Source organism: Lysobacter sp. CA196 (assembly GCF_052078695.1).
Taxonomy (GTDB): domain Bacteria; phylum Pseudomonadota; class Gammaproteobacteria; order Xanthomonadales; family Xanthomonadaceae; genus Lysobacter.
Window position 1 is genome coordinate 1 of sequence record NZ_JBQJIN010000027.1, and the last position, 57,671, is coordinate 57,671.

At 68.5% G+C, this 57,671-nt stretch carries 36 protein-coding genes (1 of these 36 running past the window's edge); 35 read left to right on the forward strand and 1 reads right to left on the reverse strand.

The genetic code is table 11. From position 1 onward, the window contains the following. The first annotated feature begins 7 nt into the window (after positions 1–7). The 3 genes from ACTOWK_RS18950 to ACTOWK_RS18960 all read left to right on the forward strand — a co-directional run bounded on the left by ACTOWK_RS18950 (position 8) and on the right by ACTOWK_RS18960 (position 12,979). A complete protein-coding gene (locus ACTOWK_RS18950) occupies positions 8–11,311 on the forward strand; it encodes an amino acid adenylation domain-containing protein (RefSeq protein WP_441331700.1) in 11,304 nt (3,767 codons plus the stop codon). 55 nt (positions 11,312–11,366) lie between these two features. Further along, a complete protein-coding gene (locus ACTOWK_RS18955) occupies positions 11,367–12,629 on the forward strand; it encodes a pyridoxal phosphate-dependent decarboxylase family protein (RefSeq protein WP_441331651.1) in 1,263 nt (420 codons plus the stop codon). Positions 12,630–12,760: 131 nt separating this feature from the next. Further along, the gene (locus ACTOWK_RS18960) at positions 12,761–12,979 is read left to right on the forward strand and encodes an MbtH family protein (protein WP_441331652.1); all 219 of its coding nucleotides are present in this window, start codon (positions 12,761–12,763) and stop codon (positions 12,977–12,979) included. A 163-nt stretch (positions 12,980–13,142) separates the two neighbouring features. Here ACTOWK_RS18960 and ACTOWK_RS18965 read toward each other — a convergent pair whose 3' ends face one another. Beyond that, a complete protein-coding gene (locus ACTOWK_RS18965; protein WP_408949881.1) occupies positions 13,143–14,432 on the reverse strand; it encodes an MFS transporter in 1,290 nt (429 codons plus the stop codon). Between the two features lie 400 nt (positions 14,433–14,832). Between ACTOWK_RS18965 and cyoA the strand changes: the two genes are divergently transcribed. The 32 genes from cyoA to ACTOWK_RS19125 form a co-directional block, all read left to right on the forward strand. Further along, positions 14,833–15,846: a ubiquinol oxidase subunit II gene (cyoA, locus tag ACTOWK_RS18970; protein WP_441331653.1), complete on the forward strand. Its 1,014-nt coding sequence runs from the start codon at positions 14,833–14,835 to the stop codon at positions 15,844–15,846. A gap of 102 nt (positions 15,847–15,948) precedes the next feature. Beyond that, entirely contained in the window at positions 15,949–17,925 is a 1,977-nt protein-coding gene (cyoB, locus tag ACTOWK_RS18975; protein WP_441331701.1) for a cytochrome o ubiquinol oxidase subunit I, read from the forward strand. Next, on the forward strand, positions 17,918–18,553 hold the full coding sequence (gene cyoC / locus ACTOWK_RS18980) for a cytochrome o ubiquinol oxidase subunit III (RefSeq protein WP_441331654.1): 636 nt from the start codon (positions 17,918–17,920) through the stop codon (positions 18,551–18,553). The genes cyoB and cyoC overlap by 8 nt, the downstream gene beginning before the upstream one ends. Next, on the forward strand, positions 18,550–18,945 hold the full coding sequence (cyoD, locus tag ACTOWK_RS18985) for a cytochrome o ubiquinol oxidase subunit IV (RefSeq protein ID WP_441331655.1): 396 nt from the start codon (positions 18,550–18,552) through the stop codon (positions 18,943–18,945). The genes cyoC and cyoD overlap by 4 nt, the downstream gene beginning before the upstream one ends. Positions 18,946–19,172: 227 nt before the next feature. Continuing rightward, positions 19,173–19,955 carry an SURF1 family protein gene (locus ACTOWK_RS18990; protein ID WP_441331656.1) on the forward strand — a complete coding sequence of 261 codons (783 nt, stop codon included), beginning with the start codon at positions 19,173–19,175 and terminating at the stop codon, positions 19,953–19,955. A gap of 9 nt (positions 19,956–19,964) precedes the next feature. Then, the gene (locus ACTOWK_RS18995; protein WP_441331657.1) at positions 19,965–21,299 is read left to right on the forward strand and encodes an ATP-binding protein; all 1,335 of its coding nucleotides are present in this window, start codon (positions 19,965–19,967) and stop codon (positions 21,297–21,299) included. Then, positions 21,289–21,864: a response regulator transcription factor gene (locus tag ACTOWK_RS19000; protein ID WP_441331658.1), complete on the forward strand. Its 576-nt coding sequence runs from the start codon at positions 21,289–21,291 to the stop codon at positions 21,862–21,864. The genes ACTOWK_RS18995 and ACTOWK_RS19000 overlap by 11 nt, the downstream gene beginning before the upstream one ends. Before the next feature lie 289 nt (positions 21,865–22,153). Next, positions 22,154–23,554 (forward strand): sigma-54 dependent transcriptional regulator, encoded by a 1,401-nt coding sequence (locus tag ACTOWK_RS19005; RefSeq protein WP_441331659.1) that lies wholly within the window; start codon positions 22,154–22,156, stop codon positions 23,552–23,554. Positions 23,555–23,908: 354 nt separating this feature from the next. Next, on the forward strand, positions 23,909–24,184 hold the full coding sequence (locus ACTOWK_RS19010; protein ID WP_441331660.1) for a hypothetical protein: 276 nt from the start codon (positions 23,909–23,911) through the stop codon (positions 24,182–24,184). Positions 24,185–24,188: 4 nt separating this feature from the next. Beyond that, the gene (locus ACTOWK_RS19015) at positions 24,189–24,776 is read left to right on the forward strand and encodes a DUF4255 domain-containing protein (RefSeq protein WP_441331661.1); all 588 of its coding nucleotides are present in this window, start codon (positions 24,189–24,191) and stop codon (positions 24,774–24,776) included. Next, entirely contained in the window at positions 24,773–25,693 is a 921-nt protein-coding gene (locus ACTOWK_RS19020; protein ID WP_441331662.1) for a hypothetical protein, read from the forward strand. The genes ACTOWK_RS19015 and ACTOWK_RS19020 overlap by 4 nt, the downstream gene beginning before the upstream one ends. Before the next feature lie 66 nt (positions 25,694–25,759). Next, positions 25,760–27,670, forward strand: a complete 1,911-nt coding sequence (locus tag ACTOWK_RS19025; RefSeq protein WP_441331663.1) for a phage tail sheath family protein — start codon at positions 25,760–25,762, stop codon at positions 27,668–27,670. 15 nt (positions 27,671–27,685) lie between these two features. Next, positions 27,686–28,138, forward strand: a complete 453-nt coding sequence (locus ACTOWK_RS19030) for a phage tail protein (RefSeq protein WP_031372403.1) — start codon at positions 27,686–27,688, stop codon at positions 28,136–28,138. Positions 28,139–28,143: 5 nt separating this feature from the next. Then, a complete protein-coding gene (locus tag ACTOWK_RS19035; protein ID WP_441331664.1) occupies positions 28,144–31,077 on the forward strand; it encodes a phage tail sheath C-terminal domain-containing protein in 2,934 nt (977 codons plus the stop codon). A gap of 2 nt (positions 31,078–31,079) precedes the next feature. Beyond that, positions 31,080–31,541 (forward strand): phage tail protein, encoded by a 462-nt coding sequence (locus tag ACTOWK_RS19040; protein WP_441331665.1) that lies wholly within the window; start codon positions 31,080–31,082, stop codon positions 31,539–31,541. Between the two features lie 19 nt (positions 31,542–31,560). Further along, entirely contained in the window at positions 31,561–32,445 is an 885-nt protein-coding gene (locus tag ACTOWK_RS19045; protein WP_441331666.1) for a CIS tube protein, read from the forward strand. 11 nt (positions 32,446–32,456) lie between these two features. Next, positions 32,457–32,633 (forward strand): hypothetical protein, encoded by a 177-nt coding sequence (locus ACTOWK_RS19050; RefSeq protein ID WP_441331667.1) that lies wholly within the window; start codon positions 32,457–32,459, stop codon positions 32,631–32,633. 18 nt (positions 32,634–32,651) lie between these two features. Further along, positions 32,652–33,719 carry a phage late control D family protein gene (locus tag ACTOWK_RS19055; protein ID WP_441331668.1) on the forward strand — a complete coding sequence of 356 codons (1,068 nt, stop codon included), beginning with the start codon at positions 32,652–32,654 and terminating at the stop codon, positions 33,717–33,719. Positions 33,720–33,722: 3 nt separating this feature from the next. Further along, positions 33,723–34,445 carry a phage baseplate assembly protein V gene (locus tag ACTOWK_RS19060; RefSeq protein WP_057918049.1) on the forward strand — a complete coding sequence of 241 codons (723 nt, stop codon included), beginning with the start codon at positions 33,723–33,725 and terminating at the stop codon, positions 34,443–34,445. Positions 34,446–34,497: 52 nt separating this feature from the next. Continuing rightward, positions 34,498–36,552, forward strand: coding sequence for a hypothetical protein (locus tag ACTOWK_RS19065; protein WP_441331669.1), 2,055 nt, complete (start codon positions 34,498–34,500; stop codon positions 36,550–36,552). After that, positions 36,549–36,938 (forward strand): GPW/gp25 family protein, encoded by a 390-nt coding sequence (locus tag ACTOWK_RS19070; protein ID WP_441331670.1) that lies wholly within the window; start codon positions 36,549–36,551, stop codon positions 36,936–36,938. Before ACTOWK_RS19065 ends, ACTOWK_RS19070 begins: the two co-directional genes overlap by 4 nt. A gap of 11 nt (positions 36,939–36,949) precedes the next feature. Beyond that, the gene (locus tag ACTOWK_RS19075; protein ID WP_441331671.1) at positions 36,950–39,262 is read left to right on the forward strand and encodes a baseplate J/gp47 family protein; all 2,313 of its coding nucleotides are present in this window, start codon (positions 36,950–36,952) and stop codon (positions 39,260–39,262) included. Continuing rightward, the gene (locus ACTOWK_RS19080) at positions 39,262–42,321 is read left to right on the forward strand and encodes a phage tail protein (protein WP_441331672.1); all 3,060 of its coding nucleotides are present in this window, start codon (positions 39,262–39,264) and stop codon (positions 42,319–42,321) included. Before ACTOWK_RS19075 ends, ACTOWK_RS19080 begins: the two co-directional genes overlap by 1 nt. Positions 42,322–42,346: 25 nt before the next feature. Next, positions 42,347–43,813: a hypothetical protein gene (locus tag ACTOWK_RS19085; RefSeq protein WP_441331673.1), complete on the forward strand. Its 1,467-nt coding sequence runs from the start codon at positions 42,347–42,349 to the stop codon at positions 43,811–43,813. 7 nt (positions 43,814–43,820) lie between these two features. Beyond that, the gene (locus ACTOWK_RS19090) at positions 43,821–45,176 is read left to right on the forward strand and encodes a hypothetical protein (protein ID WP_441331674.1); all 1,356 of its coding nucleotides are present in this window, start codon (positions 43,821–43,823) and stop codon (positions 45,174–45,176) included. Between the two features lie 21 nt (positions 45,177–45,197). Continuing rightward, the gene (locus ACTOWK_RS19095; RefSeq protein ID WP_441331675.1) at positions 45,198–46,151 is read left to right on the forward strand and encodes an IPT/TIG domain-containing protein; all 954 of its coding nucleotides are present in this window, start codon (positions 45,198–45,200) and stop codon (positions 46,149–46,151) included. Between the two features lie 35 nt (positions 46,152–46,186). Further along, a complete protein-coding gene (locus tag ACTOWK_RS19100; protein WP_441331676.1) occupies positions 46,187–48,670 on the forward strand; it encodes a vWA domain-containing protein in 2,484 nt (827 codons plus the stop codon). Positions 48,671–48,694: 24 nt separating this feature from the next. Next, positions 48,695–50,764: a hypothetical protein gene (locus ACTOWK_RS19105; protein WP_441331677.1), complete on the forward strand. Its 2,070-nt coding sequence runs from the start codon at positions 48,695–48,697 to the stop codon at positions 50,762–50,764. Positions 50,765–50,773: 9 nt separating this feature from the next. Further along, positions 50,774–52,843: an ATP-binding protein gene (locus ACTOWK_RS19110; RefSeq protein WP_441331678.1), complete on the forward strand. Its 2,070-nt coding sequence runs from the start codon at positions 50,774–50,776 to the stop codon at positions 52,841–52,843. 2 nt (positions 52,844–52,845) lie between these two features. Then, positions 52,846–56,100: a phage tail protein gene (locus tag ACTOWK_RS19115; RefSeq protein WP_441331679.1), complete on the forward strand. Its 3,255-nt coding sequence runs from the start codon at positions 52,846–52,848 to the stop codon at positions 56,098–56,100. Between the two features lie 4 nt (positions 56,101–56,104). Then, positions 56,105–56,665, forward strand: coding sequence for a T6SS immunity protein Tdi1 domain-containing protein (locus ACTOWK_RS19120; protein WP_441331680.1), 561 nt, complete (start codon positions 56,105–56,107; stop codon positions 56,663–56,665). Between the two features lie 5 nt (positions 56,666–56,670). Next, positions 56,671–57,671: the start of a glycosyltransferase gene (locus tag ACTOWK_RS19125; RefSeq protein WP_441331681.1), read on the forward strand. It continues 1,681 nt past the right edge of the window; the window shows 1,001 of its 2,682 coding nt (coding positions 1–1,001); it begins with the start codon at positions 56,671–56,673; the stop codon falls past the right edge of the window.

Consider the following 57,671-nt stretch of genomic DNA (forward strand, 5'->3'; position numbering starts at 1 on the left):
CGAGCAACTGGCTTACGTGATGTACACCTCCGGCTCGACCGGGGTGCCCAAGGGCGTGGCCGTGCGCCAGCGCGACGTGGTCGAGTTCGCCCGCGACCGCCGTTTCGCCAGCGGCCACGAGACCGTGTTGCTGCATTCGACCCACGCCTTCGACGCGTCGACCTACGAGCTGTGGGTGCCGCTGTTGAACGGCGGGCGCATCGTGGTCGCGCCTGCCGAGGCCAGCGACGGCGGCGACTTCCAGCGCCTGATCGAACGCTTCGAGGTGCGCAGCCTGTGGCTGACCGCCGGCCTGTTCCACGAATTCGCCGAGTCCACGCCCGAGCTGTTCGCCGGCCTGCGCCAAGTGCTGGCCGGCGGCGACGTGCTCTCGACCGATGCCATCCGCCGCTTGCAGGCGCGCCATCCGCAGCTGCGCATCGTCAACGGTTACGGCCCTACCGAGACCACCACCTTCGCCCTGACCTGCGCCGTGCCGACCCTGCAGCCGCAGGCGCGTTCGGTACCGATCGGCACGCCGCTCGACAATATGCAGGTCTACGTGCTCGACGATGCGCTGCAACCGGTGCCGGCCGGCGTGTCCGGCGAGTTGTACATCGCCGGCGCCGGCCTGGCCCGCGGCTATCTGCACCGCCCCGCGCTCAGCGCCGAACGTTTCATCGCCAACCCCTTCGCGACCGGCCAGCGCATGTACCGCTCCGGCGACCGCGTGCGTTGGCGCGGCGACGGCCAGATCGATTACCTCGGCCGCGCCGACCAGCAGGTCAAGCTGCGCGGCTTCCGCATCGAACTCGGCGAAATCGAGGCTGCATTGACCCAGGCCGGCTACGCCCAGAACGCGGCGATCGTGCGCGAAGACCGCCCCGGCCAGAAGCAACTGGTCGCCTATGTCGTCGGCGACGCCATCGATGACGAAGCGCTGCGCCAAGCGCTAGCCGAGCGCCTGCCCGAATACATGCTGCCGGCCGCCTTCGTCGCGCTCGATGCGCTGCCGTTGACCGCGAACGGCAAGCTCGACCGCAAGGCGCTGCCCGCGCCCGACTTCGCACCGAGCAACTTGCGCGAGCCGCGCACCGCCATCGAGTCCGCCTTGTGCGCCTTGTTTGCGCAGGTGCTCGGGCTGGAACGGGTCGGTATCGACGACAGCTTCTTCGCCCTGGGCGGCGACAGCATCGGCTCGATCCAGTTGGTCAGCCGCGCCCGTCGCGTCGGCCTGCGTTTCAGCGCCCGCGACGTGTTCCAGCATTCTTCGGTGCAGGCCCTGGCTCAGGTCGCGACGACGACCATGCTCGAAGCCGACGCGGTCGAGGTCGAAGCGCCGGTGGGTGCGTTGCCGGCGACGCCGATCATGCGCTGGTTGCTCGAACGCCAAGGGCCGTTCGACCGCTTCAGCCAGTCGATGCTGCTGCGGGTGCCGCCGCTGCGCCTGCAGCCGCTGCAGGCGGCATTGCAAGACCTGATCGATCACCACCCTGCCTTGCGCCTGCGCCTGGGCGCGGACGACAACCTGGAAACCCTGCCGCTCGGCAGCGTCGATGCCGAAACCTGCCTGCAGCGCGTCGACCTCGCCGGCCTGACCGGAGAGGGTCGCGAAACCATCATGCAGGCCGCCGCCGAAGCCGCGCAGAGCCGCCTCGCCCCGCGCGAGGGACGGCTGCTGCAGGCGGTCTGGTTCGACGACGGCGAGGACTCGCGGCTGTGGCTGGCGATCCACCATCTCGCGGTCGACGGCGTGTCCTGGCGCATCCTCGTGCCCGATCTGCAGGCCGCCTGGGACGCACGCGCCGAAGGCCATGCCCCGGCCCTGGAACCGGTGCCGACCTCGTTGCGTCACTGGGCCATGGCGCTGCCGAAGCTCGCGGAGGCGCGCCGGCACGAACTGCCGTTCTGGCAGGCCATGCAGGACGGCCACGACCCGCGCCTGAGCGCGCGTGCGCTCGATCCGCAACGCGACACCAGTGCCACCCAGCGCGGCCTGTGGCTGCGTCTGGAAGCGGATACGACCCGGCTGTTGCTGACCCGCGCCACCGAACGCATCCACGGCCGCATCAACGACGTGCTGCTGACCGCGTTCGCGCTCGCGCTGGCCGACTGGCGCCATCGCCGCGGCCTCGACGATGCCGACACGGTCCGCTTCGACCTGGAAGGCCACGGCCGCGAAGCCATTCTCGACGGCGCCGACCTGTCGCGCACGGTCGGCTGGTTCACCAGCCTGTTCCCGCTGCAACTCAGCTTGTCGCGCGGCGAGCGCGAGGCCGCCCTGCGCGGCGGCGCGCCGCTGGAGCGCGCGCTCAAATCGGTCAAGGAACAATTGCGCCGTTTACCCGACCACGGCATCGGCTACGGCCTGCTGCGCTATCTCAGCGACGCCGGCCGCGAGGCCTTGCAGTCGCTGCCGCCCTCGCAGATCGGCTTCAACTATCTGGGCCGTTTCAGCGTCGCCGGGACCGGTGCCCAGGAGCCGCACTGGACCCTGTCCGACGAGGCCGCGCTCGGTGGCGACGGCGACGAATCCCGTCCGCTGGCTCATGCGCTCGACCTCAACGCCAGCACCGAGGACGGCGCCGAGGGCGCGGTGCTCTGCGCCGGCTGGAGCTGGGCCGGCGAGCTATTCGAGGAAGACGCGATACGCGACCTCGCCGACACCTGGTTCGCGGTGCTGCGCCACATCGCCGAGACCGTCGCCGACACCGAGCGGCATCTGCTGACGCCCTCGGACGTGCCGCTGACCGCGCTCGACCAGGCTCAGATCGAAGCCATCGAAGCCGCCCGACCGCCGCTACTCGATCTGTTGCCGCTGTCGCCGCTGCAACACGGCTTCCTGTTCCACGCCGTCTACGACCAGGACGCGGGCACGCCCGCAACCGCGGCGAGCGACAGCTATGTGGTGCAGATGGCCTTCACCCTCGACGGCCCGCTCGACGTCGCTGCGCTGCGCCGCGCCGCGCAGTCGCTGTTGCAGCGCCATCCGAACCTGCGTGCGGCCTTCCTCCATCACGACCTGCCGGTGCCGGTGCAGGCGATACCGCGCGATGCGGTGCTGCCGTGGCGTTCGATCGCTCTGGAAGGCAGTGTGGACAGCCGCGCCGCCGAACTGGAAGGGCTGCTGCGCAAGGACCGCGCCCAAGGTTTCGATCTCGCGCACGGTCCGCTGCTGCGCTTCACCCTGGTGCGCGAACACGAGCACCTGCATCATCTGGTGCTGACCAATCACCACATTGTCTTCGACGGTTGGTCGCTGCCGATCCTGCTCGAAGAGCTGTTCGCCCTGTACGGCAACGGCGGCGACATCGACGCTTTGCCGCGAGTCGCGCCGTATCGCGATTACCTGGCCTGGCTGTCGGGCCGCGACCGCGGCGCCGCGCAACAGGCCTGGCGCGACTATCTCGACGGCGTCGACGAAGCCACCCGCGTCGCCGGCAGCGCAAGCGCGGAGGCTCGTACCGAGGTATTGACGCAGAGCTTGCCCGAGGCATTGAGCTGCCAGCTCGGCCATCAGGCGCGGCGTCTCGGCCTGACCCTCAACACCCTGACCCAGGCCGCCTGGGCCTTGTTGCTGAGCCGCATCACCGGCCGCGACGATGTGGTGTTCGGCACCACCGTGTCCGGGCGCCCGCCGGAACTCGCCGGCATCGAACGCATGGTCGGCTTGTTCATCAACACCGTGCCGGTGCGGGTGCGCCTGCAGTCGCAGCAAAGCCTGGAAAGCCTGTTGCACACCGTGCAGGCCGAGCAATCGGCCTTGCTCGAACATCAGCACCTGAGCCTGCCGGAGGTACAACGGCTGGTCGGAATCGGCGAGCTGTTCGACACCCTGACCGTGTTCGAGAACTACCCGATCGACGAAACCGCGTTCGGCGACGACGGCGCCAGCCTGCCGGGCACCGGCCTGCGCATCGGCCGCCACAGCCAGCACGGCGGCGATGCCTCGCATTACCCACTCGGCTTGGCGGTGATGCCGGGCGACGCCCTGCGCCTGAGCCTGAGCTACCGCAACGACGCTTTCGACGCGGCCCAGGCGACGCGATTGCTCGACGCCTATCGATGCATCCTCGAAGCCATCGCGCAGGACCCCGAGCGCAGCCTCGGACGAGTCGGACTGCTCGACGACGACGCACGCGAACGCCTGCTGCTGACCTATAACGCCACCGAGGCCGAAAGCACCGGCTGCACCGGCCTGCACGAATTATTTGAGGCCCAGGTCGCGCGCACACCGAAAGCAACCGCCCTGATCGGTGCCGACAGTCAACTCGATTACCTCGCCCTGGAACGTCGCGCGAACCGCCTCGCCCATGTGCTGATAGCGCGCGGCATCGGCGCGGAGGATCGGGTCGCGGTGGCCTTGCCGCGTTCGCCGGAGGCGATCGTCGCCCTGCTCGCCGTGCTCAAGGCCGGCGCCGTCTATCTGCCACTGGACCCGCGGCATCCGCTGGACCGTATCGGCCATATCCTCGGCGACGCACGACCGGTGCTGCTGCTCGGCGACGAGGCCTTCGTCGCTCGCCTGCCCACCTCGGGCCAAGCGACGCCGCTGCTCGCGATCGACGCGCCGACAACGCGTGAACTGATGCAGCTGGCCAGCGAACGCGCTCCGCGCGACGGCGACCGCCGCTGTGTCCTGCGTGCTCACCACAGCGCCTACGTCATCTACACCTCCGGCTCGACCGGGCAGCCCAAGGGCGTCGTGGTCGAGCATCGCCAGGCGCTGAATTCGATCCGCGCCCGTGCCGCGCGCTATGCGCCGCACCGCAGTGCGGTGTTGCTGCCCTCGCTGGCGTTCGACGCCTCGCTCGCGGCGGTCTTCGGCAGCCTCGCCATCGGCGCCAGCCTGGTCTTGCCGGCCAGCGGTCTCGAACACGATCCGCAGGCCCTGGCCGCCCTGGTCCAGCAACACGCGGTCGAGCAATGGATCAGCGGCCCGAGCCTGTATGCGGCGGCGCTGGAACATGCCGACGCGCTGGCCTCGTTGCGCAGCGTCGTGCTCGGCGGTGAAGCGATTCCGCCGAACGTCCGCCAGCGCCATGGCGAACATGCCCCGCTGGCGCGGTTGTATAACGAATACGGCCCGACTGAAGCGACGATCTGGTGCGCGTCGGCCGACGTCGGCGATGCCGATGCGAGCGAGCTGGGCTGCATCGGCGGGCCGATCGCCAATACCCGCTTCTACGTGCTCGACGCCGCGCTGCAACCGGTCCCGGTCGGGATCGCCGGCGAGCTGTACATCGCCGGCGCCGGCATCGCCCGCGGTTATTTAGGCCGCGCCGGCCTCAGCGCCGAACGCTTCGTCGCCAACCCCTTCGAGCCGGGTGCGCGCATGTACCGCACCGGCGACCGCGTGCGTTGGCGCGACGACGGCCAACTAGCCTACCTCGGCCGTGTCGACCAACAGGTCAAGATCCGCGGCTACCGTATCGAACTCGGCGAGATCGAGGCCGCACTGGCCCAGGCCGGCCACCCGCGCAATGCGGTGATCCTGCGCGAGGACCGGCCCGGACAGCAGCAATTGGTGGCCTATCTGGCCGGCGACCGCATCGATACCGCGGCATTGCGCGAGACCCTCGCCGAGCGCTTGCCCGACTACATGCTGCCGGCCGCCTTCGTGGTACTCGACCAACTGCCGCTGACGCCGAACGGAAAACTCGACCGCAAGACCCTGCCGGCGCCGGATTTCGCCACCGGCTTGCGGGAACCGCGCAATGCCCTCGAAACCCTGCTGTGCGAATTATTCGCGCAGGTATTGGGACTGGAGCGAGTCGGCATCGACGACAGCTTCTTCGCCCTCGGCGGCGACAGCATCGGTTCGATCCAGTTGGTCAGCCGGGCGCGCCGCGCCGGCCTGCGCTTCAGCGCCCGCGACGTGTTCCAGCAGCAATCGGTGCAAGCCCTCGCCCGCGTTGCCGTGAGCATCGTGGGCGTCGACGCGACGCCGGTGGAAGCGCCGGTCGGCGTGCTGCCGGCCACCCCGATCATGCATTGGCTGTTGCAGCAGGACGGGCCGTTCGAGCATTTCGCCCAATCCATGCTGCTGCAGGTGCCGCGCCTGCAACGCGAACCGCTGATCGCCGCGCTGCAGGACCTGGTCGACCATCACGATGCCCTGCGTCTGCGCCTGAAACCCGACGACGTACTCGAAATCGGCGCGGCCGGCAGCGTCGCCGCGATCAGTTGCCTCAACCATGTCGACCTGCACGGGCTCGACGCGCAGACCCGCGCCTGGACCATCAACCAGCACGCCCAGGCCGCGCAGCAGCGTTTGTCGCCGCGCGAAGGCCAGATGCTGCAGGCGGTGTGGTTCGACGACGGCGACGATTCGCGCTTGTTCCTCGCCCTGCACCACCTCGTGGTCGACGGCGTGTCCTGGCGCATCCTGATCCCGGACCTGCAAGCGGCCTGGCAAGCGCGCAGCGCCGGCCGTGCCGCCGAACTGGAAGCGGTGCCGACCTCGCTGCGTCATTGGGCGCTGGCCTTGCCGAAGGCAGCGACCCAGCGCAGCGGCGAGCTGCCGTTCTGGCGCTCGATGCTCGACGGCCTCGATCCGCCGCTCGCTACCCGAACGCTCGATCCGCAAGGCGCCACCAGCGCCGGCCGGCACAGCCTCGGCTTGCGCCTGGAACCCGAAGTCACCCGGGTTCTGCTGACCCGCGCCACCGAACGCATCAACGGCCGCATCAACGACGTCCTGTTGTGCGCGTTCGCGCTCGCCGTGGCCGAATGGCGCCAGCGTTACCTCGGTGTCGACCTCGACACGGTCCGCTTCGAGCTCGAAGGCCACGGCCGCGAGGCCATCGTCGACGGCGCCGATCTTTCGCGCACGGTCGGCTGGTTCACCAGCCAGTTCCCGCTGCAGCTGTCGCTGGCCGATATCGAACGCAACGCCGCGCTGTCTGGCGGGCCCGAACTCGAACGCGCGCTCAAGTCGGTCAAGGAACAACTGCGCCGCCTGCCCGACCAGGGCATCGGCTATGGCCTGCTGCGCTATCTCGACCCGGCCGCGGGTGCGGTCCTGGCGGCCTTGCCGGCGCCGCAGATCGGCTTCAACTACCTGGGCCGCTTCGCCGTCGCCGGCGCAACCGGGCAGCCGCATTGGGCGCCGGCCAGCGACGTCGTGCTCGACGGCCCCAGCGGCGAAGCGCATGGGTTCGCGCATGCGCTCGACCTCAACGCCACCACCGAGGATGGCCCGCAGGGCCCGGTGCTGTGCGCCGGCTGGAGCTGGGAGGCGGCGCGCTTCGACCAGATCGCGGTGCGCGACCTCGCCGAGACCTGGTTCGCGGTGCTGCGCCGCATCGCCGCCACCGTTGCGGCCGGCGAGCATCGCCTGCTGACGCCGGCCGACCTGCCGCTGGTCGCGCTCGACCAGCGCCAGATCGAAACCATCGAGACGACCCAACCGCGCTTGCTCGATGTGCTGCCGCTGTCGCCGCTGCAACACGGTTTCCTGTTCCACACCTTGTACGACGAACTGGCGCAGGACCGCTACATCGTGCAGATGGCCTTCACCCTGAGCGGACCGCTCGATGCGGCGCGTTTGCGCCGCGCGGCGCAGGCCCTGCTCGAACGCCATCCGAACTTGCGCGCCGCTTTCCTCCACCAAGGCCTGCGCGAACCGGTGCAGGCCATCCCCTGCGAGGTCGAACTGCCCTGGCAGGAGCATGCGCTCGACGGCGACGCGACGAGCCGCGAGGCCGCGCTCGAAAGTCTGCTGCTCGACGACCAAGGTCGCCGCTTCGAGCTCGGCCGCGGCCCGCTGCTGCGCTTCACCCTCGTGCGCGATGGCGATGGCGATAGCGATGTCATGCGCCACCACCTGCTGTTCACCAGCCACCACATCCTGCTCGACGGCTGGTCCTCGCCGATGCTGTTGCAGGAACTGTTCGCCCTGTATCGCAACGACGGCGATGGTGCGGCCTTGCCGCAGGTCGCACCGTACCGCGACTACTTGAGTTGGCTGTCGACCCGCGATCGCGAGCGTTCGGCTGCGGCCTGGCGCGAAGCCTTGGCCGGTCTCGCCGAGCCGACCCGCCTGGTCGCGGCTTCCACCGCGGCAACGGTGCCGTCGGCGCTGTCGATGAGTTTGCCGGCCGCGCTCGGCGATGCGCTCGCGCTGCGGGCGCGGCGCCATCAGTTGACCCTCAACACCCTGGTCCAGGCGGCCTGGGCGATCGTGCTGGGGCATCTGACCCGTCGCGACGACGTAGTGTTCGGCGTCACCGTGTCGGGACGCCCGCCGGACGTCGCCGGCATCGAGCGCATGATCGGCTTGTTCATCAACACCGTGCCGCTGCGCCTGCAACTGCGGCCGCAGGAAAGCCTGCTGGGCCTGTTGCAGCGCCTGCAACTGCAACAGTCGGCCCTGCTAGAACACCAGCACCTGAGTCTGGCTGAGATCCAGCGCATCGGCGAGCTCGGCGAGTTGTTCGACAGCTTGCTGGTGTTCGAGAACTTCCCGGTCGAGCCCTCGGCGGTCGGTCGCGGCGACGACGAGCACGACAGCATCGAGATCGTCCTACGAGGCAATCACGGCGCCGCCGCGACGCATTACCCGCTAGGACTGTCGGTGACGCCACCGGCACCGGGGCAACCGCTGCACCTCGATCTCAGCTACCGACCGGACCTGCTCGACGCAGAACGTGCGCGCGCCATCGCCGGTCGTTTCGCACGCGTGCTGGAAGCGATCGCACAAGCGCCGGACACCCGCGTCGCCGCTCTCGATCTGCTCGACGACGACGAACGCGAGCAGGCGCTGCAACGCAACGACACCGCGCGTGCGGTGCCGGACGCGACCGCGATCGCGCTGTTCGAGGCCCAGGCAGCGCGCACGCCGGAGGCGGTGGCGCTGATGTTCGGCGAGCAACGCATCGCCTATGCGGAACTCGACCGCCGCGCCGACCGTCTTGCTCGCCGCTTGCAGGCCGAGGGCATCGGCCCGGACAGCATCGTCGGCTTGTGCGTGGAGCGCTCGCCGGAGGCGATAGTCGGCCTGCTCGGTATCCTGAAGGCCGGTGGTGCCTATCTCGCGCTCGACCCGGACTACCCGCAGCAACGCCTGGCCTACATGCTCGGCGATGCGCGACCGGTGGCCGTGGTCACCCAAGCGTCGCTGCGTTCGCGCCTGCCGGAGTCCTCGGCACGGCCGATCCTCATCGACGGCGAAGACGCCACTCCCGAGACGCCGGTGCGCGGCACCCCGCATCCCGAGCACCTGGCCTATCTGCTCTACACCTCCGGTTCGACCGGCAGGCCCAAGGCGGTGATGGGCACGCATCGCAACGTCGCCTCGCGCCTGCATTGGGACGTCGAGCTGGACGGCGCAGTCGAGGAGATCTACGCGCAGAAGACCACGGTCAACTTCATCGACGTGCTGTGGGAACTGTTCATGCCGCTGATCCGCGGCCAGCGCGTGTTGATCCTGGCGCGCGAACAGGCCACCGACCCGGAGCGCCTGATCGAGGCGTTGGCCGAGGCCGGCGCGACCCGGATCGTGCTGGTGCCGTCGCTGCTGCGGGCGATGCTCGACAGCGGCGTCGACCTCGCCGCCCGCCTGCCGAAGCTGTATTACTGGTCGTGCAGCGGCGAAGCGCTGAGCTTCGAGTTGGCCAACCGCTTCAAGGCGGCGTTGCCGCACGCGCGCCTGCTCAACATCTACGGCACCTCCGAGTTCTGGGACGCGACCTGCTTCGAAGCCCGCGCCGAAGACAGCGGCGATCACGGCGTGCCGCTGGGCCGTTTGATCGACAATATGCGTGCCTACGTGCTCGATCCATTCCTGCGTCCGGTGCCGGTCGGCGCGCCCGGCGAGCTCTACGTCGCCGGCAGCGGCCTCAGCCGCGGCTATCTGCGTCAAACCGGGCTCAGTGCCGAGCGCTTCCTCGCCAATCCGTTCGAGCCGGGGGCGCGCATGTACCGCTCCGGCGACGTGGTGCGTTGGCGCGAGGACGGCGAACTGGAGTACCTGGGCCGTGCCGATCATCAGCTCAAGATCCGCGGTTTCCGCATCGAGGCCGGCGAGATCGAGGCCTTGCTCGCCGCCGACGACGCCGTCGCCCAGGCCACGGTCAACGTGCGCGAGGACCGGCCTGGGCAGCGGCAATTGGTCGCCTATCTGGTCCCGGCCGCGGGCCGCAGCCCGGATACCCAGGCCTTGCGCGAAGCGCTCGCGGCGCAGTTGCCGAGCCATATGCTGCCTTCGGCCTGGGTGGTGATTGAACGCCTGCCGCTGCTGCCGAACGGAAAAATCGACCGCAAGGCCTTGCCCGCCGCCGACGCGCCGGCACGCCGCGCCGCCGGCACGCCGCAGCAACAGGCCTTGTGCGCGCTGTTCGCCGAAGTGCTGGAACTCGACGAAGTCGGCATCGACGACGACTTCTTCGAACTCGGTGGCCATTCGCTGCTCGCGCCGCGCCTGATCGGCCGAATCCGCAGCACGCTCGGCGCCGAACTCTCGACCCGCATGCTGTTCGAGACGCCGACCGTCGCCGCCCTGGCGCAACGCCTCGCCGAACCGCTGCAGGCGTTGTCGTCGCTGCAGCCGTTATTGCCGATCCGCAGCCAGGGCGAGCTGCCGCCGCTGTTCTGCCTGCACCCGGCCGGCGGCCTCGGCTGGTGGTACAGCGGCCTGGCGCGGCATATCGACCCGCAGCGGCCGATCTACGCCTTGCAGGGGCGTGCGCTCGTCGACGGCACAAGCTTGCCGGCACGATTGGAAGAAGTCGCCGAAGACTGCCTGGCGCAGATCCGCGCGGTGCAGCCGCAGGGGCCGTATCACTTGCTCGGGTGGTCCTACGGCGGCGTGCTCGCCTTCGAGATCGCCCAGCGTCTGCAGGAAGCCGGCGAACAGGTCGCGCTGTTGGCTTTGCTCGACAGCTATCTGCTCACCGCCTTGCCGCAGTTCGACCCGGCCGCGAACGACAAGCCGCGCGCGCGCATCCTGCACGAGTTTCTCGAACACAGCGGTTGCGACCTCGCCGGCTACGACGCGGCGGTGCCCGACTATGCCCGCGCTGCGCAGTTGCTCGACGGCAGCATCTATTCGGGCTTCGACGCCGGCCAGCTCGAGCGTTTCATCGCCGCGACCGCCAACGACGTCGCCCTGCTCGGCCGCTATGCACCGCGCCGGCGACTACAGGGCGAACTGGTCTATTTCAACGCCGCCGCCGGCAAGGGCGACGGCAACCCGGGGGCGGCCGAGTTCCGCGCCCAGGTCGACGGCCGCGTCCACGTCCACGACATCGATTGTCGCCACGACGAGATGGCGCATCCGCAGCACCTGGCCCGGATCGGCCGGGTGCTCGCGCAGCGCTACCGGATCTGAGCGATGAGCTTCCTTCCCTCGATTTTCCCTTTGACCTGATACGAGACAGCGCACCATGACGCGGTTCAATTTCAACGGTCGCAAGACCCTGCCCTCGCGCGGACTGGCCTGGAGCGAGTTGCAGGAAACCATGTCCGATCTGCGCAGCGGCGACGCCGACTGGCGCCACGGCCGCACGCCCTTGCACGTCTATTACGCCGGCGAAGACGTGCTCGACGTCGCCCGCCAGGCCTATGCGATGTTCATCAGCGAGAACGCCCTGGCGCCGGCCGCGTTCCCGAGCCTGAAGCGGATGCAGGACGACATCCTCGACATCTCGCTGTCGCTGCTCGGCGGCAACGGCGATGCCGGCGGCACCATGACCTCGGGCGGCACCGAGAGCATCATGCTGGCGGTGCGCAGCGCCCATCGCGCCTTCCGCGAGCGGCGCCCGCAGGCGCGTCCGCACCTGCTGCTGCCGACCAGCGCGCACCCGGCCTACGACAAGGCCGCCGACCTGATGGGCCTGGAGGTGGTGCGGGTGCCGATCGGCGTCGACTACCGCGCCTGCGCCGACATCCTCGCCCAGCACATCAACGACGACACGATGATGATGGTCGCTTCGGCGCCGTCGCTGCCGTTCGGCACCATCGACCCGATCGTCGACATCGGCCGGCTGGCCCTGGAACGCGGGGTCTGGCTGCACGTCGACGCCTGCATCGGCGGCTTTCTCGCCCCGCACGTGGCCAAGTTCATGAGCGGCCTGCCGCGCTTCGACCTGAGCGTGCCCGGCGTGCGTTCGCTGTCGGCCGACCTGCACAAGTTCGGCTACACCGCCAAGGGCGCTTCGGTGATTTTGTACGCCGATGCCGAAGACCAGGAGCACCAGTACTTCGAATACTTCGACTGGCCCAAGGGCATCTACCGCACCGAGACCCTGACCGGCACCCGCCCCGGCGGCGCCGTCGCCGCGGCCTGGGCGGTGATGCATTACCTCGGCGAAGCCGGCTACCGCGCGCTCGCGCAACGCGTCATGCACATCCGCGACCGCTACATCGAAGGCATCGATCGCATCCCCGGCCTGCATCTGCTCGGCCGGCCCGACCTCAGCGTGATCGCCTTCACTTCCGACCGCTACGACATCCACGACGTCGGCGACGCCATGGAAGCGCGCGGCTGGTACATCAGCCGCTTGTCCAACCCGGCCGCGCTGCACATGACGGTGACCCCGGGCCACGACCAGGGCGTCGACGATTACCTGAGCGACCTGGAACGTTCGATCCCGCAGGCGGACCGGCCGGCCCTGCGCTCGCAATCGCGGACCGTGGTCACGTACTGAGCAGGGCGACGCTGAGGATCATGCGCGATCGATCCGATCGGTAACCCAACAACGGCATCCTTCCACCCTCGGGAGCGGCGGCCCCGCACGGCACGTCCCCCTTCATCGCAACCGCAAAGCAGGAGCACGACATGAGCAATCCTTTCGACGACCCCAACGGCAGCTTCCTGGTCCTGGTCAACAACGAGAACCAGCATTCGCTGTGGCCCGAATTCGCCGAAATCCCGGCCGGCTGGCGCAGCGTGCACGGCCCCGGCGCGCGCCAGGCCTGTCTGGACTACATCGAGACGAACTGGACCGACATGCGTCCGGCCAGCCTGATCAAGGCGCAGGAACAGCACGCGCATTGAGCGCGCACGCGATCGGACGCTCCGGCCCTCGGCCGGATGCGTCACGATCGTGAGGTCGATGGAAAGACGAGCGGCCGTCAGGTCTCGATGACGGCAAGCCGAGCGTCGAGACGATGCTTGAAGAGTGAGCGCTGGACCGCGCCAGCGCTCTACCAACCGGCGATCAGCTGCGCAGCTTCAGCGCCCGGTTGACGCCCAGCGCGGCCAGGGTGCAGATCGCGCCCGACAGCAGGTACACGCCGACGAAGGCCAGGCCGAAGTGCGCGCACAGGCCCAGCGCGACCAACGGCGCGAACGCAGCGCCGATCAGCCAGGCGAGATCCGATGTCAGCGCGGCGCCGGTGTAACGGTACTTGGAGCCGAAGTTGGCGGTCACCGAACCGGCGGCCTGGCCGTAGGACAGGCCCAGCAGGATGAAGCCGATCAGGATGAACACGTCCTGGCCCACTTCGCCGGAACCGAGCAGGGTCGGTGCGAAGCCGCTGAACATGGCGATCGCCGCGGCCAGCGCCGCGAGCGTACGCGGACGGCCGTAGCGGTCGGCGATCACGCCCGATACCACCATCGAGCCGCAGGCGAGCAGCGCGCCGACGATCTGCACGCCGAGGAACTGGCTCACCGACTGGTCCGAATACAACAGGATCCACGACAGCGGGAAGATCGTGACGATGTGGAACAGCGCATAGCTGGCCAGCGCGGCGAAGGCGCCGATCACGACGTGGCGGCCCTTCTGCTGGAACAACTCGACCACATCGGTGGGTTCGAGCTCGTGCTCGCCGAGTTCGCGTTCGTACTCGTGGGTCACCACCAGGCGCAGGCGGGCGAACAAGGCGACGACGTTGATCGCGAACGCGGCGAAGAACGGATAGCGCCAGCCCCAGTCGAGGAAGTCGCTCGGCGCCAGGCTGGTGTTGAGATAAGCGAACAGGCCGGCGGCGATGATGAAGCCGGCCGGCGCGCCGAGTTGGCCGAGCATGGCGTACCAGCCGCGGCGGTGCTTCGGCGCGTTGAGCGCGAGCAGCGACGGCAGGCCGTCCCAGGAACCGCCCAGGGCGATGCCCTGGCCGACCCGGAACAGCGACAACAGCGCGATCGAGAGCACGCCGATCTTGCCGAAACCGGGCAGGAAGGCGATGCCGGCGGTGCAGGTGCCGAGCAGGAACAGCGCGACGGTGAGCTTGGTGCTGCGGCCCCAGCGGCGCTGGATCCACATGAAGGCGACGGTGCCGATAGGGCGCGCAACGAACGCCAGCGCGAATATCGCGAACGACCACAGCGTGCCTTCGAGGCGGCCCAGGAACGGGAAGAACACCGTCGGGAACACCAGCGCCGAGGCGATGCCGTAGACGAAGAAGTCGAAGTACTCCGAGGCGCGGCCGATCACCACGCCGACCGCGATATCGCCGGGCGCGACCTCGGCATGCGAACCGGTGTCGTGCACCGAAACGGTCATGGAGGAATCCGGGTTTGCGTGATTGGGCGTATGCATCGTCGATTCGGTGTTGGGCGCCGCGGCATGGTCGTGGCGACCGGGCCTGGACACTGTGCCTAAACAGGCGGGTACGTTCAGTTAAATCACGTCCGACGGCGACGGAACCGGAAACGACGCCCCAGGCCCCAAATGCGGCAAAGGACGAGCGCCCGGCTACCGGGACGACGCTAGCTTCCCACCACCGGCGCGGCGCTGCCATAGGACAAAACGTCCAATCGTCGTCACAGTCCTGCGCCTCTACAGTGCGCGCATCGCCGCGACTGCCGCGGCCTCGATCGTGCTGCTTGCGCCTTAGATGACCGCCATCGAACCCCTGCTCCGCCCCTCCTCCCTTTCGAGGACTCTCCTCCGCCGCCTGTCGATGGCGGCGGCGATCCTGCCGCTGGCCGGCTGCAACACGATCTTGCTGAACGCGCCCGGCGACGTCGCCGGGCAGCAAGGCGACCTGATCGTGGTGTCGACCGTACTGATGCTGCTGATCATCGTGCCGGTGATCGCGCTGACCCTGTATTTCGCCTGGCGTTACCGCGCCGCGAACACCAAGGCCACCTACAAGCCGGATTGGGACCATTCGACCCAGCTCGAACTGCTGATCTGGGCGGCGCCGCTGCTGATCATCATCGCGCTCGGCGCGATCACCTGGATGAGCACGCACACGCTCGACCCTTATCGTCCGCTCGACCGCATCGCCAAGAACCGCCCGGTACCGGCCAACGTGAAACCGCTGGTGGTGGAAGTGGTGGCGCTGGACTGGAAGTGGCTGTTCCTCTATCCCGAGCAGAACATCGCCACGGTCAACGAACTCGCCGCGCCGGTCGATCGGCCGATCCAATTCAAGATCACCGCTTCCACGGTGATGAACTCGTTCTACATCCCGGCCCTGGCCGGACAGATCTACGCCATGCCCGGCATGGAAACCCAGTTGCACGCGGTGATGAACAAGCCCGGCAATTACGAAGGCTTCTCGGCCAACTACAGCGGCGCCGGTTTCTCGCACATGCGCTTCCGCTTCCACGGCCTCGACCAGGCCGGCTTCGATGCCTGGGTCGCGAAGAATCGCGCCAGCGGCGCGACCCTGCAGCGCGCCGGCTACCTGGAACTGGAAAAGCCCAGCGAGAAGGAACCGGTGCGCCGCTACGGCGCGGTCGCCCCGGGCCTGTACCGGGCGATCCTCAACCGCTGCGTCGACAGCGGCAAGATGTGCATGGACGAGATGATGGCCATCGACGCCGGCGGCGGCTTGGGCCTCAACACCAATGCGCTCGCGCCGCGCCGCAAAGGCGACCTGCGCGGCGGCCCGGTGGTGACTTCGGCGATGTGCCTGACCGAACCCTCGGCCGGCTCGACCCTGGGCGTGGCCACGCTCGCCCCCTGACCCGTTTCGTAAACGCATTCACCGGGCGCGCCGAACGCGCGCCGAGTCCGCCCGCGGACTTCTGGAGTCGAGATGTCTGACCAATCCAACCTCGCCACGCTGATCTTCGGCCGGCTCACCTGGGACTCGATCCCGCTGCACGAACCGATCCTGATCGCGACCTTCGCCATGGTCGTGCTGGGCGGCCTCGCCGTGGTCGCCGCGATCACCCGCTACAAGCTCTGGGGCTATCTCTGGAACGAGTGGTTCACCAGCATCGATCACAAGAAGATCGGCATCATGTACATCGTGCTGGGCCTGGTCATGCTGATGCGCGGCTTCGCCGACGCGATCATGATGCGCCTGCAGCAAGCGATGGCGTTCGGCGACAACGTCGGCTACCTGCCGCCCGAGCACTACGACCAGATCTTCACCGCCCACGGCGTGATCATGATCTTCTTCGTGGCGATGCCGCTGGTCACCGGCTTCATGAATTACGTGGTGCCGCTGCAGATCGGCGCGCGCGACGTCGCGTTTCCGTTTCTCAACAACTTCAGCTTCTGGATGACCGCCTGCGGCGCGGGTCTGGTGATGGCCTCGCTGTTCGTCGGCGAGTTCGCCAAGACCGGCTGGCTGGCGTATCCGCCGCTGTCGGGCATCGCCTACAGCCCCGGAGTCGGCGTCGATTACTACATCTGGGCGCTGCAGATCGCCGGCGTCGGCACCTTGTTGTCGGGCATCAACCTGATCGCGACCATCGTCAAGATGCGCGCGCCGGGCATGAGCCTGATGAAGATGCCGGTGTTCACCTGGACGTCGCTGTGCACCAACGTGCTGATCGTCGCCGCCTTCCCGGTGCTGACCGCGGTGCTGTTGCTGCTCTCGCTCGACCGTTACGCCGGCACCAACTTCTTCACGAACGATCTGGGCGGCAACCCCATGATGTACGTGAACCTGATCTGGATCTGGGGCCACCCGGAGGTCTACATCCTGATCCTGCCGTGCTTCGGCATCTTCTCCGAGATCGTCTCGACCTACAGCGGCAAACGCCTGTTCGGCTACGCCTCGATGGTCTACGCGACGGTGGTCATCACCATCCTGTCCTACCTGGTGTGGCTGCACCACTTCTTCACCATGGGCTCGGGCGCCAGCGTCAATTCGTTCTTCGGCATCACCACGATGATCATCTCGATCCCGACGGGGGCGAAGATCTTCAACTGGCTGTTCACCATGTACCGCGGACGCATCCGCTTCGAAGTACCGATGCTGTGGACGGTCGGCTTCATGGTCACCTTCACCATCGGCGGCATGACCGGCGTGCTGCTGGCAGTGCCGCCGGCCGACTTCGTCCTGCACAACAGCCTGTTCCTGATCGCCCACTTCCACAACGTGATCATCGGCGGCGTGCTGTTCGGCCTGTTCGCCGGCATCAACTTCTGGTGGCCCAAGGCCTTCGGCTTCAAGCTCGACCCGTTCTGGGGCAAGTGCTCGTTCTGGTTCTGGATCACCGGCTTCTTCTTCGCGTTCATGCCGCTGTACGTGCTCGGCCTGATGGGCGTGACCCGCCGCATGAACCACTTCGAGGACCCGTCGCTGCAGATCTGGTTCGTCATCGCCGCGTTCGGTGCGGTGCTGATCGCCATCGGCATCGCCTGCATGCTGATCCAGTTCGTGGTCAGCATCCGCCGCCGCGAATCGCTGCGCGACCACACCGGCGACCCCTGGCAGGGCCGCACTCTGGAGTGGTCGACCTCCTCGCCGCCGCCGGACTACAACTTCGCCTTCACCCCGGTGGTGCACGACAACGACGCCTGGCACGACATGAAGCAGCGCGGCTTCCAGCGCCCGACCGGCGGTTTCAAGCCGATCCACATGCCGAAGAACACCGCCGCCGGCCTGGTCATCGCGCTGCTCAGCACCGTCTGCGCCTTCGCCCTGATCTGGCAGATGTGGCTGGTCGCCGGCGTCTTCTTCGCCGCCATGCTGATCGCCGCGATCGTCCACACCTTCAACTACAAGCGCGACTACTACATCCCGGCCGAGCGAGTGGCCGCGACCGAGTCCAAGCGCACGCAACAACTGGCCGCCGCCCATGTCTGACGCTCACGCCATCGCCACCCACTCGCCCGAGGGTCGGCCGGTCTTCCTCGACCTGCAGGGCAAGCACCATTCGCAGAACGGCACCCTGCTCGGGTTCTGGCTCTACCTGATGAGCGACTGCCTGGTGTTCGCCTGCCTGTTCGCCGTCTATGGCGTGCTCGGACGCAGCTACGCCGCCGGCCCGTCCGGTGCGGATCTGTTCGACCTGCAACTGGTCGCGATCAACACCTCGATGCTGTTGCTGTCGTCGATCACCTATGGCTTCGCGATGATCGCGATGCAGAAGCGCAAGATCGCCGCGGTGCAGGGCTGGCTGGCGATCACCGGCTTGTTCGGCCTGGCGTTCATCGGCCTGGAACTGTACGAATTCGCGCATCTGATCCATGAAGGCGCCGGCCCCCAACGCAGCGCGTTCCTGTCCTCGTTCTTCGCTCTGGTCGGCACCCACGGCCTGCACGTGACCTTCGGCATCGTCTGGCTGGTCACCCTGATGGTGCAGGTCGGCAAGCACGGCCTGACCGTAGAGAACCGCCGCCGCCTGCTGTGCCTGTCGATGTTCTGGCATTTCCTCGACGTCGTCTGGATCGGCGTCTTCACCTTCGTTTACCTGATGGGAGTGCTGCCGTGACCGAGCCCACCACTCACGCTGCGCACGATCATGGCCACGGCCATGAGGGCCACGACGATGGCGCCCACGGCAGCGTCGGCAGCTACACCATCGGCTTCCTGCTGTCGGTGGTGCTGACCGCGATTCCGTTCTGGCTGATCATGACCAAGGCGATCCCGAACTCCGGCACCGCCGCGTTCGTGGTGCTGGCCTTCGCCGTGGTCCAGATCGTCGTGCACATGGTGTATTTCCTGCACATGAACACGAAGTCGGAGGGCGGCTGGAACATGCTCGCGCTGATCTTCACCCTGGTGCTGGTGGTGATCCTGCTGGCCGGTTCCTTGTGGGTCATGCACCACCTCAACGTCAACATGATGCCGATGGCTCCGCACGATATGCGCAACATGCCTTGATTCGGGGTTCGGGGTTCGGGGTTCGGGGTTCGGGACTCGGGACTCGGGACTCGGGACTCGGGAACAGCGTAAACATCACCCGTCTTCCCGCGAAGGCGGGCTCCGCTTTATTTCGGCCAAACCGAACACCCGGGGCTTCACCGCGACATGACCCTGAAGTCTCTGGATCCCCGCTTTCGCGGAGACGACGGGTGAGAAGTCGTACGATTCATCAAGAGGTCCGGACCATGACCGCGAACACTGCCAAGCGCCCGCGCAGCCGCTTCGCCCTGGCGGTCCTGGCGTCGGTCTTTCTCGCCGCCTTCCTCGGCCTGATCGCCCTCGGCGGCTGGCAGGTCCAGCGCCGCGCCTGGAAGCTCGACCTGATCGAGCGGGTCGAAGCGCGCGTGCATGCGCCGCCCGGCGCCGCGCCCGGGCCGGCCGACTGGGCCCAGGTCAGCGCCGCCCGCGACGAGTACCGCCACGTGCGCCTCGACGGCCGTTACCTGGGCGGAAAAGACAGCCTGGTCCAGGCCGTGACCGCGATCGGCCCCGGCTTCTGGTTGCTGACTCCGTTCCAGACCACCTACGGCGATATCGTCCTGGTCAATCGCGGCTTCGTGCCGGGCAAGCGCGAAGCCGCCGCCGCTACCGCCTCGCTGTCCGATACCCACGTCGCCGGCCTGCTGCGCCTCAGCGAGCCCGGCGGCGGTTTCCTGCGCAAGAACGCGCCGCAGCAGGATCGCTGGTACTCACGCGACATCAAAGCCATCGCCGCCGCCCGTGGCCTGCAGCGAGTGGCGCCGTACTTCGTCGACGCCGACCGGCGCGGCGAGGGCCCGGTCGCAGCCAACGCCGAGCCGGCCTGGCCGGTCGGCGGACTGACGGTGATAAAGTTTCCCAACAGCCATCTGGTCTATGCGCTGACCTGGTTCGGGCTGGCCCTGATGGTCGCCGCCGCCGTATGGCGGGTGGCGCTGGAAGAACGTCGGCGCCGTCGCGCCGCCGCGTCGCTCGACGAACCCCGCTGAGGAGCGCCGATGCAGGACCTGCCGCTACCCCGCACGCTCGACGCCGAAGCGCCCGCCTCGACGGCCTCGCGCGACAGCGCCGGGGTCAAGAACATGCACCAGCTGATCCAGTTGCGCTGGATCGCGGTGATCGGCCAGGTCGCGACCATCGTCTTCGTCCATTTCGCCTTCGGCATCGCCCTGCCGCTGGCGCCGATGGCGATCGTGCTGGCCTGCCTGGCCGCGTTCAACCTGGTCAGCCTGCTGCGTTGGCGGCACCGCGAGAAAGTCACCAACGGCGCGCTGTTCCTGGCCTTGCTGGTCGATGTGGTCACCCTGACCGCACAGCTGTATCTGAGCGGCGGCGCGGCCAATCCCTTCGTGTTCCTGTATCTGTTGCAGGTCGCGCTGGCGGCGGTGCTGCTGCGCTCGTGGGCGAGCTGGGCGGTGGTGTTCGCGACCAGTGCCTGCTTCATCGCCCTGACCATGTTCGCCGGGCCGGTGGTGATTCCGGCCGACCCCACCCGCGGCCTCGCCGACCCCTACGTCCAGGGCATGCTGCTCTGCTTCGTCCTCAACGCCACCTTGCTGGTGGTGTTCATCACCCGCATCGGCCGCATCCTGCGCGCCCGCGATGCGCGCCTGGCCGACCTGCGCCAACGCGCAGCCGAGGAAGAACACATCGTGCGCATGGGCCTGCTGGCCTCGGGCGCCGCCCACGAACTCGGCACGCCGCTGGCGACGCTGTCGGTGATTCTCGGCGACTGGCGGCGCATGGCGCCGTTCACCGAACAACCCGAGCTGCTGCAGGAGCTCGACGAGATGCAGACCCAGTTGCATCGCTGCAAGACCATCGTCACCGGCATCCTGCTTTCGGCCGGCGAAACCCGCGGCGAAGCCCCGGCGGAAACCACGGTCGGCGCCTTCCTCGACGAGCTGGTCGACGAGTGGCGAACGACCCGCCCGGTGCGCGGATTCGATTACGCCAACGGTTTCGGCGAAGATCTGCCGATCGTCTCCGACTCGGGCCTCAAGCAGATGATCTGCAACGTGCTCGACAACGCCCTGGAAGCCTCGCCCGACTGGATCGGCCTGGAAGCCTCGCGCGACGACGACCGCCTGGTGCTGAAGGTCAGCGACATCGGCCCCGGCTTCGCCCCGGCCATGCTCTCGCACTTCGGCAAGCCCTATCAGTCGAGCAAGGGCCGCCCCGGCGGCGGCCTGGGCCTGTTCCTGGCGCTCAACGTCGCCCGCACCCTCGGCGGCAGCATCACCGCGCACAACCGCAGCCCGCGCGGCGCGATCGTCGCGATGACCCTGCCGCTGTCGGCGCTGACCCTGGTAGAGGCCGCCGATGAGCCCTGATCCGACAACCCCCGATCCCGTTCCACCCCAGGACGCGCCGCGCGAACTGCTGATCGTCGAGGACGACGCGGCCTTCGCCCGCACCCTGACCCGCTCGTTCGAGCGCCGCGGCTATCTCGTGCGCAATGCCAGCGACCTGGGCGACGTCGATGCGCTGCTGCGCGAACACTCGCCCGGTTTTGCGGTGGTCGACCTCAAACTGGCCGGCGGCGATTCCGGCCTGGCCTGCGTGCAGGCCCTGCACGCCCACGACCCCGACATGCTGATCGTGGTCCTGACCGGCTACGCCAGCATCGCCACCGCGGTCGAAGCGATCAAACTCGGCGCCTGCCACTACCTGGCCAAGCCCTCCAACACCGACGACATCGAAGCCGCCTTCGGCCGCGCCGGCGGCGACGCCACGGTCGAGCTGACCGAACGCCAGACCTCGATCAAGACCCTGGAGTGGGAACGCATCCACGAGATGCTCGCCGAAACCGACTTCAACATCTCCGAGACCGCCAGGCGGCTCGGGATGCATCGAAGGACCTTGGCCCGGAAGCTGGGCAAGCATCGGGTGAAGTGAGGCTCGCTTTCGGGTCGCGACCCAAAGCGAGCGCCCGGTCTCATCGGCAAGCCATACGCCGCGTACCCGCCCAGCCCGGCGCATACGCCCGCGAGACACCCGACCGCCGGTCGGATTCCCTGCAATGTTGCACAAACGAACACCCCGGCGGTGACCGGCGCGGGGATGGCGCCGCGTTGATCGTCCTGCAACACCTCGAAAACCTCCGACCGGGCTTGGCGCCGCGATGGCGCCGCGCCGTGGTCGGCTGCGCAGGTCGGACGGACTTTCCCTGTCATGGAGGCGTGCGATGGAAGTCCCCCGTTGGGCCGTGGTTCCGCTCGGAAGCGCGCCTGCGGAATTGCGCGAGGTGCTCGCCGCCTTGTCGTGTTGCAGTTCGATCGAGCTGTCGCCGTCCGGTTATCTGCAGGCGGCGATCCAGGGCGCGGACGGCATCGTCCTGGTCCCGGGCCTGGATGGCCTGGCGACGATGGCCGAGTCGATCGCGGCGATCCGGCACGAGCGCCCGCAGTTGGCGATCGTGGTGGCGACCCGGGATGCCGGCGATAGCGAGCTCGATGCCTTGGTCCTGGCCGGCGCCTCGGACTTCGTGTCCCTGCCCTCGAGCGTGTCGGAATGGCGGATACGGCTGCATCGTGCGCTGCATGCCGCGGCAGCGCCGTGCCGCAGCGAGCCGGTGCAGGAAGAAGAACCGCATATCCGCGGCTTCGTCCACGGCAGCAAGGCCTGCGCGGCGATCGCCGCGCGTCTGCCGACCCTGGCGCGCTGCGACGCCAGCGTGCTGATCACCGGCGAGACCGGCACCGGCAAGGAGGTCTGCGCGCAGGCCATCCACTACCTGTCGATGCGCGCCGACCGGCCCTGGGTCGCGGTCAACTGCGGCGCGATACCGGTCGAGCTGGTCGAGAACGAATTGTTCGGCCACGTCAAAGGCGCCTACACCCATGCCCACAGCGCCTGCCCCGGCTTGGTGCGCGAAGCCGAGGGCGGCACCCTGTTCCTCGACGACGTCGACTGCCTGCCGCTGTCGGCGCAGGCCAAGCTGCTGCGCTTCCTGCAGGAACGCGAGTACCGCCCGGTCGGCTCCAACACCGTTCATCACGCCGACCTGCGGGTGATCGCCGCCAGCAACTGCAATCTGTGCACGCTCTCGCAGAGCGGCGGCTTCCGCCAGGACCTGTATTACCGCCTCAACGTCCTCAACATCACCTTGCCGCCATTGCGGCAACGGCCGGAGGACGTGCCGATCCTCGCCCGGCACTTCGCCGCCCACTTCGCCCGCGAGTTCGGGCGCGCGCCGGCCAGCTTCGCCTACGGCGCGCTCGAGCGGTTGTTGCGCCACGACTGGCCCGGCAACGTGCGCGAGCTCAAGCACGTGATCGAGCGCGCGGTGCTGCTGTCGAGCGGCAAGGTATTGGTCGCGGAAGATATCGAGATCGAACCGGCCTCGCCCGACCTGTCCCTGCCGCCGTCGTTCGACCTGGCCGCCGACTCGTTCCGGGCGGCGAAGCAACGGGTGGTCGAGGACTTCGAGCGCGGCTATGTCGAGCACTTGCTGGCCGCGCACGCCGGTAACGTCACCCACGCCGCGATGGCGGCGAAGAAAGACCGCCGCGCCTTCTTCGAGCTGATGCGCAAGCACCGCATCGAACCCAAGCGTTTCCGCGCGTTCGAGCCGCAGACGACCTGACCGACAGCCTCCATGCCCGATGGAACGGCTCAGGCCGCACCATGGCTGCCGCGTGGCCGATCCCCAGCGAGCGGTTCGCCGAGGCCGGCACGCGAGCACGATGCAGCGCTCCTGCCCGCTCTCGCCACAGGACAAAGCCACGCACTACGCGGACAAAAACATCCTGGCCGCGCAGGCTTGAAAACACGGCGTTTGCGGCCGGCAGTGTGACCGCCGTCGGAGTCTTGCCCGGATCAAAACATCCGCCCTCGTTCTTCACGCTGCATCGGCGAAGCCCGTCGCGCAAGCGTTTGCCTCATCGACCGCGGTTGGCATCGCTCTTGCATTGATCTGATGCGCAGAGGGTCGATCGCGATGGACGAAAGCTCCGCGGTATCGGCATGTGTGAAGGCATTGGCCAGCTATATGCGAGCCAATCCGCACGCGTGCGATACCGCAGAAGGCATCCATCGCTGGTGGTTCGGAACCGAGCACGAGGTCGCCATGGACGAATTGCAGGAGGCGCTGGACTGGATGAAACGCTGCGGCGTGATCGAGGAGACCGTGGCGGCCGACGGCCGCAGGCGCTACCGGCGGCTCGCCGGCGACGCGCTGCTCGGCGCCTTGCTGACGCAGCCGCGCGGAGACTGAGCCCGTGGCGAACCACCGCGCCATCGCCGCCACCAGCACCGCATTGGCCGGCCTGCTGCGCGACCGCTACCCGCGCGACGAATTCGGCGCCGGCCTCGACATCAGCCTGTACCAGGCGCGCGACTTCGAGTCGCCGATGCAGGACGGCTTCTCGATTTACCTGTTCCGGGTCGCGGTCAACGGCGCCATGCGCAACCTCACCCTGCGCCGTTCGCCCGACGGCCGCCGCTATCGGCCGTCGCTGCCGCTCGACTTGCACTACATGATCACGCCGTGGGCGCAGGACACCGAACGCCAGCAGCGCATGCTCGGCTGGGTGATGCGGCTGATGGAAGACACCAGCGTGCTCAGCGCGGGGCATCTCAACCACTACATGCCCGAGACCGACACCTTCGGCGCGCAGGAAGGCATCGAGGTGGTCTGCGACCCGCTATCGCTGAACGATTACCTGACCCTGTGGGACCGTCTGCGCCGCTTGCCGTCCTCGGCGACCTATGCCCTGCGCATGGTGCTGATCGACTCCGACGTCCACGTCGACGACGGCACCGCGGTGCAGAGCCGTCGCTTCGACCTGCGCGAGGCGACCACGTGAGCGCGGTCCTGTTCGAATTCGAAGTGCTGCAGCGCAACGCCGCGCTCGGCCTGCGCTTCTGGGACATGGCGACCGCGAGCTCGGTCATCGACGGCCTGGTCGTCGAGGTCTACCCGCGCAACGCCCCGAACGCGCGCAAGCGCGCCTTGCCCAACCCCAGCGGCATCTATGTCGCGCATCGGGTCAGCGGACTGATCGATTTCGAGTTCGACGACCGCGAACCGGTCGACCAACCCTGGATCGAGGCGCTGAGCGCGTCGCCGCCGGCTTCGGGCTACCGCATCGAAGTCAGCGACCCGTTCGGCCGCTTCCTGCCGCTGGCTTTCGATGCCGAGCTGCCGGCACGCGGATTGTTCAGCTGGCTGGCGCCGTGGATCTCGCCGCCGCAACCGCTCGCGCTGCCCGGCACCGCCTCGTCGCCGCCGCAGTTGTTGATCGAACGCATTCCGCTGTTCTCGGCGCCGAGCCGACCGCTGCCGCAACCGCTTGCAGTGACCTATGCGCAACTGCGCGAGGCCGGCAGCTTGCGCGTGCCGGCCTGGAGCCTGCTCGCGGTCGACATCGACGGCGCGCCGCGCGGCATCGGCATGGCCGACCGCGACGGCCGGGTCGCGGTGATCTATCCCTATCCCGAGCCGCCGCGCACGCCGCTGTCGTCGCCGCCGGAAGCGCGCAGCGATTTCCGCTGGACGGTCGAGCTCAGCGCGTTCTGGTCGCCGGACTCGCCGCCGACCGAGCCGGCCGCCATACCCGACCTCGCACAGGTGCTGGCGCAACTGGCCACGCCGTGCACGGTGATCGATTCGCTGTCGTCGCCGGCTCCGCCCCGGCGCCTGGAGTACCGCCGGCCGATGACGGCCAGAACCGAAGGACAGCCGGCGGCGGACGCTTCCTGGCTGTTGGTATCCACCGCATGACCGCGCCGCGCCACTACGCCGATACGCGCGCCAAGACATGCGCCGTCTTAGGCAAGGAGAACTGCTATGTCTGAGTACCTGGCTCCCGGTGTCTTCGTCGAGGAAGTCTCCTTCCGCGCGAAATCGATCGAGGGCGTGAGCACCACCACCACCGGCTTCGTCGGTCCCGCCCGCTACGGCCCGCTCAACATCGAGCCGGAAATCGTCACCAGCCTGGTCGAGTTCGAGCGCACCTACGGCGGCCGCGACAAGCTGGTGTTCCAGGACGCCGGCGAGGTCGACAACTACCTCTGGCACGGCGTGCGCGCGTTCTTCGAGGAAGGCGGCAAGCGGCTCTACGTCAGCCGGGTGTTCACCCCGATCGACGCCAGCGACGAGCGCCCCGGTTGCGCCCGCGGCGGCCTGCCCGGCAGCCCCTCGTCGATGATGGTGTACGCGCGCTTCCCCGGGCGCGCCGGCGATGCGCGGATCGGCTTCACCTTCAACGTCGGCCAGAGCCTGCTCTCCGACATCGACGGCGTGACCTTCGCCAACTCGCTGCAATCGCGCGACGTGGTCTGGATCCGTCCGCGCGCCGGCGCACCCTCGCCGGCGGTCGAAGACGGCTACTACCTGGCCTTGTGGGACGCGGCCAACGAAAGCTGGGCCTTCGTGTCCAGCGGCGACGACATCGGCACCGCCGAGGCGAGCCTGACCGACCTCAGCGCCGCCAGCTACGAGCTGCGGGTGATCAACGTGACCGTGGTCGTGCAGCCGCTCGGCGGCGGCGACGCCTTCGTCGCGCCCGACCTGCCGCTGGACCCGCTGCACCAGCGCGCCGGCTCGCCGGATTCGCTGTTCGCCTATTTCGCCGAATTCCCGGCCAGCCTGAGCCGCGCCCGCACCCTGCCGATCGTGATCCGCAGCGAGGACGTCGCCGCCATCGGCACCGGCACCGAACTACTCGCGGCCTTCATCGATGCCGATCCGAACGGGTCGCTGTCGCCGCCGGCCGGTTTGCGCGCGGCCCTGCAGAACTCGCAGAGCACCCCGGCCGAACGCAGCCTGGCGATCCTGATCGACGACGGCGACGACGGCCAACGCCCGTTCGCGTCGGCCTACGAGGGCGAGGTCGACAGCGCCGACCGCAAGACCGGCCTGCGCCAGTTCGAAGACCTGGAAGACATCTCGATCGTCGCCGCGCCGGGCTCGACCTTCGGCTACGGCGCCGGCTATGCGACGCATGCGCCGTCGATCGTGCGCGCCCTGATCCGCCACGCCGAACGCATGAAGTACTGCATCGCCGTGCTCGACAGCGGCGACAACCAGGCGATCAGCGAAGTGCGGGCCATGCGCGCCCAGCTCGACTCCAAGCACGCCGCGCTGTACTACCCCTGGGTGCGCGTGCTCGATCCGCTGACCCAGCGCGAGACCCACATGCCGCCGTCGGGCTTCGTCGCCGGCATCTACGCCCGCAACGACGTCAACCGCGCGGTCTACAAGGCGCCGGCCAACGAGGTCGTCAACCTGGCCCTGGGCTTCGAGCGTTTCCTCAACAAGGCCCAGCAGGAAGTGCTGAACCCGGAAGGGATCAACTGCTTCCGTTACTTCGAAGGCCGCGGCATGCGCCTGTGGGGCGCGCGCACGATCAGTTCCGACCCGGAATGGAAGTACGTCAACCTGCGGCGCTATTTCGCCTATTTGGAGCGCTCGATCGACAAGGGCACCCAATGGGCGGTGTTCGAGCCGAACGGCGAACAACTGTGGGCCAACGTGCGGCGCACGATCGAGGACTTCCTCCTCAACGAATGGCAGAGCGGCGCCCTGCTCGGCGACAAGCCGGAGAAGTCGTATTTCGTCAAATGCGACCGCTCGACCATGTCGCAGAACGATCTCGACAACGGCCGCCTGATCTGCCTCATCGGCGTGGCGCCGCTGCGGCCCGCCGAATTCGTCATCTTCCGCATCGGCCAGTGGACGGCCGACCGCAAAGTCTGATCGGAGAGCAACGTCATGGCCACCCTTCGCGACCGCCCGTACGTGCAATTCAATTTCCTCGTCGACCTGGGCGACGGGGTCACCGACGGGCCGCAGGCCGGTTTCCAGGAACTCAGCGGCATCGGCATGGAAGTGACCGTGTCCGAGTACCGCACCGGCAACGCCAAAGAAAACAGCGTGATGAAAATCACCGGCATGAACAAATCCACCGACGTGACGATGAAACGCGGAGTGATCGGTTCGCTGAATCTCTATCAGTGGCTCGACCAGATCCGCAACGGCGACCAGAAGGCCATGCGCACGGTGACGATCCATCTGCAGAACGAGGACCACACCCAGATCGTGCAGACCTGGAAGTTGTTGCGCGCGCGGATCATCAAACACACCAGCGGCCCGTTCAACGCCAAGGGCACCGACGTGGCCCTGGAAGAGCTGACTCTGTCCTACGAACGGCTCGAGATGGAGTGAGGATCGTGGCGAACGCGCGCCGGCTGCCCGGCATCCAGGTCGACGTGGCTCCGCCGCTCGCGGCGGAGGCGTTGCCGCGCCTGGATGTCGCGGTGTTCGTCGGCTTCGCCTCGACCGGCCCGCTGCACCTGCCGGTCGCGGTCGAAAGCGCGGCGCAGTACGCCACCGTGTTCGGCGCCGACGCTCCGCTGGCCTGGGACGAACGCCGCGGCGAACGCGTACACGCGCATCTGGGTCCGTCGGTGCGCGCTTTCTTCGCCAACGGCGGTCGCCGCTGTTGGGTGCTGCGGGTGGCGCGCAGCGCCGAGATGGAACGCATTCGCGCCGAGGTCGACGCAGACGCCGATCCTTCGCTCGCGGTCGCCGTCGGTAACCGATTCGCTCTGCCCGGAATACTGTCCCTGGCCGCGGCCGGCGGCGAGGCCGAACCGGCGATCGTCGCCGCGCGTTGCGAAGGTTCCTGGTCGGACCCCTTGCGGGTGAATCTTTCGGTGCAATCGCGCGGTTTCGCGCTCGACGCCTGGTCGGGGGTCGACTCGCCGGCCTCGGGCCGATACGAATTCCTGACCCGGCAACCGCTGCGCGGCGGCGACTTGCTGCAGTTCGGCCGAGCCGTCGACGATTGCGCCTATGCCCAGGTCGAAACGGTCGCCGCGGGCGCGACCCCGGCGGCACCGTACCGCGTCGCGGTGCGCATGCTCGCCGCGTTCGAGCGCATCGTCGCCGATGCATCGCCGTCCGGCGATATCCCTGGACTCGCCCGCCTAGCCGGTCTCGAACTGCCGCTGGCGGCGACCCTGTTGGCGCCGGCGTCTTTCGACAACGACCCGGATTCCGCCGCCGAACCCCCGCCGCTGAGCCTGCGCTTCGACGAAGCAATGCCCGAATCCGCCTTCGAGATCGGCGCCTGGGTGCGTTTCGACGGCGCCGGCGTGGTCCACTGGTTACGCATCGACGAAGCCGACCGCGCGCCCGACCTGTCGGCGAGTCCGGCGCTGGCGACGACCTTGCAAGTGCTCGCGAGCGTGCATGGGCCGGCCTGGCGCAGCGTCGACCTCGCCACAGCGCCGCTCGGCACGGTGACCTCAGCGCAGGCGCTGGAGATCGAACTGCGCGCGACCTCCGAACAAGGGCCGCAAGCGCGGCTGCGCCAGTTGGCGTTGACACCGACACGCTCGGGAAACTTCTGGGAACAACAACGCGACAGCGATTTCTATCGCGTGCACGACGATCTCGCCGCCGCGCCCCCGGCGCAGCTGCAACGTTTTCCGCTGGCGCCCGACGAGGCGCCGCGGCCCCTGGCCTGGCTGCCGCTCGGTGCGAGCGGTTTGTTCGGTGCGTCGGTCGGCCCGCTGCACCGCGACCAGACCGCGCTCGAGCGCGATGGCCTGGCCTCGTTCGACGCCGGATTGTTTCTCGACCCGGAACTTGCCGACGACGGAGTCGACGCCTTGCTGGCCCATGCCGACGACATCCGCCTGATCCGCGAGCAGACGCGCCCGCTGTACGGGCTGCATGCGGTATTCGGCATCGGCGCCGGCGGCCTGTTCAACGAAGCCAGCCTGATCGCCATGCCCGATGCGATCCATAGCGGCTGGCAGCGGCGCGGCGAAGACAATCCCGAGCCTGCGCAACCACCGCCCGCGGCGACGCCGGCGCATTGGCGCGCGCACCGCGGCGCCTGCCTGGCGACGGTGGCGACCGACTCGATGCTGGCGACGCCCGACTTCGGCGGTTTCCTCGATTGCAGCACGCGCTTGCTCGAAGCGCCGATGCTCGACGGCCCGGATGCGCCAGTGCCGCCCGGCACCTATCGCCTGAGCTGGACCGAGAGCGAAGCCGGTGCGGTCTACGCCCTGTTCGAGGCCGGCAGTGCCGACTTCAGCGACGAACGCGAGATCTACCGCGGCGCCGACGGCGAATACGTGGCGATGAGTCAACGCGAAGGCCTGTATCACTATCGCGTGTTCGCCTGGGTCGGCGACGAGAGCAGCCAGGGCTCCAACCCGGTCACCGTGCGCGTGCGCGCCGACGACTGGGAACAGGTCGCGCCCGAGTCGGCCGGCGACCTGCACGAGGCCGACTGGCTCGACGTGCACCGGGCGACTTTGCGCCTGGCCGCGGCCTGCGGCGATCTGTTCGCGGTGTTGTCGATGCCGCGCCATTTCCGCACCGCGCAGGCCCTGCGTTATACCCAGCGCCTGCGCGCTGTGCGCACGCCGACCGACCAGGCCGGGCCGAGCGACCCGCAGGCCTTCGGCTTCGACGAAGCCCGCGCGCTCAGTTATGGCGCGCTGTATTTCCCCTGGTTGCAGTCGGATGCGCGCGCGAGCGCCGCCGACAGCGCCGGCCAGCGCCCGTTGCAGGTGGTGCCGCCGGACGGCGTCGCGGTCGGCGTGCTGTCGAAGCGTGCCTCGCTGCGCGGCGCCTGGATCGCCGCCGCCAACGAGCCGATGAAGGACGTGGTCGCACTGACGCCCGCTATCGCCGACGGCGACCGCCAGGCGCTGCAGGACGCGCAGATCAATCTGCTGCGCAACGACCCGCGCGGCTTCTTCGCCCTGTCGGCCGACACCTTGGCGCTGGACGAAGCGCTGCGGCCGATCAACGTGCGCCGCTTGTTGATCCTGCTGCGGCGCATGGCCCTGCGCCACGGCACCCGCTACGTGTTCGAGCCCAACGGCCCGGTGCTGTGGCGTTCGGTGCAGCGCGGCTTCGACCTGCTGCTGACCGACCTGTTCCAACGCGGCGCCTTCGCCGGCGCCACCGCCGCGCAATCGTTTCGGGTGGTCACCGACGAGGGCGTCAATACGCCGCAGTCGGTCGATGCCGGGCGCTTCGTGGTCGAACTGCGGGTGGCGCCATCGCTGCCGATGCGCTTCATCGCCGTGCGCCTGGCCCAGAACGGCGAGCGCCTGGCCGTGATCGAGGAGCTCTGAGCATGGCCGCCCAGCCCTACCCGTTCACCAATTTCAATTTCGCCGTCGAAATCAACCGCGGCGACGACGCCAAGCCGCTGGTCAACGCCGCGTTCGCCGAATGCGACGGCCTGGAAGCGAACATGGAGGTCAAGACCATCCGCGAAGGCGGCGCCAACGACAGGCAGATCCGTCTCAACGGCATGGTCAGTTACGGCCAGCTCACCCTCAAGCGCGGCATGACCGACAACTTCGACCTGTGGCGCTGGTTCAAGGACAGCGTCGCCAACCCGCGTTTGCGCGCCAATGCCGAGGTGGTGCTGTTCGCCGCCGACGGCAGCACCGTGCGCGCGCGCTTCCAGCTCTCGCGCTGCGTGCCGGTCAAGCTCAAGGCGCCGGCGCTGAACGCGCGCGACGGCCAGGTCGCGATCGAGGAATTGCAGGTGGCCTACGAGACCCTGGCCCTGAAGGAGCTCGACGCATGAAGCGCGCGGAGGCCATGTCATGAGTCTGGAAAAAGCCCAGCTGATCGAACTCGACCAGAGCTTCGCCAACGAGAAGTCCGGCGGGCGCAAGGTCGCGGTGCAGTTCAATCCGGAAACGCTGAAGGTCACCTTCGCCAACCAGATCGTGCAGCCGCAGGGCGGCGACCAGGCCGCCGGCAACGCCGGCCGCCAGTTCGTCGGCGCCGGCACCACCAAGCTGGCCTTGCAGCTGTGGTTCGACGTCACCGCGATGGAGAAGGACGCAGTCGACGACGTCCGCCGGCTGACCCAGGACGTGGTCTATTTCATGACCCCGCAGAAGTCGGAAGAAGACCCGAAGAAACTCTCGCCGCCGGGGCTGCGCTTCCACTGGGGCACGTTCCTGTTCGACGGCATGGTCGAGGGCATGGAAGAAACCCTGGAGTTCTTCTCGCCCGACGGCAAGCCGCTGCGCTCCAGCATCACCATGACCTTGTCGCAGCAGAAGATCCTCGAAGCCAAGTTCGAGGGCGAAGGCAAGGTGCCGAACCAACCCGGCCAGGCGCCGCTGAAGAGCGCCAACGAAGGCGACTCGCTGCAATCGATGGCCGGCAAGAGCGGCAAGCCCGACTGGCAGGGCATCGCCTCGGCCAACGGCATCGAAGACCCGCTGCGCATGGCCCCGGGCCAGTTGGTCGATCTCAATCTGTCCGCCGGCGCCTCGATCGGCGGCGGTGCCGGCATCGGTGTAGGCATAGGCGTCGATGCCGGCATCGGCGGCAGCGCCTCGGTGGGGGGTGGTATCGGCGCTGGACTCAGCGGCGGGTTAAGCGGTGGCATCGGCATCGACGCCGGTGCCAGCGCGAGTGTCGGCCTCAACGCATCCCTCGGCGGCAGCGCCGGCGGCTCGATCTCGTTCGGATAAGGAACACCGTCATGGCCGTAGTCATCAACGAATTCGAAGTCTTGCCCGAGCCACGGCCGGCGGCGAAGTCGGACGCGAACGCCGGCGCCAAGTCCGAGGGCGAGGCGCCGGAGAAACTCGAACCGCGCGACGTGCAGACGGCGTTGCGCCAGATCGACCAGCAATCCCTGCGCGTCTGGGCGCATTGACGGAGCCATAGCCAGCCCATGGGCGATACCGCGACATTGCCGATCAAAGCTTCGCGTCCGTCGGTGGAAATCGACGGCAAGCGCGAGGCCACGCTGACCAGCTCGCTGATGTCGCTCGACATCGTCGAGTCCGAGGCCGGCCTGGCCCGCTGCGAGCTGGTGTTCGGCAACTGGGGCGGCCCGGACAAGGGCGGCTTCCAGCATTTCGGCCGCGATCTGCTCGAGTTCGGCAAGCCGCTGACCATCAAGCTCGGCGAGGGCAAGTTGTTCGAGGGCCGGATCAGCGCGCTGTCGGCGAAATTTCCCGACGGCGGCACGCCGCAGATCGGCGTCTGCGCCGAGGACCGCCTGCAAGACCTGCGCATGACCCGGCGCACCCGCGCCTTCGCCGACGCCAGCCTCGCCGACATCCTGCGCAGCATCGCCGGCGACCATGGCCTGCAGGCGCAGGTCGACGTGCAAGGCGAAACCTACAAACTGTTGGCCCAGGTCAACCAGAGCGACCTGGCTTTCCTGCGCGACCTGGCCCGGCGCGAAGACGCGCAGATCTGGGTCGAGGGCACCCAACTCAAGGCGGCGCAACGCGCGCAGCGCAATGGCGAGTCGCTGGAACTGTCCTGGGCCGGACCTTTGCGCGAGTTCGAGGTCTGCGCCGATCTTGCTCATCAACGCACGCGCCTGGTCGGCGCCGGCTGGAGCGTCGCCGATAAACGCGTCGCCAAGCACGAGGCCGACGAAGCGGCGATCCGCGCCGAACTCAACGGCGGCCCCAGTGGCGCCGAGACCCTGCAACAGGCCTTCGGCGCACGCGTCGACGCGCTCGCCCACGGCTTGCCGAGTTCCGATGGCGAAGCGCGCGCTTTAGCCGAAGCCAGTTTCCGCCACATGGCGCGGCGTTTCATCACCGGTCATGGCGTCGCCGAGACCAAGGACGCGCTGCGGGTCGGCACCAAGCTGAGCATCAAGGGCGTCGGGCCGCTGTTCGAAGGCGACTACACCGTGACCGAAGTGCAGATCCGCTTCGATCCCAAACTGGGCGTGCGCACCGAGTTCTGGTGCGACCGGCCCGCGATCGGACGGGGCTGAACCATGCGCATCGTCGAGCTGCCGCCGTTCGAACAACTGCTCAGCGAACGCCTGCCGAGCGGCTGGGGCGGACGCTGGTACGGCGTGCTGGTGGCGCTGGTCACCGACATCAAGGACCCCGACAACCAAGGCCGCGTGCAGATCACCCTGCCCTGGTCGCCCGACGCCAGCGGCCAACGCTACGAGGGCTGGGCCCGGCTGGCGACGATGTTCGGCGGCAACAACCGCGGCAGTTGGTTCGTGCCCGACGTCGACGACGAAGTACTGGTCTGTTTCGAACACGGCGACCCGCGCCGCCCCTACGTGATCGGCGGCCTGTGGAACGGCCGCGACCAGCCACCGGAGTCGATGGACGGCGCCGGCAACAACTACAAGAAGGTGCTGCGCTCGCGCAACGGCGTGAAGATCACCCTCGACGACCAGGACGGCCGCGAACAGTTGCTGCTGGAAACGCCGGGCGGACAGAGCTTCACCCTCAAGGACGGCCCGGGCGCGGTCGAGATCGAAGACAGCAACGGCAACTCGGTCAAGCTGGAAATGTCCGGCATCACCGTCACTGCCGCGGCCAAGGTCACCGTCAACGCCAGCCAGGTCGCGGTCAGCGCCGGCATGGTCACGGTCGACTCGGCGATGTCGCGTTTCTCCGGCGTGGTCCAGGCCGACACGGTGATCTGCAACAGCATCATCAGCGCCTCCTACACCCCGGGCGCGGGGAACATCTGGTGAAGCCGATCACCGCCACGCGCCGAGATCGCCCCGCACGCCCGCGGAGGACGCCATGAACGCCCATCCCTTGCGCTGGCAGGCACCGCAGCCGTTGTGGTCGCGCTTCGGCGACGCCGCCGGCGCCGCGGCCACGCCGGAGCAGGCGCGCCCGGCGATCCTGCGCTTCGCCAGCGACGACTTCATGGAGCAGTTGCTCGGCACCCTGGCGCGCGACCCGACCCGCATCGACAAACTGGTCGCGCGTTACGAGACCTGGCGCAAGCCGATGGTCGACCCGCCGGACCTGGTCGAACGCGCGCCGATGCCACAATTGGTGCAAGCCTCCAGCCGCATCGCCGCCGCCAAGCTGCCGAAGCCGCGGCTTGCGCCAGCCGATGCGGAGGCGCCGCCGTTGAAGCTGTATCAGCCCGCACATCAACGCCATTACGTGGCCACCGCGAGCCTGGTCTGCGGCATCCAGGGCCTGCCCGAGCACGCGCTGGTGCGCGGCGGCGGCGAAGAAGTCGGCATGGTGCTGCGGCGGCTGATGCCGGTGCCCGGCGATGCCAGCGGAGCATTGCACGAATTCGCTTACCTGAAGGACCTGCAGGGCGCGCGTTGGCAGCGTTGCAACGACAGCGGCGACTTCGTGCCCGGCGAAGACCGCCTGCCGGCGTTCGCCCTGAGTTTTCTCGACGATGGCCAGCGTCGCCGCGCGCTGTGGGCCGGCAGCGTCCCGGTCGGCCGCCGCGAGGAATACCTCGGCTGCCGGGTCGATACCGCGCCTTCGCCGGCATACGCGACCGCCCAGCGCGAACAACTGTCGCCGAGCGTTCCGGCCCCGGCGAACTCCAAGCTCGCGCGCACCGCGCAGTTCCAGATCGATGTCAGCGAGCCGTGGAAGACCATGATCCGCTCGGCCTTCAAGCTCGCCGCCGCGCCGGCCTCGACCCCGACCATCGGCGACGAAGCCGAACCGCCCGGCGACCGCGTCACCCGCGCGTTCAATTTCAACCTGCAGCAACAGAGCGCGTCGTGGCTGGTGCTGCTGGATTGCGCCGACCATCTGCAGACCTATCTGCCCGACGTCTGGAACGCCATCGACAATAGCGGCGCCGGCTATGCCGCGCTGTCGACCAACCGCCGCGCCCTCTACGACTGGCTCGGCACGGTGGTCATGAGCGCACCCTTGATCACCGCGTTGCAGCCGACCGCGCAGTATCCGGTCGCGGCCTCGATGCGCGCCGCGCTCAAGGCCATCCGTGCGCCGGGCGTGCGCGAAAAGCTCGAAGCGAGCACCGCGACCTTCGCCGCCACGCCCGACACCCGCGGCCTGCCGGACTGGCCGCGTTTCAGTTTCTGCCTGGCCGGGGTCGAACAAAGTCTGGCCGCGAACGGGCCGTACAGCGCGCTCGACAGCCTCGGCGACGATGCCTCGATCGATCCCGACCCGGTCGCCGGCAACGTGCCCGGCCAGGATGTAGCGCGCAAGGTCGACCGTTTCACCGCGCTGTACGCGCGCGCACTCGACGCCACCACCGAAACCGATGCACCGCCGGTGCCGTTCGCGCTGCAGGTCAAGAACGCGCTCGGCAACAACCTCGGCGCCAACCTCGGCGACGGCGGCTGGTTCGTGCTGCGCTTCGTCCACGGCCGCCGCGATTGCGGCCCGCTGCACCCGCCGCTGTTGTCTTCGCCGAGCGAACGCTTCCGCCTGGCGAGCTTCTTCGATTCCGATGCGCCGGCGCGGCCGATCCGCATCTCGCTGCCGGCCGACACCAGCCCCGCCGGCCTGCGCAAGTATCAGAAGAACACCGCCTTCGTACTCTCGGACATGCTCTGCGGCCAGGTGCAACGCGCCAAGGGCATGGGTCTGGTCGACCTGGTGCTGTCGGTGCTGCCGTGGCCGTTCCACAAGGACCTGCCGGCCGGCGACGGCGCGCCCTGCCAGAGCGGCGGCATCAACATCGGCATGATCTGCTCGCTGTCGATTCCGATCATCACCATCTGCGCGCTGATCCTGCTGATCATCATCGTGATCCTGTTCGACCTGATCTTCCGCTGGCTGCCCTACTTCGTGATTTGCTTCCCGGTGCCCGGGCTCAAGGGCAAGAAGGACTCGTCATGAGCAGCATCTTCGGCACAAGCCTGTCGTTCCCGCCGCGGGTCGGCGCCGACGGTCGTTTCGTCTGGTCGTCGGGCGAGGACAACATCCGCGAATCGATCGCGGTGATCCTCAAGACCGAACCCGGCGAGAGAGTCGGCGTGCCCGAATTCGGCGCCGGCCTGGCGCGCTTCCTGTTCGAGCCCAACAACCCGGCCACCCACGCGCGCATGCGCGATGCGGTGCAGCGCGCGCTGACCCGCTGGGAACGGCGCATCGAAGTCGAAGCGGTCGAGGTGGCTGCGCACGCCACCGAAACCGAGACCGCGGTGGCCACGATCACCTACCGGCTGGTGGCGACCGCCTCGCGCGAACGCATCAGCCTCGCCATTCCGCTGGCCGTGAACTGAGGCCCGCACCCATGCCGCTGACGCCCCCGCCCATCGACGATCGCCGCTTCGCCCAACTGGTGGAAGACACGCTGGCGCGGGCGAGCGTGCACACGCCGGAGTGGACCAACTTCAACCAGAGCGACCCGGGCGTGACCCTGGTGCAGTTGTTCTCCTTCCTCACCGAGAACCTGCTGTACCGCGCCAACCTCACTCCGGAGCGCAACCGCCTCAAATTCCTGCAGATGCTGCGCATTCCGCTGGCCAGCGCCAGCGCCGCGCAAGGCCTGGTGGCGATCGCCAACGAGCGCGGCCTGCCCAAGGTCGAAACCCTGCCGGCCGACCTGGAAGTGCGCGCCGGCTCGGTGCCGTTCCGCACCCAACTCGGCCTGGACGTGCTGCCGGTCGAGGCGCGCGTCTACTTCAAGCGCCGCCTCGACGATCCCTCGCAGGAACTGCTGGATTACTACCGGCTGCTGTACGCGTCCTATCAACTGCCGTTCCCGTCCGAGGTGCAGCTGTACAAGACCCTGGCGCTGGATCGCAAGGTCGTCGACAGCGTCGACCTCAACGCCGACACCGTCGACCGCTCGTTGTGGATCGCCCTGCTGGCGCGCAAGACCGATGCGCCCGGCGAGCCCGACGACCCATGGAAGTCGGTGCGCGATGCGCTCGGCGGCCGTACCTTGACCCTCGGCCTGGTGCCGGCGCTGGATGCGGTCAGCGCGCAATTGCTGCCGGCCGGCAACGCGCAAAGCCGGCAACTGCTGCGCTTCGAATTGCCGAGCGTGCCGGCCGACGGCCGCGTGCCGCGCGATGCCGGCGACCGTCCCGCGCCGAGCTATCGCCAACTCGAACCGCGCACCGAAGTCGACCTGCTGTCGGTGCCGGGCGTGGTGCAACTGGCGCTGCCGCCGGCCGCGCAACTCAAAGTCTGGCAGGACATCGACCCGCTCGAAGGCGGCGTCGGCGACATGCCGCCGACCCTCGACGACGCGGCCCTGGCCGGACGCGTGATCACCTGGCTGCGCGTGCGCGCCGACGGTGCGGCGCAGGCGCGGATGCGCTGGGCCGGCATCAACGCCACGCCGGTGCGGCAGATCCAGCGCATCGCCGCCGAACCGCTCGCCGACGGCGACGGCCGGCCCGATCAAGTGCGGCGGTTGTCGCGCCGGCCGGTGTTGCGCCATTCGGTCAGCGTGTTGACTCGCGTTGGTGCGGCGGCACCGCGCCGTTGGAACGAGATCGACGACCTGGCCGCGGCCGCGCCGGAAGTGCCGGTGTCCGATCCGCGTTCGAGCGCGCGCGACCTGGCCTGCGTCGAAATCGGTCCGACCGAAGTGTTCGAGCTCGACCCGGAAGCCGGCGAACTGCGTTTCGGCGATGGCCTGCGCGGACGCCGCCTGCCACTCGGTGCGCGCGTGTTCGCCGCCTACGAATTCTGTCTCGGTGCGCAGGGCAACGTCGCCGAAGGCAAGATCGACAACGCCCCGCAGTTGCCGTCCGGCTTCGCCGTGCTCAACCCGGTGCAGACCTGGGGCGGCGCCGATGCCGAGTCGGCCGACACCGGCGAGAAACAAGTGCGCCGGCACCTGCAGCATCGCGACCGCATGGTCAGCATCGACGACTTCGAGTCGGTCGCTTACCGCGCACCCGGCGTGCAGATCGGCCGCATCGAAGTATTGCCGGCGTTCCATCCCGATCTGTCGCCGAACGAACCCGGCTCGGCGCCGGGCGTGGTCACGCTGATGGCGATCCCACGCTCCGACCCGACCCAACCCGATGCGCCGCGCGCCGACCGTCTGTTCCTCAACGCGCTGTGCCGCCATCTCGATCCGCGCCGCCTGGTCACCACCGAACTGGTCGTGCGCGGCGCCGACTACAAGGGCATCTGGATCTCGGTCGGCATCGAAGCCGCGGCCGGCTATGCCATCGCCCAGGTCGTCGACGACGTCAAGCGCCGTCTGCGCGACGTGCTGGCGCCGATCGGCCCGGCCGGCGCGATGCCGCGCAACGCGGCCTTGTTTACACCGCGCGGCGCCGACCCCGCACGCGGCTGGCCCCTGCGTACCGCGGTCGCCAGCCGGGTGTTGCTGGCCGAAGTCGCGCGCGTGCCCGGGGTGACTTCGGTCGCCGATGTATTGCTTGCCGAAGGCGAACTCAGCGCCAGCGACGTGGTCGAGATGAACGGGTTGGAGCTGCCGCGCATCCTCGGCATTTCGGTGGTCGCCGGCGAAGCCATGTCGCTCGATGCTCTGCGCGGCGGCGGCAGCGCCAGCAGTGGCGGCTCGACGGGTACGACCACGCCGCTGTTGCCGGTGCCGGTCGTGCCGGAGACCTGCTGATGAACGTCAATGGCGCCCGCTTCCAGATGCTGTACGGACGCGACGATTGGGCGCGCTGCACGACGGCAGACTTCAACGAAGCGGCCTTCGTCGAAGCCGCTGGCGCGCAGCAGCTGGCGTTCTGGTGGGAGATATTCGCCAGCCCGATGCCGATCCCGCCGGCAACCCTGCCCGGATGGGATCCGTCGCGCAGCGAGATCACCCTGCAGCCGCAAGCGATAGAGCTGCCGGCCACGCTCGGCGAGACGCCGCTGAGCCTGGATGCGCGCCGCCCGGCCGCCGCCGATCGTCACGGCAACGTTTATCGGGTCGCCGACGATGCCGCGTCCCTGCGGGTCGCCTCGACCGAAGGCGGCGGCGAAGCGCCGTTCTGGCCGGCCGACCCGGCCGACTGCACCCAGAGCCGCCGCGAGCGGCGCTTAGCGTTCGAGACCCATCAGGCCGCGCAGGCGCCCGCCGCCGACCGTTACCTCGCCGTGGTCGTTACCGAAGACGACTACCTCGTCGCGGCGTTCGCGCGCGGCGACCTGCGCGGCCTGATGAGTTTCGACCTGATCTCCGGCGGTCCGCCGCTGGAAACGGGCTGGCCGGCGGCGGTGCCGTTCGAACCCTTCGACCTGTGCCCGCGCCACGGCGGCGGTGCCTGGGTGTTGGATCGCGTGCATCGGCGGCTATGGGAACTCGACTGCACCCTGGCCGTGGTCAACAGCGGGCAAACCGCCTTGCCCTTGGCCGCGGCGGTCGTCGACGACTTCCAACCGCATGCCGGGCCGCTGCGCGAGCAAGCCGCGGTGCAATTCCCGGCCGGTCTGGACCTGGCCGCGCTGAGCGTGCCCTTGCTCGATCCGATCGCGATCGAATCCATCGCTGCGGGCACGGTCTTGCTGCTCGATCGCGACGCGCCCCTGCAACGCTCGCGCGTGGTGCGGCTGCGCCGCGAAGGTTCGGTCTGGTCGGCGGATGCTTCGCAATGGCTCGACGCCCTGCCCGCGCTCGCCCACGACATGGTCTATGCCAGCGGCCTCGGCCATGCCGCGGCCTCCGAGCAAGCACCGCCGCGCCTGTTCATCGCCAGCGAAGTCGGCAACCAGGTCCACGCCTTCGAAGTGACCGACAGCGACGGGCAGTTCGCCCTGCGCGCGCCGGCCGAGTTGTATCCGCTGCGCCGCTACGGCGGCCGCGCGTTGGTTTCGGTCGCGGGCAAGGCCCACTACGACTGCGGCTTGAGCCTGCCGCGCTGGACGCCGGTGGTGCAACAGCACCGGCAGCGCTACGCGGCGCAGGCGGTGTTCGTCACGCCGGTATTCGACAGCAACGAGCTCGGCACGGTCTGGGACAAGCTGCTGCTCGACGCGGCGATACCGCCCGACACCGCGATCACCATCGAAAGCCGCGCCGGCGATGAGCTCAGCGGTTGGTTCGACGGCGAGGCGCAACCGGCGGCGGATGCGCAAGTGATCGGCAGTTGGCTGCGCGAACCGGTGCCGCGCCTGCGCGCGAGCGGCCCGGAACTGCCCTGGCTGCGCCGCGAAGCCGCACGCGCAACCCGCCGCGAAGCCGGTGCCGGCACCTGGGAGCTGTTGCTGCAGCAGGCGCACGGCCGCTATCTGCAACTGCGGGTGACCCTGGCCGGCCGCAATGGCACCGCCACCCCGCGCCTGCGCGCCCTGCGGGTGTGGTCGCCGCGTTTCTCCTATCCACAGCGTTTCCTGCCGGCGCTGTACCGCGAAGACAGCGCCAACGGCGATTTCCTCGAACGCTGGCTCGCCAACTGCGAAAGCACCCTGACCCAGATCGAGGACCGCGTCGCCAACGTGCAGTCCTTGTTCGATGCGCGCACAGTGCCGCAGGACGCGCTGGCCTGGCTCGCCGGTTGGTTCGACCTGGCCCTGGACCCGTCCTGGGACGAACGCCGTCATCGCCTGCTGGTCCGCCACGCCATGGATTTCTTCCGCTGGCGCGGCACCGTGCACGGCTTGCGCGTCGCCCTGAGCCTGGCCTTCGAGCCCGGCTTCGACGCGGCCATGTTCGACGGCCCGGATCCCGACGACGAAGGCGCCGGCCGCATTCGCATCGTCGAGTCCTATCAAACGCGCCTGGTCGAAACCCTGGTCGCCGATGCCGCCCTCGGCAGCGCTGCGTCCGACGACGGCTTGCGCAACGTTGTATTGCAGAGCTTGTGGACGCCGGCCGAAGGCAATGCCGGCCTGGTCGATCGTTATGCCGCCTGGCTGCAAGGCACGGCATCGGCCTTGCAGCAGATGACGCCGTTCTCGCTGGCGCCGCCGCCGAACACCGCCGCGCATCCCGATGCCACGCAGGAATGGAACGCGTTCTGCTCGGCGCACCTGGGTTTCGTGCCCAGCGTCGGCGCCGCCGACCGCGGCCGCTGGCAGGGTTTCCTGCTGTCGCGCTACGGCAGCCTGCAGGCCTTGAACCTCGCCCACGCCAGCGCCTATGCGCAGGTCGCGCAGATCCTGCTGCCGAGCGCGCCGTCCGCGCGCGAAGCCGCCAGCCAGGATTGGCAGGAGTTCTGCGCGCGCAGCGACGGTGCGCGCGAACGCAAGCTGTGGCACGACTTCCTGGCCCGGCGCTATCGCCGCATCGAGCGTTTGCGCAGCGCGCACCTCGCCGCTTGGCCCGAATTCGAACAGGTGCCGTTGCCCGATCGCCTGCCGGCGAGCCTGGCCGCGCAGACCGACTGGCTGCAGTTCGAGCGCCAGTTGCTGGCGATGCACCGCACCGCGCACCGCTTCTCGGTGTTGCTGCCGGTGGCGAGCGTGATCGCCGACCCGTACCGCCTCGACGAACGCCTCGGACTCGCGCGGCGCATCGTCGAATTGGAAAAACCCGCGCACACCGTGTTCGACGTGCGCTTCTACTGGGCCTTCAACCGCGTCGGCGAGGCGCGGCTCGGGCTCGACACACAGTTGGGTGCCGGCAGCCGCGCAAGCGAGCTGATCCCCGATGCCGTGGTGGGCCGCGCCTACCTCGGAGCCAGCTTCGTCGGCGGTGCGCCGCGCCCTCCAGGGCGCGACCGGCTGTCGCTCGAATGCTGAGCCGCCAAGTCTCCAGGAGCGAATCATGGGCTGCTGCAACGAACCGGTGACCACGCTGACGGGCCTGCCCGCAGACCCCAGCCAGCATGTCAATTACGAGCGCGGCATGGTGCTCGGCGTGGACGACTTCACCCAGGAGTTCGCCTACCTGGCCGGACGCGACCAATGGCTGGCGCGCGACGCGATCGGCTACGGCACGCTGAGCGGGCTGCGCATCCAATTCGAGAACGACGGCAGCGAGGGGCCGCGCCTGCACGTTTCTGCGGGTTCGGCGCTGGTGCCCAGCGGCAAGCTGGTGTGCGTGGCGGCCGATCAGTGCGCAGTGCTCAACCGCTGGCTGGCCAAGCCCGACAACGCCGCGCTGGTGAACCGGATGCTCGACCCCGGCTCGCCGCCGTTGTCGCCACCGCTCTCGCCGCCGTTGTCCCCGCCGGCGGTCGGCTCGGGCGAGATCTCGCTGTACCTGACCCTGTGCTACGCCGACTGCAAGACCCGGCCGGTGCCGATCCCCGGCGAGCCGTGCCGGTCCGAAGACGAGTTGATGAAACCCTCGCGCGTCGCCGACGACTTCCGCCTGGAACTGCGCCAGCACGCGCCGGCCCAGGTCGAAGAAGATGCGCTGCGCGATTTCGTGCGCTGGCTGCGCCGCAACATCGCGGTGCTCGACAGCAGCCCGCCGCAGATCGCCGATCCCGCCGCCTGGCTCGAGGCGATGCGCGGCGCCGTGCAGCCCTGGCTCGATGCGCAATCGATGTCGCCGCCGCTGTCGCCGCCGGCCTCGTTCGCGACCCTCGGCGATTACCTGTTCGACCTCGGCTCGCCGCGGCTCAGCCTCGCGCGCGAACAACAATGCGAGTTCCTGCGCACCGCCTTCCGCTTCTGGGTCACCGAACTGCGACCGATGTGGATGGCCATGCGCTGCCATCGCCCGCAATACCCGGACGGCGATTGCGTACTGCTGGCGCGAATCGGTTTCGAGGTGGTCTGGGTCGGCGGCTCGCCGAGCGGCGCCTGGCAGGTCGACGGCAGCCCGGCCAGCCTGCGCATCGACGAAAGCGCGCGGCCGTTCCTCGCCCACCTGCGCCTGCTGCAGGAATGGGCGCTGTGCGGCTGCGATTGCGCCGGCAGCGGCAACGGCAGCGACGCGGCGTTCGGCGGGCCGATGGCGCTGGAGTTCGCGCCGATGGCGATCTCGCCGGCGCAAGTGCCAGTCCAGTTCTCCGAGCAGGACATGGCGCTCGACGACAGTCAGTACCTGGTGATCGGCCGCACCGCGGCCAAGCTCGCCCTGACCTTGCCGGCCTCGGTGCCGATGACCGCGGGGCGCACCTACGTGATCAAGAACCTAGACGTCGGCACCTTGACCGTGTTCGCCGACACCGTGGTCGGCGACGGCATCGACGGCCTGCCCGAGTTCTCGGTCAAGAAGAAAAAGGCCGTCACCCTGGTCGCCGACGGCGCCGGGCAATGGCATTCGATCGGGACCGCATGAGGCCGCCATGAGCACTCTCGACAACGTCCTGCAGTTGCAACAACCCGTCAAAGAAGGCGGCATCCGCAGCGTCAACTTCTTCAACGGCCGCCTGCTCACCAGCAAGGACCTGACCCGCGAACAGCTCGCCCGCCGCGAGGCCGATGCGCGGCTCGGGCTGGCGCTCGGCGACGGCGTCGCTTTCGGCCTGGAGGCCGCACGCGACGCCGACCTCGACCAGGTCAACGCGCCGGTGTTGCGGGTGCGCGCCGGGTTGGCGGTCAATCGCGCCGGCCAGACCCTGTGCCTGACCGCCGACACCAGCGTCGCCCTGACCCGGCGTTTCGACGCCGGCGAAGCCGCCGCCTGCGACTGCGTGTTCGCCAACTGCAACCCGCTCGCCGACGGTGTCTACGTCGCCGGCGCCGGCGTCTACGTGCTGACCATCGCGCCGGCGCAGACCAGCGAGGGCCGGGCCCCGACCAACGGTTTGGACCCGAGCAACGTGCGCTGCAACACCGATGCCACCGTCGACGGCGTGCAGTTCCGTTTGCTTGCGATCAACCCGCTACGCTTCGCCGACCTCGACCCGTCCTCGTCGCAGTTCCGCAACCGCCTGGCCTATCGCTGCTTCGGCATCGAGGCGCGCGACGCCAATGCCCTCGACCCTTGGCAGAACGACCCGCCGAACTACGGCCTGGTCGACGAACTGCGCGACAGCGCGCTCAGCGACTGCGACGTGCCGATCGCCCTGGTCTACTGGACCAGCGCCGGCCTGAACTTCGTCGACACCTGGGCGGTGCGGCGGCGCCTGCTCGAACCCGATGCGCTGTCGGGCTATGCCTTCCAGCGCAACCCGCTCGACCCGGCCGAACTGTCCTCGTTCGCGTTCCAGGCACGCGCCCGCCGCCTGGTCGAAACCCATGCGATGTGCGCGCAGTTCCAACAGCACCTGGCCGATCTGCTCGCCGCGTCGGCGGCGCCGTCGGCCTTGATCGCGACCCAGTACTTCCGCTACCTGCCGCCGTTCGGGATCGTGCCGCTGCACAGCCTGTCCCTGCGCGGTTTTTCCGATACGACCTTCTTCACCGGCATCGTACGCCGGCCCGCACCGGGTTCCGGGCAGAGCACGCCGTTCATCGACGCGCGCCTGCTCGGCGCGCTGCAGGCGCAGGCATTGGCCTCGACGCCGACCGATGTGAACCAGAAGGAGTTCGTCTGGGTGTACCGCCCCTGGCAGAACGTCAAGGCCTCGCGCGAAGGCGAGCCGGTACAGCCAATGCTGGTCTTCGCAAGCGGACAACTTCCCGACATCGCGGTCGCGCGGTTCGACATGGCGCGCCTGGACTACAGCAACCTGGCCGGTTGCTGCGGCGCCCCATAGACAGCACTCAGGAGAACTTCCATGGCACTTCCCTCACAGGTACAGCCCGGCGATGTGATGTCATCGGACCTGATCAACGCGATCCTGGACGCGCTCGCGCAATTGCAAGGCGGCCCCGGCGGCGGCACGCAGACGGTGCCGAACCTGTTCGGCTCGCTGCTGAGCGAGGCCCGCGCGATCCTGCTGCAGCCCGGGCGCCAGCTCACCCTGGGCTTCACTCTCGACGTGGCCGGCGCCGCGGTCGATCCGCTCGCTGCGGCCAACGCCAATCTGGTGGTGCTCAACCAAAGCCCGCCGGCGCAGATGCGCGTCGCGCCGGGTACGCCGATCAACCTGGTGGTGTCGCGCGCCGCCGGCAGCGTGCCGAATCCCGGCAACCCGCCGCCGACCATCTCACGCACCGAAACCGTCAGCGGCGTAGCCTCGACCAGCTTCGCGGTGAATACGCCGCTGGCCATCGTCGGCACCAACTTCAGCGCCACCGCGGCGCAGAACACGGTGACCTTCAACAATATTCCGGCGGCATCGGTGAACCCCGACCCGGTCGACCCGACCCGTCGCCTGCTGGTGGTGGTGCCGGCCGGTATACCCGGCGCGCCCGCGACCGGCGGCGCACCGCCCCTGCCCGGCGTCACCATCCGCATCGTGACGCCGAACGGCACCCCGGCGACGACCCAGATCACCGTCACCGCGCCGGTCGCGGCGCAGCCGACGATCAGCAACGTCACCCCGGCAGCGCAGTTGGAAGGCAACAACATCACCATCACCGGCACCAATTTCACCGCGTCGGCGCAAGTGCGCATACGCGGCACCACCGCGGCGATCGTCAGCGCCAACGCCACCACCATCGTCGCCACCGTGCCCAACTTCCCCGACATCCCGCAAGGCCCCGTGGTTTCGGCGACCGTGATCGTTTCGGTCCCCGGCTTCAGCGACATCGCATACACCGGCACCTTCAACGTAGTGGGCGCCTGAACCAGGAGAGTTCCATGACACGCATGACACGTCCTATGCGTTTTCCCCGCGCCGGGTCTTGGTTGCTCGGCGGACTGCTGGCGATCGGCTCGTCCGCCGCGTGGGCCCAGACCCTGACCTTGCAGGTGCCTTCGCGCGGGCCCAGCCCGCCGACCATGCAGACCGCGATGTCGGCGATCGAGTTCGATGCCGCCTCGATCGGCGGCGGCTCGACGATCTCCGTCGACGGCACCAGCATCGCGGTCGCCGACTCCGGTTGCGCCGGCGTCGCCTGCAAGGCGGTCGGGGTCAGCCCGACCGGCGACATCGCCACGGTGACCCGCATCAGCGGCACCCAGCGCGCCCGTCTCGACATCAGCTACAAGAGCGTGTTCCCGGGTAATTTCTGCGCGCCGACCATCACCCCGGCCGGCTTGTCGATCACCCTGGAGCTGACCGGCTTCACCTTCGGCGCCGGCAAGGGCTATCGCATCACCAGTTTCATGGCGCCGTCGGATGCGTCCTGCGACGTGGCGTATGTGCGGGTGCCGACCAGCCGGCCGTCGATCTCCGGCGCAGGCGTCGCTTATCTCGGCCGCCTGCCGCTCAATATCGTGCTGGTGATCGACAAGTCGCCGAGCATGGACTGGGTGATTCCCGGTTCGCCGGACAAACGCTGGGATCGAATGAAGTCCTCGGTGCAATTGTTCGCCTCGGTCTGGGATGCGGTCGGCGCGCCGCCACCGCCGGCGACGATCTCTTCCGAAGGCCATCCCGACGACAGGCTCGGCATGGTCCTGTTCGGCGGCACCGCGGTCGAATCGCCGCTCGACGGCCTCAACTTCTTCAAACAACGCGGTGCCATCGCCGCGCCCTGGGCCGCTCCGGTCGCGGCCGGCCTGGTCGACGACACCTACATCGGCGGCACCTCGATCGGCGCGGGCACGACGATGGGACGCGCGCGCCTGGTGCCGGTCGAACAACTGGTCGGCGACACCGCCATCGTGCTGTTCACCGACGGCGAGCAGAACAACCCGCCGTGCATCTCGCGCCAGGGCGAAGTGTTGGCGCCGGTCGAAAGGCCTTATCCGGGCAAGCCGCCGGGAACGACTTACCTCGACAAATGCGCGGTCGCCGCGGCGATGCCGAGCAGCGCATTGCTGACCTTGAACGGCGGCATCCTCGCCCGCGACGTGCTGCCGCGCGGCCCGATCTTCACCATCGGTCTCGGCGAAGGCGGCATGGCCGCCAGCGCCGAATTGCTCGACGAAATCTCCGGCGAAACCGCCGGCCGTTCGGCGTTCCCGAACAACGGCGTGGCGATGGATAACAGCTTCGTCGACAACCTGGTGACCCATCTCAAGGGCGGCACGGTGTCGCTGCTGGATCGCACCCTGGGCGATCTAGCCGCCGGCACACCGGCGTCGACGCCGTTCAACTTCATCGTCGACCCCTCGCTGACCCGGGTCACCTTCGTGCTGAGTTGGGAAGGCAGCGCCCGTGAAGCGGGGCTGGAGATCCGCCGCCCCGACGGCAACATGACCACCGCCATCCAAAGCGCGAGCGGGCCCAACTTCCGGGTCGCGACGGTCAATATTCCCCAGGCCGGCCCGGCCGGCGACTGGAAGGCGACGGTGCGCCGGTTCGGCACCGCCGGCCTCAAGTACCAGCTCTCGGCCTACGGCGTGGAAAGCCGCTTCGGTGCGCGAGTCACCGAAACCCCGCGCCTCGGCACCGCCAGCCCGATCGGCGTCGTCGCCGAAGTCGGCTGGGACCACGGCCCGCTCGCCGACCTGCCGGCCGGCGCGATCCGCGCCATCATCGAACGCCCCGGCGCCAACCTCGGCACCTTGCTGCACGACGCCGGCGCTCAGCCGATCGACGGCGAGGTCCGCAACGACACCTCTCCGCTGTCGATGAAACTCGACCAGATGATCCGTTCCGGCGGCCTGCTGGACAAGCTCGAACCCAAGCCGGTCGGCGACGCGATCGAACTCAAGCATGTCGGCAATGGCCGCTATGAAGGCAAGTTCGACGCCACCAACGTCGGCGGCCGTTATCGCATCCGCATCGAGTACGACTGGAACGACCCGCGCACCGGCGTAATCCGCCGCCGCGACCTCGCCGAACGTCAGGTGCCGGTGATCCCGACCGCCAAGGATTCGGCGGTGCGGGTGCAACGCGAGCCGCGCAGCGAAAACGCGCTGATCGTGATAACGCCGCGCGACCAGTTCGGCAACTACGTCGGCCCCGGTCATGAAGGCGGCTTCAACGTCAAGATCGAGTCCGGCACGATCGCCGGCGCACCGGTCGACAACGGTCTCACCGGTGAGTACACGGTCCAGGTGAGCGGACTCGCCCCGGGCGACGATCCGAAGGTCAGCATCGTCTTCGCCGATCAGGTCCTGCGCGACGGTCCGCTGTCGAGCCTGGGCACCGGCACCGAGCCGCCCTCGCACGAGCCGTGGTGGAAGCGCTGGTGGTGGTTGATCCTGATCCTGGTGCTGCTGGTGTTGTTCCTGCTGTTGCGGCGCAAGTAAGCGCCGCGACCCGCCGAGGCCCGCATGCTCCGACTGGACTCGCGACGCGATCCGAACCAACTGCGCAGCGTCAGGCTGCGCAGTGCGGAGCGCGACACGCTGCGGGCCCGGCAGGGCCTGGAGCGGGCCTTGGCCACGGTCGATTGGTCTCTGACCGAACTGCCGCCGAACGCGCTGTTGCTGGTACGCAAGCTGCAGGCCGGGCCTCATTCCATGGCGGCCTTCGGCACGCTGGTGTCGCAAGCCCTGCGCGAGCGACAGCGCAACGCGAAACGCCCCTGGCGCGACGACGGCGCCGCGACCGCCGACGCGGTCTGGTTCGACGAAGGCGAGCTTGCCGCCTGCCTGGTGCGCGACTGGCTGCGCAGCCACGTCTCGCAACGCTGGTGGTGGCGTACCGTGCTGGGGCGTGCCGCGGTGGACGAGTGGCTGCGCGAGCAGGTGCTCGGCGACGGCCGGCAGGTGGTCGCCACGCTGAACCTGCTGGCACCGGACGGCGACGCCGCGGCCTGGCTGTCGCGCTTGCACGACGGCGATGCGATGCGCGCCTTGAGCGCATTGGCGCGGGATTACCAGGCGCCACGCGCCCTGCCGTTCGGCCCCGCGCTTCAGAGCGCAAACCCAAGAGACGACGTCGCCGCTGGTCCGGCTTCGGACACGCACGAGGCATCGCAACGACCGCCCGCAGCGGCCGCCACGAGCCCGTTCGATTACGACACGCGCAAACCCGCGTTCACATCGCATCGCAACCAAACGCGTCTGCTCGCGGCGATGCCCGAACTGCGCAGCGATGCACTGCGACCGACGACGCTCCGCCTGCTGGCATTCGCGCTGGCTGCGGTACGCGAACCGGGCTGGCTGCGCAGCGCCGATTTCGCCGATACGCTGACGGCATGGACGCAGTCGCGATCGACTGCTGCACCGGCGATGCCGAGACCTGCGCAACCTGCACCAGCGCCGCCGTCGAATTCGCAACCCAACCTCTCCACCCACTTGCTTACGCCGGCGACCACGAACACAGCGACGGCATCACCGGTTCCAGCCATCGAGGCCGCGACGGAAGTCGCCGCGCAAGTCGCAGCGGAGGCATCGGCACCGCCACGGCTCGATTCGTCGGCGTTATCGAAAGCGGGCTCGACCGCCAAGCGCGAGCAGCGCACCCCCAGACCGATGCCGGATGCCAGGCGGTCGCGCATTCGCGTCGCCGGCGGCGTAGCGACCGTCCACACCGCTGCCGCAGCGACCGACGCACGCGAAGCCGAAACGCCGACGCAGGCAAAGCGCCTCGACCCGGCCATCGAAGCCGAATCCAGGTCTGCCGACACCACACCGCAACCGATCTTCAACATCGCCGACGGCGTGCATATCGACAGCGACTACGGCGGCTTGCTGTACCTGCTCAACGCCGCCCTGGCACTGGAGTTGTACGGCGATTTCAGCATGCCGCGCACGCGCGGCCTGGCCTTGTCGCCGTGGAACTGGCTAGCCCTGATCGGCGAGGCCTGGTTCGGTGCGGAATTTCGCCGCGACCCGCTATGGCGACTGTTGGCCGATCTGGCCGGCCGCAAACCGCAGCAAGCGCCCGCGCACGACTTCGTGGCGCCGCACGACTGGGCCATCGACGAGGCCTGGCTGCAGCCCTGGGACGAGGTCGATACGGTCGCCTACCACGCCGGCAAGCAACGCCTGCGGCTATGGCACCCGCAGGGCTTCGTGCTCGCCGATCTACCGCGCCGGGCCGCATCGACTCCGTCCGCACAGGCTGCCGCCTGGTGCGCAGAACGCGCTGGTTTACGCACGGCCAGGCTGATTCGTACACCGCAGGCGCCCTCGCTGCGCCAACGCAACCGTCGCTGGCTGCATTACCTGCTGACCTATCTGGAAGCGCGTTTGTCGCGCGCCCTCGCCGTCGACCACGGCGATATCCCCGCCCTGGTCTGTCGCCACCGAGCGCAGTTGCATTGCAACCTCGTCGACCTCGAGGTGCGCCTGTCGCTGGAGACCTTGCCCTTGTGTCTGCGCCTGGCCGGGCTCGACCGCGACCCCGGCTGGATTCCGGCCGCCGGCCGCAGCGTCCGTTTCCGCTTCGTCTGAGGGCCGCGCATGAACGCCTTCCTCGCTCCGACCGCCCCCGCCTTCGCCGAGACCCCGTTCACCGCGCCCGCTCATCTCAAGCTGGCGCTGTACGCGGTGATCGCGAGCATCGCCGAGGCCTGCACCGACGGCGAGATCGACGACGCCGTGCAGGCCTATCCCTTCCTCGCCGACTACATCGAGGAGATCGAACGCGAAATCGCCGCCGGCCCATGCCTGTCGGCGCGCTGGAAAACCGCGCTGAGCGAATGGGAAGGCCGCGCCGAAGCGCAGGCGCCGCGCTTGCCCTTGTCGGCCCTGCGCCGCGCCGGCTTGAACCCGCTCGACATCGAGCTGCTGCTGGCGATCGGCCTGATCGAGGAAGACCCGCGTTTCGGCCTGGTGTTCGAGCAAGCGCAGCGACGCGACAACCGGCCGAGCTTCGGCCTGCTGATGGCGTGGTGGCGCGAGCGCGACGACGGCGAGGATCGCATCGACGACGTGCGCAAGTCGCTGCAAAGCCTGATCGAACACGGGCTGGTGCAGTTGTCGAACCCGGAAGCGCCGCGGCCTGACTGGACCCCGAGCGTGACCCTCGCGGTGTGGGACGGTCTGCGCGGCGAACTCAGCTCGACCCGCTGGCTGCGCCATGTCGCCCATGCGCAACTGCCGCGCTTGAGCGATTACGTCTTCCCCGTCGCCAGCCTCGACGGCCAGGCCATCCTCGACGCGCTGCACACCGGCGCGAGCGCGCCGGCGTTGCTGATCCGCGGCCCGGTTCACAACGGCCGCAAGACCCTGGCCGGCGCCCTCGCCCACGCGCTCGGCAAGGACTTGCTGATCGCCAGCGCAGCGGTGTTCGACGAAGAAACCCGTTGGCGTTTGTTCGGCACCCTGGCGGCGATGCTCGACGCGCTGCCGGTGGTCGAAGCCGATTCTTCGCCCGGCGAGACCCGGCGCCTGGCGCCGCTGCCGCTGGTCGACACGCCGTTGTTCGTGGTCACCGGGCGCCACGGCGCCTGGGCCTGCGAAGACCGCCGGCCGATGCTCGACATCGAACTGCCGTTGCCCGGCCCGGCGCAACGGCAACGTCATTGGTCGGCCTGCCTGCCCGAGCAATCGGTCGAGACCCTGGCCGACCTGTCCGGGCGCATGCGGTTGTCGAGCGGCCATGTGCGCCAGGTCGCGGCGGCGGCGAACGCGTTCGCCCGACTCGCCCAGCGCGAGCGCCCGCAGCACGACGATCTGCGCCGCGCCTGCCGCAGCCTGCAGACCGCGCGCCTGGAAACCCTGGCCACGCGCCTGCACGCAGCCGGCTCGCTCGACGACCTGATCGTCGACGACGCCACCCGCGAGGAGATCGACGCGCTGGCGACGCGCTGCCGTTGGCGCGAGCCGCTGGCGAGCGGTTCGGCCGCAGTGGCGATGCACGGGGTCGGGGTACGCGCCCTGTTCGCGGGCTCCAGCGGCACCGGCAAGACCCTGGCCGCACGCCTGCTCGCGGCCGAGCTCGGCAAGGACGTCTACCGCATCGACCTGTCGGCGACGGTCAACAAATACCTCGGCGAGACCGAGAAGAATCTCGACCATGCCCTGAGCGCAGCCGAAGAACTCGACGTGGTGCTGCTGCTCGACGAAGGCGATGCGCTGATGGCCAACCGCACCGAAGTCGGCTCTTCGCACGACCGCTACGCCAATCTCGAAACCAATTTCCTGCTGCAGCGCATCGAATCCTTCGAAGGCATCCTGCTGGTCACCAGCAATGCCGCCGACCGCATCGACCGCGCCTTCGCCCGGCGCATGGACGTGGTAGTCAACTTCCGCGCCCCGGATGCCTGGCGGCGCTACGAGATCCTGCGCCTGCACCTGGCCGGCGACGGCTGCGACGAAAGCTGGCTGCAGGACGCGGCCAGTCGTTGCGCCCTCAGCGGCGGCCAGTGGCGCAACGTGGTCATGCATGCGCGTCTGCTCGCCTTGCAGAGCGGCAACAGCATCGCCGCGGTGCACCTGCAGGCGGCGCTGACCCGCGAGTACCGCAAGATCGGCGCGAACTGCCCGATGCGCGCGCTCGATCCGCCGCGCGGCGGCCCCGGACACTGACCATGGCCGTCGCGCGCGTCGCCAAACGGGCCAACCCGCGCAACGATCCGCGCTACAAGCGCGTGGTCGACAAACTCAACGCCGACAGCCGCAAGCTCAAGCAACACCCGCCGCCGTCGCGCAAGTCCGACGAATCCGGCAAGGCCGCCAAGGGCCCGGCCAACGAGAAGGCCGCGGGCGCGCGCGCCAAGCAGGTCGACCAACTCGAAGAGGCCGAGACGCCGAAACCGGAGACCGCGAGTTTCCTGTCGATCCTGCGCGCCGAAATCGCCAAGGTCATGCCCAAGACCCTCGGCGACACCGAGAAGTTCATGAAGGGCGGCACCGGCAACGAGATCAAGGGCTCGCTCAAGGGCGAAGTCGGCAACCAGAAACAGGCCGCCACCGGCGATCTGCAGCAGACCTCGAACGCGCCGCCGTCGGAAGCCGGCGTGCCGGCCAAGCCGGTCACGCCGATCCCGCCCGAACCCGGTGTGCCGCCGCCGCAAGTCGACGCCGCCGGAGCGATGCCGGCGCCGAAACCCGCCGCCGAGATTTCGCTGGAAGACAGCAAGACCGAGGTCGCCGACGCCAAGAAATCGACCAAGCAGACCGACACCCGCCTGAAGAACGCCAACGACCCGCGTTTCTCGGCGGTGATGACCGCCGAGAAAGCGGTGCAGAAGGATTCCGATGCCGGCCCCGGCAAGTACCGCGGCAAGGAAGGCGCGACCCTGGGCAAGGCCGCCGGCCAGGCCAAGGCGGTCGCCGGCAAGGGCGTCAGCAGCCTGCTCGCGGTCAAGGGCGGCAGCAAGACCAAGGTGCTGTCGAAACAGGAACAGCAGAAGGCGCGCGAAGAGCTGGAACTGAGCAAGTTCAGCAACTTCGTCGTCGCCACCTTCAACACCGCCAAGGCCGCGGTCGACAAGCGCCTGGAGAACCTGGAGACCTCGGTCAACACGATCTTCGACCAGGGCACCGACGCCGCCCTGGCGCAGATGAAGAGCTACGTCGAAGACGCCCTGTTCAACTACAAACTCAAACGCTATCTGCTGATGCCGGGCGGTTCGCTGCTGTGGATCAAGGACCAGATCCTCGACCTGCCGCCGGAGGTCAACCGCTTCTACGAGGCCGGGCGCAATCTGTTCACCGCGGCGATGGACGCGCTGGCGGTCAAGGTCGCCAATCTGGTCGAACGCGAATTGGCCGCGGCCAAGAACGACGTCGCCCAGGCCCAGGCCAAGATCGCGACCGCGCAGGCGGCGCTGTCGCCGGGCGTGCGCGCCCGCGGCGCCCAGCTCACCGCCGAGTACGCCGACAAGTTCAACGAACTCAAGTCCGGCATCGAGGACAAGAAGCAGGCGCTGGCCGAGGGTCTGGCGCAGAAGTACAAGGAAGCCTTCGACAAGGCCGACGAAGCGCTCAAGGCGATCCAGGACTCCAACAAAGGCCTGGTCACCCAGGCCAAGGAGAAGATCGCCGAAGTCGCCAAGGCGCTGATGGAGTTCAAGGACAAGCTCATGGCGATCCTGCGCAAGGGCGCGGACACCATCGACCTGATCCTCGACAACCCCGGCGGCTTCCTGTCGAACCTGATCTCGGCGGTCAAGGGCGGCTTCTCGGCGTTCGCCGGCAACATCCTCGGCCATCTCAAGCGCGGTTTCATCAAGTGGCTGTTCGGCGCACTGGCCGGCACCGGCATCGAGATACCGAGCGACCTGACGGTAGTGTCGATCCTGAAGATGGTGCTCGGCGTGCTGGGCATTACCTACGACCGCATGCGTGCCAAGGCGGTCAAGCTGCTCGGCCCGACCGCGGTGGCGGTGATCGAGAAGCTGGTGAGCTATCTGCAGACCCTGATCGGCGGCGGCCCGGCCGCGCTGTGGGAGCAGATCAAGGGCGACCTGTCCAACCTCAAGGACATGGTGATCGGCGCGATCCAGGACTGGATCGTCAGCACCATCGTCAAGAAGGCGGTGGCCAAGGTCGTGTCGATGTTCAATCCGGCCGGCGCGATCATCCAGGCGATCATGATGATCGTCAACGTGGTGATGTTCGTGGTCGAGCGCGCCGCGCAGATCATGGAGTTCGTCGAGTCGGTCATCAACTCGATCCATGCCATCGCCACCGGTTCGATCGGCGGCGCCATCAGCAAGGTCGAACAGGCCCTGGGCAACGCGGTGCCGATCCTGATCGGCTTCCTCGCCGCGTTGATCGGCCTGGGCGGCATCAGCGCCAAGATCAAGGGCTTCATCACCAAGGTCCAGACCAAGGTCGACCAGGCCATCGACAAGGCGATCAAGAAGGCGGTCGCCTACATCAAGAAGCTGTTCGGGAAGTTGACCGGGAAGAACAAGGACGACAAGCGTACCGAGCAGGAGAAGACCCGCGACAAACTCGCCGGCATTGCCGATGCCGAGAAGCTGCTGCGGGCCAAGGGCTACAGCGAGAAGAAAGTCGCATCCAAGCTCGGCGGGATCAAGAAGCGCTACAAGCTGCTGACTTTGGACATGGTCGTGGACTCCAAGGACGCCAAGACCGAAACCTTGCACTTCACCGCGTCGGCCAGCACTAAGGTGACCGGCAAGCCGCAAAAGGTCGTGGTCGCCGTCGAACTGGGCGAAGTCAAACTTCGCGATGCGTTCGTGGCCAGAGAAAAGTCCGCCAGCGGCAAGAAGCTGGCGTTCACCCGGGTCGAGTTCAAACGCCAGGTCGGCATCCAGCAGGCCGCGATACGCAACCTCGCGTTGAAGGACTATCGCGGCAACTACCGCAGGTTCCACGGCGGCACCGGAGGCACGGGCGCCGGTGGCCGCGCCGAAACCACTCAGGCCAGCGCCGATCGTCGGGCCGCGATCGAAGGCGAGCGCCAGGCCGTGATCAAGCAGTGGATGACCAACAACCCGGGCAAACCGCTCGCCGATGCCGATACCTTCGCTACCAAGTTGTTCAAGCCCAGGCCGGGCGACAAGTCCTATCCGTTCATACATAAGTCAATGCCTTTCAACGGCGTGACCTACATCAACGGCGCTTATGGCAAAGCGATCCTGCATGCACTCGACCAGGGCGCGGGCGGCGACGGCACCACCGCAGGGCTCGGCGGCCTGCGCGAAAACTCCTCGATCGGCGCACAGTGGGACCGCGGCAAGCGTGCGGAGACGCTCAAGAGCCAGATCGACGCCGAAGCCACCAAGGTCGTCAAAGCCGCGGGTGTCGATGCCAGTGCCGCGGACGATTGCAAACTCGCCAAGGTCGAACTGACCGTAATCGATGGGTGATCTCATGTCCAAGACCGACTTCCCGAAGTTCCACGCCACCTTCCCGCCCAGCGGAGACCGGGTCGCGTTCGATGAATCACGTCACGCCGACTACCTGGCCAAGGTGCCCTCCGAAGTCGCCAACGAATGGCGCAATTTCGGTTTCGGCGCCTATGGCGATGGCCTGATCTGGACCACGCCCCCCGACCAGCCGCTGCTCGATCCCGCGGAGTGGCCGGGCATCGAGGACGACGCCGTCGAAGTTCTGCGCACTGCGTTCGCGAACCTCTGCCTGTGGCAAGGCGGGCGATTCGTGTGGCTCAACGTACACACCGGCAAGATTGCCCAACTGAGCGACGTCGCCCAGATCCTGTTCGACGCCGGCCTGTGCAATCGCGACTTCCGCAAGGAAGTGCTGATGGAGCCCTTGTTCGCCAAACTGCGCAAGCGTCTGGGCGATCTTGGCGCGGAAGAATGCTATGGCTTCGCGCCGCTGCCCGCGCTCGGGGGAAACTCCTCCTCGGAGCAAGCGATCAAGACCGATATCCGCGGTTATGTCGCAATGGCCGCACAGGCACTGGGCTGAACGATATGAGCACGGCGTTACGCGATTTCCATATGCGTCACTCCGGCATCGATCTCGTGGTCTGCGGCTGCGGCCCCTCGCTGCTGCAGCTGCCGGAGCCGCAACGCTACGTCAGCATCGGCGTCAACGACGTCGGCCGGTTGTTCGACCCGACCTATCTGGTGGTGCTGAATCCGCGCCAGCAGTTCAAGCACGACCGCTTCCGCTACGTCGAGCAATCCAATGCGCAGGCGCTGTTCACCCAGATCGAACTCGGGCGGGTGCGGCCGCCGGTGGTGCGTTTCCGCCTGGGCCAGTATGCCGGCACCGACGCGGGCGCCGACGATGCCCTGCACTACACCCAGAACTCGCCCTATGTCGCGGTCAGCCTCGCCGCCTATATGGGCGCGCGGCGGATCGGCCTGATCGGCGTCGACTTCACCGACGACCACTTCTTCGCCGCGACCGGACGCCATGCCCTCGCCGCCCGGCTCAAGGAAATCGACGGTCAGTACGGCAAGTTGGCCGCTGCGCTCGCTCGGCGCGGCACCGAACTGCTCAACCTCAGCGCGATCAGCCGTCTGAACTCGCTGCCGCGAGCGCGGGTCGACGACGCCGGCGAATGGCTGCGCGATCCCGCCACCCTGCACCGCCTGCCCATACCCACACCGCCCTCGGCGCCGACGACGGCACGACCCCGCGCGCCCGCAAGGAGCCCCTCCATGAAAGTCGCGATCGAAAAACGCACCCCCGGCCTGGTCGGCGATCTGTTCGAGACCCTCGCCGGCTCGATCGCCGCGCTCGGTCATAACGTCAGCCGCGACCCGCGCGCGACCGCGCGCAATCCGCGGGTGCTGTCGATCGTCTGGAACGGGCGCGGCCACAGCCTGCTGGGGCCAGTACTGTATTGCGAGCACGGCTGGCTGCCGCGCGCCGACTACCAGATCAGCCCGCGCGGCATCAATGCCGATTCGCATGCCGCGCCGTTCGTCTGGGACGGCCAGCCCTTGAGCGCCGAGCAGGACGC

Bases quoted from the DNA above. Each gene is read 5' to 3' on its own strand.
- ACTOWK_RS19080 (WP_441331672.1), top strand. From the start codon at position 39,262: ATGAACGTCAATGGCGCCCGCTTCCAGATGCTGTACGGACGCGACGAT.
- ACTOWK_RS18990 (WP_441331656.1), top strand. From the start codon at position 19,173: ATGACCGCGAACACTGCCAAGCGCCCGCGCAGCCGCTTCGCCCTGGCG.
- ACTOWK_RS19030 (WP_031372403.1), top strand. From the start codon at position 27,686: ATGGCCACCCTTCGCGACCGCCCGTACGTGCAATTCAATTTCCTCGTC.
- ACTOWK_RS19040 (WP_441331665.1), top strand. From the start codon at position 31,080: ATGGCCGCCCAGCCCTACCCGTTCACCAATTTCAATTTCGCCGTCGAA.
- ACTOWK_RS19075 (WP_441331671.1), top strand. From the start codon at position 36,950: ATGCCGCTGACGCCCCCGCCCATCGACGATCGCCGCTTCGCCCAACTG.
- cyoA (WP_441331653.1), top strand. From the start codon at position 14,833: ATGGCGGCGGCGATCCTGCCGCTGGCCGGCTGCAACACGATCTTGCTG.
- ACTOWK_RS19090 (WP_441331674.1), top strand. From the start codon at position 43,821: ATGAGCACTCTCGACAACGTCCTGCAGTTGCAACAACCCGTCAAAGAA.
- ACTOWK_RS18960 (WP_441331652.1), top strand. From the start codon at position 12,761: ATGAGCAATCCTTTCGACGACCCCAACGGCAGCTTCCTGGTCCTGGTC.
- ACTOWK_RS18995 (WP_441331657.1), top strand. From the start codon at position 19,965: ATGCAGGACCTGCCGCTACCCCGCACGCTCGACGCCGAAGCGCCCGCC.
- ACTOWK_RS19070 (WP_441331670.1), top strand. From the start codon at position 36,549: ATGAGCAGCATCTTCGGCACAAGCCTGTCGTTCCCGCCGCGGGTCGGC.
- ACTOWK_RS19060 (WP_057918049.1), top strand. From the start codon at position 33,723: ATGCGCATCGTCGAGCTGCCGCCGTTCGAACAACTGCTCAGCGAACGC.
- ACTOWK_RS19105 (WP_441331677.1), top strand. From the start codon at position 48,695: ATGCTCCGACTGGACTCGCGACGCGATCCGAACCAACTGCGCAGCGTC.
- ACTOWK_RS19065 (WP_441331669.1), top strand. From the start codon at position 34,498: ATGAACGCCCATCCCTTGCGCTGGCAGGCACCGCAGCCGTTGTGGTCG.
- ACTOWK_RS19010 (WP_441331660.1), top strand. From the start codon at position 23,909: ATGGACGAAAGCTCCGCGGTATCGGCATGTGTGAAGGCATTGGCCAGC.
- ACTOWK_RS19005 (WP_441331659.1), top strand. From the start codon at position 22,154: ATGGAAGTCCCCCGTTGGGCCGTGGTTCCGCTCGGAAGCGCGCCTGCG.
- ACTOWK_RS19025 (WP_441331663.1), top strand. From the start codon at position 25,760: ATGTCTGAGTACCTGGCTCCCGGTGTCTTCGTCGAGGAAGTCTCCTTC.
- ACTOWK_RS19050 (WP_441331667.1), top strand. From the start codon at position 32,457: ATGGCCGTAGTCATCAACGAATTCGAAGTCTTGCCCGAGCCACGGCCG.
- ACTOWK_RS19085 (WP_441331673.1), top strand. From the start codon at position 42,347: ATGGGCTGCTGCAACGAACCGGTGACCACGCTGACGGGCCTGCCCGCA.
- ACTOWK_RS18965 (WP_408949881.1), bottom strand. From the start codon at position 14,432: ATGACCGTTTCGGTGCACGACACCGGTTCGCATGCCGAGGTCGCGCCC.
- ACTOWK_RS19055 (WP_441331668.1), top strand. From the start codon at position 32,652: ATGGGCGATACCGCGACATTGCCGATCAAAGCTTCGCGTCCGTCGGTG.
- cyoC (WP_441331654.1), top strand. From the start codon at position 17,918: ATGTCTGACGCTCACGCCATCGCCACCCACTCGCCCGAGGGTCGGCCG.
- ACTOWK_RS19100 (WP_441331676.1), top strand. From the start codon at position 46,187: ATGCGTTTTCCCCGCGCCGGGTCTTGGTTGCTCGGCGGACTGCTGGCG.
- ACTOWK_RS19000 (WP_441331658.1), top strand. From the start codon at position 21,289: ATGAGCCCTGATCCGACAACCCCCGATCCCGTTCCACCCCAGGACGCG.
- ACTOWK_RS18955 (WP_441331651.1), top strand. From the start codon at position 11,367: ATGACGCGGTTCAATTTCAACGGTCGCAAGACCCTGCCCTCGCGCGGA.
- ACTOWK_RS19115 (WP_441331679.1), top strand. From the start codon at position 52,846: ATGGCCGTCGCGCGCGTCGCCAAACGGGCCAACCCGCGCAACGATCCG.
- ACTOWK_RS19095 (WP_441331675.1), top strand. From the start codon at position 45,198: ATGGCACTTCCCTCACAGGTACAGCCCGGCGATGTGATGTCATCGGAC.
- ACTOWK_RS19045 (WP_441331666.1), top strand. From the start codon at position 31,561: ATGAGTCTGGAAAAAGCCCAGCTGATCGAACTCGACCAGAGCTTCGCC.
- ACTOWK_RS19120 (WP_441331680.1), top strand. From the start codon at position 56,105: ATGTCCAAGACCGACTTCCCGAAGTTCCACGCCACCTTCCCGCCCAGC.
- ACTOWK_RS19110 (WP_441331678.1), top strand. From the start codon at position 50,774: ATGAACGCCTTCCTCGCTCCGACCGCCCCCGCCTTCGCCGAGACCCCG.